This window comes from Massilia sp. CFBP 13721 (genome assembly GCF_014842025.1).
GTDB lineage: Bacteria > Pseudomonadota > Gammaproteobacteria > Burkholderiales > Burkholderiaceae_D > Telluria.
In genome coordinates this window covers 230,687-275,042 of sequence record NZ_JACYUY010000006.1, presented here as the reverse complement: position 1 = coordinate 275,042, position 44,356 = coordinate 230,687, and the positions used below count along the sequence as shown (strand labels likewise).

Here is a 44,356-nt window from a genome sequence, read left to right as displayed (position 1 = left end):
CGAAGTCACTGGCACCTTCATCAAACGCCCACACTTATCGACTGTTAATTTTTAAAGAACTTGTTCGGTAGTGCATCTTGCTGTCAGCGACAAATCGTTTTGTTTGTCAGCAGCAGAGAAGTGAGAGTATGAAGCAATTTCCGTTCCTCGTCAACTTCCTTTTTGCTACACCGCAGTACTTTGCGGTTCCTTGCTCCTACTTCAACTACTTGATTTCGTTGTCGTTTTCGCGAGGAGGCGAACTATAGCAAACAGCTCAGCAATTGCGCAAGAGCCTGCCGCGAACTATTTACAACAGCCAGTCGATCGGCAGAATCGACAGCACGCTCACCCCGGCGCGCTTCCATACCGTAGTCCCTGGCTCCTGGTCATGACGGCGTATCTTGCCATCCGTCTGCTCCAGCCAATACAGCTTGCCGTCACCATCCAGTCTCACTTCATAGGCGGTCCCAGGAATGCTCTCGTCCAGGGTTTGCCCCAGGCGCTGCGCCAAGGCCGCACTGTCGATGACAAAGCCCATCTCCGTATTCAGGTCGATCGAACGCCGGTCCATATTGAAGGAGCCGACAAAGACGCTGCGGCCATCGACGGCGAAGGTCTTGGCATGCAGGCTCGAGGCCGAGCTGCCGAAGCGTCCGCGTCCGCTGTCCGGCAATTCCGGGCCCCAGCGGCGCCGCAGTTCATACAGCGACACGCCGGCGCGCAGCAATTCATGGCGCCATTTGGCGTAGCCGGCATGCACTGCCGCGACGTCGGTCGCTTCCAGCGAGTTGGTCAGCACCCGCACCTTGGCGCCGCGCCCGGCGATATCGACCAGCCCCTGCGCTGCCCGCTTGCTCGGCACGAAATAGGGCGACACCAGGTCGACCTGCCGCTTCGGCTCGCCCAGCAGCTTGGCAAGGTCGACCACCATGCGCGCATCCTGCGGCGCCTGGCCCAGCACCTTGGCCGGATCGTCGCTCACCAGTTCGGTCCTGCTCCACTCCAGCGGCAGGCGGCGCTCGGTGATCTGCTCGACAAAAGGAGAGCTGCGCATCGCTTCCAGGTAGCGCTGCGCTTCGGGCCGGGCACGCAGCTGTTCCGCGCGCGCAGCCAGCGCTGCGGCAGGCTCGGCCCCTGCCGCATCGACCAGTGCGCTGACTGGATACGCCGAGGCGCTGTTCCAGTAGCGGTCGAAATCCTGCGACACCTCCTGCACCACCGGGCCGACGGCCATCACGTCGAGATCGACGAACAGCATGTCGCCCGCAACGCCGAAGTATTCGTCGCCGACATTGCGCCCGCCGACGATCGTCGCCTGGTTATCGGCCGTGAAGGATTTGTTGTGCATGCGCCGGTTCAGGCGGCTGAAGTCGGTCAGGTAGCCGAGACTGCGCCAGCTGCGCGCGCCAAAGGGATTGAACAGGCGTACCTCGACGTTCGGCTCGCGGTCGAGCGCGGCCAGCACCGGGTCGAGGCCGGCGGTATTGTTATCGTCGAGCAGGAGGCGGACCCGCACGCCACGCGCAGCGGCGCTACGCAATGCATCGAGCATCAGCGTGCCGGTGAGGTCGTCGCGCCATATATAGTACTGGACGTCGAGACTGCGCTCGGCGCCGCGCGCCAGCAGGACGCGGGCGGCAAAGGCGTCGCGTCCGTCCGACAAGGCGTGGATGCCGGAACGGCCGGGATGTGCGGCGGCCAGCGGCGCGATCGCCTGGCCCAGCCGCGTATTCGCGGTATCGAGCAGCGCCACGCTGGCCGTGCGCTGCCCCAGCGGCGGCAGCGAGGTGCAGCCGTAGGTCGTCGCCGCAGCGACCACCAGGATGCCGGCCCCGATCCGCAGCGCCACTGCGCGCACCTTTACATCCCTTCGAAATTCGCCTTGCGTTTCGCCAGGAAGGCGGACATGCCCTCCTTCTGCGCCGGCGTGCCGAAGGCGGCGTGGAAGAAGCGGCGCTCGTAGCGCACGCCTTCGGTCAGCGTGGTCTCGAAGGCGCGGTTGACCGAATCCTTGATCGCCATCGCGACCGACACCGGCATCTCGGCGATGGTCTGGGCCACGGCCAGCGCCTCTTCCATCAGCCTGTCCGCTGGGAAGATGCGCGATACCAGGCCGGTGCGCTCGGCTTCGGCGGCGTCGATCATGCGCGAGGTTAGCAGCATGTCCATCGCTTTCGATTTGCCGATCGTGCGCGGCAGCCGCTGGGTACCGCCCGCGCCCGGGGTGACGCCGACCTTGATTTCAGGCTGGCCGAACCTGGCGCTGTCGGCGGCGATCAGGAAGTCGCACATCATCGCCAGTTCGCAGCCGCCGCCCAGGGCGTAACCGGCCACCACGCCGACCACCGGTTTGCGCACGTTCAGGATGTGTTCCCAGTTGCGGCCGATGTAGTTGCCCGGATAGGTGTCGGCATAGGTGTAATTCGCCATGGCCGCGATGTCGGCGCCCGCCGCGAAGACTTTTTCGCTGCCGGTCAGGACGATGACGTTCACGCCGGGGTCGGCATCGAACTTGTACAGGGCGTCGCCCAGTTCGTTCATCATGTTGTCGTTCAGCGCATTCATCGCCTTGGGGCGGTTCAGGCGAATCACGGCGACTTTACCGTGGCGTTCGATCAGCAGGTCAGCGTATTCCATGGGGCACCTCTAATAATGGGGATTGATGTGCCCGAGATTGTAGCGTCTCCACGGCTGGGAAAGGCAGGTATCATTGCGATTCAAGCAAGCCGCATACGAGTCCGCCATCACTACCCTCCGCCAGACCCTCGGCCGATTCAGCAAAGACGGCCTGCTGCGCAGCAGCGACTTCCGCCGCCTCTGGCTGAGCAGCGCGCTTACCCAGTTCGGCTCCCAGATCACCCTGCTCGCGCTGCCGATCTGCGCGGTGCTGATGCTGCATGCCACGCCGGCGCAAATGGGCACGCTGGCCGCGCTTGAGTCCCTGCCCTTCCTGCTGTTCGGTTTGCCCTCGGGTGTGCTGCTCGACCGCTGCCGACGCCTGCCGATCATGATGTGCAGCGACGCGATGGTGGCGATCGCGCTGGCGAGCGTACCGCTGGCCTGGTGGCTGGACGCGCTGACCATCCACTGGCTGTATGCGGTCGGCTTCGTGCTCGGTACCGGCCTGGTGGTCGGCGGCAGTGCCGAGCAGGTCTTTCTCACCTTCGTCGTCGGACGCGAGCGCCTCGTCGACGCCCAGGCCAAACTGGCCGGCACCGAATCGGCCGCGCGCCTGCTGGGACCGGGCATGGCCGGCGCCATGGTGCAGCTGCTCGGTGCGCCGGTGGCGATCCTGTGCAATGTCGCCGGCTTTGTCGTCTCGCTGGCGAACCTGCGCCGCATCCGCGCGCGCGAACCGCAGCCGGCGCCATCGAATGCGCACCCACTGCACGACATCCGCGAAGGCCTGGCCTTTGTCTGGCAACAGCGCGTGCTGCGCACCCTGGCCTGGACGTCGGGCGCCTGGCACTTCCTGTTCTATGGTTACCTGGCGCTGCACGTGCTGTTCGCCACCCGCGTATTGAACCTGGCGCCCGGTGTAATGGGGACGGCGCAGATGCTGGGCGGCGCCGGCATCCTGGCTGGCTCGATCCTGGTCAAGCCGCTGTCGACACGCTACGGCACCGGGCGCGCGATCCTCGTCGGCCTGTGCGTGTCGGCGCTGGGCTTTGCGTTGATGCCGGCGATTCCCGCCTCGCTGCTCGGCAGCACGCTGGCGACCGCGATTGCCTACGGCGGCGTCGTGTTCCTGCTCGATTGCGGCGCCACCCTGTTCTTCGTGCCGTACATCGCCCTGCGCCAGCGCGTCACGCCCGACGCGGTGCTGGGCCGGATGGTGGCGACGATGCGTTCGCTGACGGTGGCCAGCGCGCCGCTCGGGGCGCTGGCGGCGGGGGCGCTGGCCGAGCGCTTCAGTGTGCGGATCGGGCTGGTGTGCATTGCCGCGGGTGCGCTTGTGCTGGCGGTGACGGCCGTGGTGGGCACCCGGCTACGCCATGTCAACGATTGACCGCCTTATCTAGGCAACAGCACCCACACATTCCCCCGCTGCTTCATCCTGCCCGCGTACTCGGCCGCATTCCCGCCGAAGCCAAAGAAAAAGTCGGCCCGCACCGCGCCGCGGATGGCGCCGCCGGTGTCCTGCGCCATCATCAGGCGCTGGATCGGTGCGCTGGTGGTCGGGTGCGTCGTCGACAGGAACAGCGGCGCGCCCAGCGGCACCTGGGTCGGATCGACCGCCACCGAACGTTCGGGGGTCAGCGGTACGCCCAGCGCCCCCTTCGGCCCGATGTTCGGATCCGGCAGGCGCTCTTCGCGGAAGAAGATATAGCTCGGATTGACGTTCAGGAGTTCCTGGCGCCGCTGGGGATTGGCCGCAATCCAGGCCTTGATACTCTGCGCCGAGACGCCATCGGCCGGCAGCTGCCCCTGCTCCACCAGCCAGCGCCCGATCACTTTATAAGGATGGCCGTTCTGGTCGGCGAAAGCAATGCGCACCGTTTCGCCGCTCTCGTCGATCCGTACCCGGCCCGAGCCCTGCACCTCCAGGAAAAAGGCTTCCACCGGATCGTCGACCCAGACCAGCTCCTTGCCGCTCAGGGGCGCACGTTCGATTTCGGCGCGGGTACTGTACGGCACCACGGTCTTGCCGACCAGGCGGCCGCGCAGGCGCATGTTCTTCAAGGTCGGGTAGGCGGCGGCCAGGTCGACGGTAATCAGATCGTCCGGCACCCGGTACAGCGGCGTCTGGAAGGCGCCGCCGCGTTTGCGCGCGCCGCGCAGCATCGGCTCGTAGTATCCGGTGATCAGGCCGGTATCCGCGCCGTCGGGCATGCGCATCTGCTGCGGCACGAAATAAGTTTCGAAATGGCGGCGGATGGCGCCGCTGTCGCCGGCATCGACCGTGGCCGTGGCGGCGCAGGGCGCGCTCCACTGCGGCTTTTTCGCCAGTACGCGGCAGGAAGCGAGATAGGCCGGCCAGGCCTGGCGCAGGTCGTCCTGCTGCCAGCCGGGCAGCGTGTCGAACGAGACCGGTGTCAAGGGTGGGACAGAAGCGGCTACCGGCGGCGGTTGCGGCGCGTCCGCCGGGATGCCGACCGGGCCGACCGGCGGCGGCATCACAATGTCGGGCCGCTGCGATGGCGCGGGCTGCGGCCTGGCCGGTGGCGCCGGCGGCGGCGTGCCGCAGGCGGCCAACAGCAGGGCCACGACAGAAAGCGAAGCGGGTACACTGCGGCGTATCGTTTGCATAAGGACTGTCTATGTGGATCTTGATGTTGGAAGCGGGCGTGGCGCTGTTCCTGCTCGTGTTTATCGTCTGGTGGACGATGTTCCATGGCCGGCCGGAACAGCGCAAGCGGCCACTGCGCGAAGAAAAGGAATCCGAGCCGCCGCGCGAACCGTGATCAGTGCAGCATGCTCGGCACCGTCAGCACGAACTCGGGAATCTTGACCTCGAAGCGGTGGCCATCCTCGGCCACGCAGAAATACTCGCCGTGCATCGAACCCTGCGGCGTGGCCAGCGGCGTGCCGCTCGAGTATTCGAACTGTTCGCCCGGTTTCAGCAGCGGCTGGTGCCCGACCACGCCCAGGCCCGCCACTTCCTGCGTGCGGTTGTTGGCATCGGTGATGATCCAGTGGCGCGAAATCAGCTGGGCCGGGACTTCGCCGCTATTGACGATCGTGATCGTATAGGAAAACAGGTATTCGTCCTGGTCCGGCTTGCTCTGCTCAGCCAGGTATTTGGTGCGGACGGTGACGGTAAAATCGTAGGCAGCCATCGGCTTCCCTCTTTCTTATTGGTGGAGACGCATGTGCGTGATAAGGCATGATACCGCGCCACGCAAAATCGAGCCGCCAGCACAGGCCGCGCGCCCCAAACGCGGCCCGGCGTAAAATAGCGGCTTCACCCAACCGCACCGTCCGCAGTGTCCACCGCAGCGTCTACAACTATGACCACCTACCGCATCGCTCCCAGCATCCTGTCCGCCGATTTCGCCCGCCTGGGCGAAGAAGTCCGCAACGTCGTCGAGGCAGGCGCCGACATCATCCACTTCGACGTGATGGACAACCATTACGTGCCGAACCTGACCATCGGCCCGCTGGTGTGCCAGGCCATCCGTCCGCACGTGCAGGTGCCGATCGACGTCCACCTGATGGTGAAACCGGTCGACCGCATCATTCCCGACTTCGCCAAGGCCGGCGCCAACATCATCACCTTCCACCCGGAAGCGTCCGAACACATCGACCGCACGCTGCAGCTGATCCGCGACCACGGCTGCAAGGCTGGCCTGGTGTTCAACCCGGGCACGCCGATGCACTACCTCGAGCACGTGATGGACAAGATCGACATGATCCTGATTATGTCGGTCAATCCCGGCTTCGGCGGCCAGTCCTTCATTCCCGAGGCACTCAAAAAGATCGCGATCGCACGCCGCCTGATCGACGAATCGGGCCGCGACATCATGCTGGAAGTCGATGGCGGCATCAAGGCCGAGAACATCGCCGCCGCCGCCGCTGCCGGCGCCGACACCTTCGTGGCCGGCTCGGCCATCTTCGGCAAGCCCGACTACAAGGCGGTAATCGACGCCATGCGCGCCGAACTGGCCACGGTCGGGAAGTAATGCGTCCCGCTTTTGGTAGCACATCGGCAGCCATCCGGGCTGCCATCATTGACCTCGACGGCACCATGCTCGACACCGTGCCCGACTTTGAACTGGCCCTGAACGGCATGCGCGCCGAATTTGGATTGGCCCCGATTACCCAGGAGATCATCGCGCCGATGGTCGGCAAGGGTTCGGAAAAGCTGATCCGCGACGTGCTGGCGCTCGACTACGACGCGGCGCGCATCGACGCCGTTTTCGACGAGGCGATGGCGAGTTACCAGCGCCATTACCTCGCCATCAATGGCGAACGCAGCGTATTGTACGAAGGCGTGATCGAGGGGCTGACGGCATTCAGGGAAATGGGCCTGCGCCTGGCCTGCGTGACCAACAAGCCGATCGCCTTTGCCACGCCGCTGCTGGCGCAGAAGGGACTCGCACACTACTTCGAGCTGGTGTATGGCGGCGACTCGCTGCCGAGGAAGAAGCCCGATCCGCTGCCGCTGCTGCAGGTGTGTGCCGACTTCGACCTGGCGCCGCCGCAGGTGGTGGCCATCGGCGACTCCTCGAACGATGCCGAAGCGGCGCGCGCGGCGCGTTGCTTCGTGCTCACGGTGCCATATGGTTATAACCACGGAAGGCCTGTGCAAAGCATCGATTCCGATGGTATAGTGAATTCGCTACTCGATGCCGCCGAGCTCGTTCGTGCGCACAACAGCAACGCGCAACTGTACTGATTAACTGCGTTCAAACTAACTCATCTATACATGTTCTTCACTCAAAAACACATCGCCGATCACACCCGCGCCCCCGAGGCCTGGCTGTGGCGACGCTGGCAATCCTGGGCCAACTAGACCCGCTTGATTGCTGCCGGCTGCACGCGCACCGGCAGGTTTTTTGAACCACCGCCGCCCATCTCCCTCCAACGTTGGCGGCCCGGAGAAGAACATGACCGAACTCGAATTCAAATCGCTGGCCAACCAGGGCTACAACCGTATTCCGCTGATCGCCGAAGCCTTCGCCGACCTGGAAACACCGCTGACCCTGTACCTGAAGCTGGCGCAATCGCAGGACACCGGCAAGAACACGTTCCTGCTGGAATCGGTCGTCGGCGGTGAGCGCTTCGGGCGCTATTCCTTCATCGGCCTGCCGGCCAAGACCCTGCTGCGCAGCAGCGGCAACCTGACTGAAATCGTCACCAATGGTGTCGTCGTCGAAACCCACGAAGGCAATCCGCTCGACTTCATCGAAACCTACCAGGCGCGCTTCAAGGTCGCGCTGCGTCCGGGCATGCCGCGTTTCTGCGGCGGCCTGGCCGGCTACTTCGGCTACGACACGGTGCGCCACATCGAGCGCAAGCTGGCGAACAAGGCGCCGAAGGACACGCTCGGCCTGCCCGACATCCAGCTGATGGTGACCGAAGAACTGGCCGTCATCGACAACCTGTCGGGCAAGCTGTACCTGATCGTGTATGCCGACACCAGCAAGCCGGAAGCGTTTTCGGCAGCGCGCCAGCGGCTGAAGGACCTGCGTGTGATGCTGCGCCGTAGCGTCGATGCGCCGGTGACGACGGCTTCGGTGCGCACGGACGCGGTGCGCGAATTCAGCAAGGAAGCGTATCTAGAAGCGGTTGCCAAGGCCCACGAATACGTGATGGCCGGCGACCTGATGCAGGTTCAAATTGGCCAGCGCATCCGCAAGCCCTACGTCGATTCGCCGCTCTCGCTGTACCGCTCGCTGCGTTCGCTGAACCCGAGCCCGTACATGTATTACTACAATTTCGGCGACATGCAGATCGTCGGCGCCTCGCCCGAGATTTTGGTGCGCAACGAGACTTCTCCTGCCGGCGAACGCAAGGTCACGCTGCGCCCGATCGCCGGCACCCGTCCGCGCGGCGCCACGCCGGAACGCGACGCCGAACTGGCGGCCGAGCTGCTGGCCGATCCAAAAGAGATCGCCGAGCACGTGATGCTGATCGACCTGGCGCGCAATGACATCGGCCGCATCGCCGACACCGGCACCGTCAAAGTCACGGACCGCATGGTCATCGAAAAATACTCGCACGTGCAGCACATCGTCTCGAACGTCGAAGGCGCGCTGAAGGAAGGCATGTCGAACCTGGACGTGCTGCGCGCGACTTTCCCGGCTGGCACCCTGACCGGCGCGCCGAAGGTACGGGCGATGGAAGTCATCGATGAGCTGGAACTGACCAAGCGCGGCATCTACGGCGGCGCCTGCGGCTACCTCTCTTTTGGCGGCGAGATGGACGTGGCGATCGCGATTCGCACCGGCGTGATCAAGGACGGCAACCTGTACGTGCAGGCCGCGGCCGGCATCGTCGCCGACTCGATCCCCGAAATGGAATGGCAGGAAACCGAAGCCAAGGCGCGCGCCGTGCTGCGTGCGGCCGAGCAGGTGCAAGACGGACTGGATGGGGAGATTTGACATGCTGCTGATGATCGACAATTACGATTCATTCACCTACAACATCGTCCAGTATTTCGGCGAACTCGGTGAAGAGGTGCGCACGGTGCGCAACGACGAAATCTCACTGGGCGACATCGACCGGATGCACCCCGAGCGCATCTGCATTTCGCCTGGCCCGAAGGCCCCGGTCGACGCCGGCATCTCGGTCGACGTGCTCAAGGAATTCCAGGGCAAGCTGCCGATCCTCGGCGTCTGCCTCGGCCACCAGGCCATCGGCGAAGCGTTCGGCGGCAAGATCGTGCGCGCCAAGCAGGTCATGCACGGCAAGACCTCGCTGATCGCGCACACCGGCGAAGGCGTCTTCAAAGGCTTGCCCAGCCCTTTCACCGTGATTCGCTACCACTCGCTGGCGATCGAGCGCGCTTCGCTGCCGAGCTGCCTCGAAGTGACCGCCTGGACCGACGACGGCGAAATCATGGGCGTGCGCCACAAGGAGTTCGACATCCAGGGCGTGCAGTTCCACCCGGAGTCGATCCTCTCCGAACACGGCCACGCGCTGCTGAAGAATTTCCTCGAAGGCTGAGCCTCCGTTCGCTCCTCGATCACCAATACTGGAACGCCCATGAAGATCACCCCACAAGAGGCGCTGCTGCGCTGTATCGAACACCGCGAGATCTTCCACGACGAGATGCTGCACCTGTTCCGCCAGATCATGTCGGGCGAAATGTCGCCGACCATGGTGGCGGCGCTGACGGTGGGCCTGCGCGTGAAGAAGGAAACCATCGGCGAGATCACCGCCGCCGCGCAAGTCATGCGCGAATTCTCGACCAAGGTGCCGATGGCCGACACCACGCATTTGCTCGACATCGTCGGCACCGGCGGCGACGGCGCGAACACCTTCAATATTTCGAGCGCCTCGATGTTCGTGGCCGCCGCCGCCGGTGCGCGCGTGGCCAAGCATGGCGGGCGCAGCGTATCGTCCTCGTCCGGCAGCGCCGATTTGATCGAAGCGCTGGGCGCCCACATCGATTTAAAGCCCGAGCAGATCGCGCAATCGATCGCGCAGACCGGCATCGGCTTCATGTTCGCGCCGAACCACCATGCCGCCATGAAGCACGTGGCGCCGGTGCGGCGCGAGCTGGGCGTGCGCAGCATCTTCAATATCCTCGGGCCACTGACCAACCCGGCCGGCGCGCCGAACATCCTGATGGGCGTGTTCCACCCCGACCTGGTCGGCATCCAGGTGCGCGTACTGCAGCGCCTCGGCGCCCAGCACGCGATGGTGGTCTGGGGCCGCGACAACATGGACGAAGTCTCGCTCGGCGCCGGCACCTTGGTCGGCGAACTGGTGAACGGCGAGATCCGCGAATACGAAATCCATCCGGAAGACTTCGGCCTGCAGATGATCGCCAGCCGTAATTTGAAGGTCGCGAATACCGAGGAATCGAAGCTGCGCGTGATGGAAGCATTGCGCGGCGAAGCGGGTGCCGCCACCGACATCGTCGCGCTGAACGCCGGCACCGCCCTGTATGCGGCGGGCGTGGCATCGTCGATCGAGGATGGCCTGGCGCGCGCGCGCCTGAGCATCGCTTCCGGCGCGGCCATGGCCAAGCTCGAACAATTCGTGAACGTCACGCGCCAGCTGGGCGCCGGCGCATAAGGTAGCCATGTCCGACATCCTGAACAAGATTCTTGCCGTCAAAGCCGATGAAGTGGCGGCCGCGAAACGCCACCGCGACATCGCCAGCCTGCGCCGCGAAGTCGAAACCGACGCCACCCTGCGCGCCGACGTCCGCGGCTTCGAAGCGAGCCTGCGCAAACACATCGCCGCGGGCCGCGCCGGCGTGATCGCCGAAGTGAAAAAGGCGTCGCCGTCGAAAGGCGTGCTGCGCGCCGACTTCCGTCCAGCGGACATCGCCGAAAGCTATGCCGAGGGCGGTGCCGCCTGCTTGTCGGTACTGACCGACGTGAACTTTTTCCAGGGCAGCGTCGACTACCTGAAGCAAGCGCGTGCGGCCGTCGAGCTGCCGGTGATCCGCAAGGATTTTATTGTCGACATGTACCAGGTGTACGAAGCACGGGCAATGGGCGCCGATGCGATCCTGCTGATCGTCTCGGCGCTCGATCATGGGCTGATGGCGGAACTGGAAGCCTGTGCCCAGGAACTTGGCATGGATGTGCTGGTCGAAGTACATGACGGTGATGAGTTGACCGCGGCGCTCCGGTTGAAGACCCCGCTGGTCGGCATCAACAACCGCAACCTGCGCACCTTCGAGGTTTCGCTGGAGACGACCATCGGCCTGCTGCCACGCATCGGCAGCGAGCGGCTGGTCGTGACCGAGTCGGGAATCATGGTGCCGGACGACGTACGGCGCATGCGCGAAGCGAACGTGCACGCGTTCCTGGTGGGCGAGGCCTTCATGCGTGCGGCCAGCCCTGGCGACGAACTTCGACGATTATTCGACTGATAACATGATCACTTCCATCCGCACCCGGGCCGCTCTCCTCCTTCTACTGGCAGCCCTGGGCGGATGCAGCACGGTCCAGCCCGTCGCTTCCACGGCCAAGCGCCTCGTCGCCGCCCTCCTTCCCACTCCCAAGACTGTCGCACCGGTGGCGCCGCCATCGCGCACGCTCGATGCCTACAAGGCCGAAGTCGCGCAGCACGTCATGCGCGCCAACAGCGGCCAGACCTTCAGCGGGCGCCTGCCGCCGATGCTGCCGGCGATCGTGGTCGTCAACATTACGGTCGGCGAAGATGGAGAATTGCAGGATGTCGCCGTGCAGCGCTCGCGCGATCCGGATGCGTCCGAGGTGGCGCTGGCGTCGATGCGGCGCAGCGGGCGGCTGCCGCCGCCGGTCAACCTGCTGGCGACGAACACGCGGGCGCTGACGTTTTCGGAGACCTTCTTGTTCGATCACCAGTATCGGTTTCAGTTGCGGTCGTTGGCCGGGCCGCAGTGACGGGTTTTCGATCGGCGCGGCAAATGCCAACCGTCGGGTGTGCCGGGACACGAAACGCGGGCATGCCCGCCCTACGGTGCACAACCGTCAACGTTTATATCACGCGGCGGTGACGTAACGTAGGGCGGGCATGCCCGCCTTCATACCGTGAATCACCCGCACCGCCGCGCGCAGCGCGTCCACGTCGGTTTTTTCCGCCGCATTACATTCAACACCGCCATTACGGTGCACAACCAGATTTATCCCGCCGTGGTGACGTAACGTAGGGCGGGCATGCCCGCCTTCATACATTGATTAAATCAACCGCGGCGCCCTACCGCCCCATCACATTCAACACCGCCAGACTCATCGCCTGCGCCGCCGTCTTGATCGACGGTTCCGGCACCGGCGCATAAAACGGCGAATGATTGAACGCGATCGGCTTGCCGCCTTCGCGCGCCGCTTCTTCCACTACTTTCGGATCGTAGACTCCGGTGAAGAAGAACATCGACGGCACGCCCTGGTTCACGAACTGCGAAAAATCCTCGCTCGCGGTCATGGCCGGCATGCGCTGGGCGTTGGCCTCGCCGAAGGCATCCTTGAACACCGCCTCGGTCTTGGTCACCAGCGCTTCGCTGTTGACGATCGCGGCGCCGCCGCTGATCAGCTGCACGTCCGGCGCCGGTGCGTCCGCCATCGCCGCGGAGGCATTCGCCACCCGGCGCACGCCATCGAGCAGCTTGGCGCGCACGGCCGGGCTGTAGGAGCGGATGGTGCCGCGCACCTGCACGCTGTCGGGGATGATGTTGCCGACCGTGCCGCCCTGGATCGCGCCGATCGTCACCACGCCGAATTCCTTCGGGTCCTTTTCGCGCGAGACTACCGTCTGCACGTCGACCACGAAGCGCGCGGCGATCGTGATCGGGTCGAGCGATTTGTCGGGCGCCGAGCCGTGGCCGCCGCGCCCCTTGAAGACGATTTCGATGGCGTCGGAATTGGACGACACCGCGCCCGTGTTGTAGCCGACCGTGCCGTGCGCCAGCGGCCAGGAATGCAGGGCGAACGCGTAGTCCGGCTTCGGGAAACGCGTGAACAGGCCATCGTCCAGCATCGCCTTGGCGCCGGACACGATTTCCTCGGCGGGCTGGGCGATGAAGACCAGGGTACCCGTCCACTGCGTTTTTAACTCGACCAGCGTGCGTGCGGCGCCGAGCCAGCTCGCCATGTGGATGTCATGGCCGCAGCTGTGCGTGACAAAACTCTCGCGGCCGTCGCTGGTCGCTTTCGCGCGGCTGGCGTAGGGCAAGCCGGTCTTCTCCTCCATCGGCAAGCCATCGAGCTCGGTGCGCACCAGCACCGTCGGCCCGCCGCCATTTTTATAGACGGCGACCACGCCGGTCTTGCCGACCTTTTCCGTGACCTGGAAACCGAGCTTGCGCATCTCGCCCGCCAGCTTGCCCGCGGTGCGCACTTCCTGGAAAGCGATCTCCGGATGCGCGTGCAAGTCCTTGTAGACCGTATCGAGCCAGGGATACATGCCGTTCAGGCGCGTGACGACATCGTTTTTCACGGGCGCGGGAAGCTGGGCCAGTGCCGGCACGGCGGCAAGGGCGAGGATGGCGGCGGCAAGCTGTTTCAATGAAGACCTCTTCTGAAAACGGATAGATATCAGGCTGCGCTCGGACGCGGCAGCGCCGACGACTTCTTGCCCGCCACCGCCTGCGACAGCGTGACGCCCGGCACCCGATCCCCCTGCAGCGTGACGTCGAAGGCCATCAGCTCATCGCGGCGGAAGGCGTGCAGCGTCACCTTGTCGCCTACGCGGTAGCGCGCCAGCAGCGCCTCGACGTTCGAGGGGTTGCCGTTCACGCGCAAGCCGTCGATCGCGATCACGACGTCGAGCGCCGACAGGCCGGCCTGGTGCGCCGCGCCGCCTTCGTGCACTTGCGTCAGCTTGGCGCCGAGCGGGTCGCGGCCGATGCCGGCGTCGAGCGACGGCTTGCCGCTCTTGCGCTCGTCGACCAGCTTCACGCCGAACGGTGCAAACAGTTTCGCCAGCGGCAGGTCGTCGGTGCCGCGCACGAATCTGTCGAACAGGTTGCGCAATTTGAGGCCGCTGACCTCGTCGAACAGCGATTCCACCTCCGCTTCGGTGACGCCGCGGCCGACGCTCGGGTAAAAATCGCGCCCGTAGCGCTGCCACAAGGCGCGCATGACGTCGTCCAGCGTCTTCGCACCGCCGGTCTTCGCGCGGATGGTCAAATCAAACGCCAGCGCGATCAGCGAACCCTTGCTGTAGTAGCTGATGATCGCGTTCGGCGAGTTCTCGTCCTGGCGGTAGTACTTGCTCCAGGCGTCGAAACTCGAATCGGCCACGCTCTGCTTCAGGCGTCCGCTGCCGCGCAGCACGCTGCCGACCGTTTTACCGAGCAGTTTGAAATAGGTCGGCTCGCCGATGATCCCGGCGCGCACCAGCATCAGGTCGTCGTAATAGCTGGTAAAACCTTCGAAGAGCCACAACAGCGGCGTGTAGTTCTCGACTTGCAAATCATAGGGCGCGAACACGGCCGGCTTGATGCGCTTGACGTTCCAGGTGTGGAAGTATTCGTGGCTGCACAGTCCCAGGAATTTCAGGTAGCCCTCGTTCGGCTCGCCAGGCTGCGGCGTGGCGCTGCACGGCAGGTCGCCCCGGGCGCAGATCAGGGCCGTCGAGGCACGGTGTTCCAGGCCGCCGTAGCCGTCGCCGACCGCCATCGTCATGAACACGTAGCGCTCGACCGGCGCGCGCTTGGTCTCCGGCTCGAACAAGGTGATCTGGGCTTCGCAGATCGCCTTCAGGTCGGCCTGCAGGCGCGCCATGTCCAGGTTCGGCACGCGCCCGGTGACGACGATGTCGTGCGGGATGCCGTGCGCCTTGAAGCTGGCCAGCGCGAAGTCGCCCATCTCCACCGGGTGGTCGATCAACTCGTCGTAGTTGGCCGCCACATAGGTGCCGAAGCCATAGCGCTTGGCGCCCAGTTCCTTCATCGCGGTGGCGACGCGCCAGGTTTTCGCGAGCGCATCGCCCGGGCGCTGGATGTCGACCTCGTGCGCGCCCGCTTCCTGGCCGAGCACGCGCAGGAACACGCTGGTGCCGTTGAAGAAGCCGTGGGTCTGGTCGAGGTGGGCGGCGCGTACCGACAGGTCCCAGGCATAGACTTCGTAGTGCAGCGTCAGCGGCGCATCGACGGGCGCCGCGCGCCAGGAATGCTTGTCCAGCTTGGTGAGCGCGACGGTGGCGCCGTTCGACTCGGCGCGGATGCGCACGATATTGCGCGCGAACTCGCGGATCATGTAGCTGCCCGGGATCCAGGCCGGCAACGCGAACACCTGGCCCTCGGGCGCTGGCGCCGGCACGGTGACGGTCACGTTGAACAGATGGCCGGCCAGGTCTTTCGGGACGATGGTGTAGTGGATCGCGGGCTGCTTTTTCTGGGCTGTTTTTTTCATGATGGCGAAGTGAGTCGGGCGATTCTCGTAGTGTAACGGATTCGACCAGGCTGACTCCAGCCACGCAGGGTAGCCGGTCCTTGTGCGGCAGGACGTAGGGTGGTCGGCTCCACCCGACAATGCGCGCAGATGCGGCTTCGGCGCCGCCCACGCGTTCAACGCACGTGTGCATCGTCGCGAGGTTTCAGGGGCTGGTTGAACGCGTGGGCAGCGTCAGCGTCAACTATGATCAGCCACTAGGGTGGAGCCGCCCACCTTTCAGGTATGCCGCTACCGCGCGAGGCGGCCGAATCCACGTTGACATCAGTTCAACGCACGTGTGCATCGTCGCGAGGTTTCAGGAGCCGCTTGAACGCGTGGGCGGCGCCGACGTCAACCATGATCAGCCGCTCAGGTAGAGCCGCCTCGCGTGGCCCGCACCACCCTACGCCAGGTCTTCTGGCGTATCGATATCGCGCAGGATACCGGGATCATCCACCGCGACTTCCACCACCGGCGCCGACTTGAGCAGCGCACGCGCACCGTATTCGCCTTCCAGCGCCAGCAACGCCGGCAGGTGCACCGCGCCAAATGCGACCGGATTGCCACGCCGCCCCGCGAACACGGGCGCCGCGATGTCGGCACCGCCGGCCAGCGCGGCGAGCAGCGCGCGCAAGGTAGCGGGCGCCACATACGGCATGTCGCCCAGCGCCACCAGCCAGGCATCGGCCTGCGGCAGCGAATACGTGATGGCCTGCACCAGCGAGGCGGCCATGCCGCTGTCGGCCTGCGCGCACAGCGTGACCTCGCAGCCTAGCGCGGACAATGTATCGGCCACGCCGCCATCCTGCGGCGGCACGACGGCGATCACACGGGGAAGAACGGACAGGAGAATGCGTGCGCTGGCCACCACCACCGGCGCGCCGGACGCGAGCGGCTGCAGCAGCTTGTTGCGCGCGCCGAGCGGATCGAAGCGGCGTCCGCGGCCCGCCGCCAGCAGGATGCCGACCGCGTTCATGCGCGGGCGCTCAACGGAACCATGCTCAGCCAGACTATAAAAGCCGGCTTACTTGATCGAACCCAGCTTCGCTTCCAGTCCGGCCAGGTCGACCGCACCCGGGATGCGGGTGCCGTCGCTGAAGAAGATGGCCGGCGTGCCCTGGATTTTGAGCTTCTGGCCCAGTTCGACGATCTTCTGGTTCGGGGTCTCGCAGTTGGCGGGCGCCGTCGGCGGCACCTTACCGTTGATCATCCAGTCGTCCCAGGCCTTGACCCGGTCCGGCGCGCACCAGATGTTCTTCGACTTCGTGAACGAATCCTCGGACAGGATGTTGTACATGAAGGTGTAGATGGTGACGTTGTCGATTTCCTTGAGCGTGGTCTGGCGCAGGCGCTTGCAGTAGCCGCAGTTCGGGTCTTCGAAGACGGCGATCACGCGCTTGCCGTCGCCCTTCACCTGCTTCAGCGCGGACGCCAGCGGCAGGTCGGAGAACTTGATCTTGTTGAGGTCGTCGACGCGGGCCTTGGTGATGTTGCGCGAGGTTTTCGCCTCGTAGACCTGGCCGATGAACAGGTAATCGCCCTTCTTGTCCGCATACAGGATATCGCCGCCGATGCGCAGTTCGTACAGGCCGCCGTACGGGGTTTCGGTGATCGAATCGATCTTGGCGCCGCCCAGGCGCGGCTCGATGTTCTTGCGGATATTCGCTTCGACCGTATTCTCGGCCCCCACGCACGACGCCATCAGGCCGGTCGCCGCCAGCACGGCGATCTTGGTTTTCAACATCACTTATGATTCCCTAAAAAATTACTGACCGATGGCATGCGCCATCAGGCGACGCTTAATGAAAGGCAACTTATCGAGCAAGTTTAATCCCAAATTGCGGGCAACGCGCAAAGGTTCGAGGTTGGCGCCGAACAAGCGCTCGAGGCCGTCGGTGGCCAGTTGCATTAACAACACATCTTCCTTGCGTGCTCGTGCATAGCGCGCCAAAACCCGTTCGTCGCCGATGGCGCGGTGCTCTTCTCGCTCTGCCACCACGCGCAGCAGGTCATTGATATCGCCAAAGCCCAGGTTCATGCCGTGCCCGGCCAGCGGGTGCACGGCGTGGGCGGCATCGCCGATCAGGGCCACGTGCGGCGCGATGAGCGCATGCGGCCGCACCAGCGCCAGCGGCACCGCTTTCACCGCCTCTGGCTGCAGCGGACGCAGGGTGCCGAGCGCCTCATCGGCGTATTCGCACAGGCGCACGGCGAGCTCGCCCATCGATTCTTCCATCAGGGTCGCGGCCAGGGTTTCCGGCGCCGACCAGACCAGCGACACCCGGTTGCCCGGCAGCGGCAGCAGCGCGATGACGCCGTCGCTACAGGTGAACCACTGGTGGGCGACGCCGTGGTGCGGCTTTTCGCAGGAAAAATTGGTGACGATGGCCTTCTGATGGTACGAACGGTAATCGATTCCGATGTCGCACTGCCCGCGCACCCAGGAATCGCGGCCGTCGGCGCCGACCACCAGCTTCGCATCGATGCGGCGGCCGTCGTCCAGTTCGATGGCCGCACCTTCCGGCCCGCAGGTCAGGCGCTTGCCGCAACCTTTTACGATGTCAACCTTGTAGGCGAACTTCAGCGCCGCATCGAGTGCGCCATTCAGATTGCTGTCCTCGACGATCCAGGCCAGCGCCCCGGTGTGCGCCCCAAAGGCATCGAAGCCGAGGCTGCCGCCGTTCTTGCCGTCGCCATTGACCGCCATCGCATCGACCGGCGCCACCCTGCCCGCGTCGAGCGCATCCCACACCTTCAGCGACGACAACAGGTTGCGCGCCGTGTGGTTCAGCGCGTACACGCGCACGTCCCATTGACGTTCACCGCCCGTGACGGCAACCGGACTCTCGCCCTGGGTGGCGGGAACCAGCAGCGTGACGCTGTGCCCGGCCTGGGCGAAACCGAGCGCCGCCGTCTTGGCGATGGCGCCGTTGCCGACGATGCAGACGTCGCTGCGATGCAGTACGGAGGAGGAAGTTGGGGTCGTCATGCCAGGCATTATAGCGGCATGTACCAAGCACACTTCAGGCACACTTCAGGCGCCGCCAACGCAGCCCGCGAAGAAAGTTGCAGCCGGGACTTGCAGAGCCGCCGGCGGCTGGCTATAATCATGCCTCTCTTGGCCTGGTAGCTCAGTTGGTAGAGCAGAGGATTGAAAATCCTTGTGTCGGTGGTTCGATTCCGCCCCGGGCCACCAAGAATTCAGCAGTACAGAAAACGCCACCTTCGGGTGGCGTTTTTGTTTTCTGCATGCGGTTTTACTTTAACGGGTTATCTCTGGTTCGCTTCGACAGCAAGAAGAGCACACATACATCCGGTGATTTCTGGTGCGCCAGGAAAAACAGAGTCCGTGATACTTTAAAGTGAGCATGGTCTACCGGACATCAGACGCGCAGGCCATGGCAATCGTTTTTGCGTCGAACTCACTATTGCGGTGGCCAACGACACGTTTTGCGCTGCCTTTTTCCAGCTGATATTGGGCTACAGGTGCGTTCGGCTGCGGTTGCTGTACAACGATGCCAATCTTAATGTTCATTGGAGTGAGCATGTCAAAACAAGCAGATACCGGTGATGAGAACGCAGCCCAACGCCAGACGGTCGCGGAGTTCAAGCAGGCGGTGAATATGACGCCAGCCCAACTGGAGAAGTGGCTCGACACCGACGATTCCAAACGTGTCGGCCAGAAGCATGGCAATGCCGAATCGACCGGGCACCAGTCCGGACGCCGCATCGTCGAACTGTTGCACCGCCACGCTCAGGACTTGAGTGCGGCAGACATCGCGCACATGCGCAAGGTGGTCGGGTACATCCACCGACACCAGGCACAGGGGCCTACCAGGAGCGATCCGGCGTCGAGCGATTGGCGCTATTCACTGATGAACTGGGGCCACGATCCCGAGAAAAAGTGAGCTTCCTGTCGCAGCCTTGCGCTGGTTTTCGCACGCTTCAGCTGCAGCAAAGAATTGAAAATCCGTGTATCGGTGGTTCGATTCCGCCCCGGGCCACCAAGAATATCGTTCACGCAACGCCCACTCATGCAAGTGGGCGTTTTTGTTTGTGGATTCCGTAATCCTTATGTCTGGTCCATTTCCGGGCCTTCATCCATATGGAATTGTTGCTATACTATAATAATTCCTAAGGACGCAGTCGTTGTGCGCGCGGGCGGCACGACCAACCACTCGCATAGCAAACAAGGCGCCCTCCTTACACTGTCGTGGTGGACGGCTTGGTGGCGTAGGCCGTGCGTTCAATCGCTTGCTTGCGCAGGCGCCGCCGCCGCATCGTCCATCCGGCGGCGAGCAGCGGGGCGACCACAAGCGCGAGCAGGAAGGGCGGCTGGGTCAGCATGTCGCTGACCGGCTGCCAGTCAGCTTCGCGCAGTGCGGTGTAGCGTTCGCCCATCCAGTGCCAGGTCGTGTGTCCGATCAGCAAACAGATAATCGCGGTAATGGCGTGCTCCCTGTCAGGGCGCCAGCGGTACAACAGCACGATAAGCGGCATGGCAATGACCAGCACCAGCAGTTGGCCCAGTTCGATGCCGACGTTAAACGCCAGCAGCGATACCAGCAGGTGGGAGCCGGCAAACTGCAACTTCGACTGCAGCAGGAACGAGAAGCCGAAGCCATGCACCAGCCCGAACAGTCCGCTGAACAGCCAGCGCCGCTTGAGGTTCGGCGTAAGGACGTTTTCCACCACCATGTACAGGATCGACGCTGCGATCAGGAATTCGATCAACGGCGGGAACCATGTACCGATCGGTACCATCTGGTAGGCGGCGGCAATCAGGGTGACCGAATGGCCGACAGTGAAGGCGGTGATGACGCCGGCCAGTTTCCAGTCGAGCCTGCGGAAGGGCAGGATCAGGCACAGTAAAAACAGCAGGTGGTCGGCGCCGTCCAGAATGTGCTCGAAACCGGACTTGACAAAGGTCCACGCCGCCTGGTGCCAGTTCGGATCGAGCACGGTCATGCCCGCGCCGGCATGCAGGTCGTACGCGCGCACCGTGCCGTCGTCCGCAACGTAGCGCAGGTCGAACTTGAGCCGGTCCTTCAGCCCTGGCGCTACTTTGAAGTCAAGCGCGAAACTGGACTTGGCCGACTTGATAGGGTATTCGAGCCAGGCGTCGAAATAGCCCTGGTTCCAGAACACGTAACTGTCGACCGGAAGCCTGGGACCGGTCAGCAGGGCACGCGCGGCATCGAAACTGTCGAACGAACGGTCGTCCGGCATGGAAATGCGGGCAATGCCACGCGCCATGGTGAGCGTCCGGCCGTCCTCGGTCACTTCGAACCCTTTGCCGGCGGCGACGATGGCGCGCTGGAGGCCCGGCTCGACCTGCGCCAGGTCGATATAGCCCGGCCCCTTTTTCGGAAGGTCGATATTGAGCAATAGCGCGAGCGGCATGCGCACCAGAACATGCAAGCGGTTACCTTCGGCCTTGACGAAGGTGTGGGCCCGCATCTCGTCCGGGATGTCGTGGGCAAGTGCAGTGGAGCAGCAAAAAAGCAGGGCGCCGAGCGCCAATACCATGAAGGTCAACCGCTGCCACAGGTACATCGGCCCCGCCCAGGCGGCAAAAAAGGGCGCGCGAGGCGCCCTTTTTGCCCTGCAGCTAAGAGGCATGCAGGAATAGAACATACAGATCACTTATGGTCGCGACCGTGATGGTCGTGCGCAGGAACGAATTTCTGCGCGCGCTTCCCGGTATCAACTTCCGCGGTGTAGATATTACCTTTCGAGTCCCTTGCGAGGTTGTGAATCCAGTGGAACTGGCCGGCATAACGCCCATTACGGCCGAAGGTGTTCGCTGTTGCGCCCGACTGCCGGTTGAGGATCCAGACCTTGTTGTTCTCGCCGTCAGCATTGTAGAGATAACGCTGGCGCGGATCGACCGACAGGTCGAGGTCCCAGGTGCTGCCGTTGCCCAGCGTATCGCGTTCGACGAAGAACTCCCTGACGAAGGTGCCGGTTTTCTGGAACACCTGGATCCGGTTGTTGACCCGGTCGCACACATACACCAGGCCGTCGTTTGCGATCCGTACGCAGTGCACCGGATTGCGGAACTGGCGGGCCGGCGCAGCGCTTGGGTCGTACGGACCAGGTGCGACGTCGTTTGGCACACTGCCGTAGGCGCCCCAGTGCCGCTTGTACCGGCCGGTCGTGGCGTCGACCACCAGCACGCGCTTGTTCTGGTAGCCGTCAGCGATGTAGGCTTCGTTCGTGGCCGGATCGACCTCGATGTCGGCCGGTTGGCCCAGCAAGGGAGTACCGTTCAGGCCGCCAGTGGTGGCATTGCTGCCGCCGGTCAGGCCGGCCTTGCCGATCTGCAGCAGGAAGGTGCCGTCACGGCTGAACTTCAGCACCTGGTGGTTACCCGCGCCATTTCCGGCTATCCACACGTTATCGTTGTGGTCGACGAAGATGCCATGCTCGTTGGTCGGCCATTCACAGCCGATCGCCGGCGTGCAGCGGGTGGTCAGGAAGCCCGGGTCGGCCGGCCCGCCCCATGCGGCGAGCAGGTTGCCTTCGCGGTCGAAGCGCATGACCGACGGCGCCGGCCGGCAGCAGTCGGAGCGCGGCGGGGTCTGCGCCGCACCGGCCTCATCCTCGGTGAGCGAACCTGGACGCTGGATGATCCAGATGTGGTCGCGACGGTCGACCGCCACGCCGGCCACCTGGCCAAGCAGCCACTTGTTTGGCAATACCTTGGGCCAGTACGGATCTACCTTGAACTCGGTCCCGTCGGACTGTTTTTTCGCAACATCGTATTCCGACGCGAGCGCCTGTGAACCGAGGGTCATTGACAGCGTTACCGCCAATCCCACTAAAAGCCTTTTCATTGTTACCTCCATGTAGCGTAGGTTCTGCAAAGTCGGTTTTTGCTTACCGCGGCGGAAGTTCACCGAGTCGTCAGGCTGGTGCGGGAAGAACGGAATTGCCTGAAATGCAAAGATGCATAAATCTTGCAGGAAATAATGCAAAGCACTGAGTTTTCGCATAGCCTGTTGAGCCAATATACTTTTGATTACATGTCCGAATTCGATGTGGCTCAATGAAGCGACTGGGTCAAACAGGAACTACCTGGCGCAAAAGCGAGCGCATGAAGCGGCTCGGCAAGCGGCTGGGCAGCCGGGGACCAACGATGCCAAGTTAGCGGCCATAGTGGAACCTTGGCGCGGCAAATCGATGAAGTAGTAGCAGGCTAGGCGTGAAGAGTGAAAATCCTTGTGTCGGGGCTTCGGTTTGCCCCCCACGGCCGAGCCACTCATCCGGCGCGCCCCCGGGCGCTGATCTTGTCCATGGATAAAATCTTCACGCTCTCGATCAGCTGCATTGCCGGCGCCTATCTTTCGCAAGCCTATCGCTTCGAACTTGCGCTCGCTGCGGAATCGACCCTGGATGAACTGGCCTCGTACATCCTCGACGTCGTCGACTTCGAAGGCGACCATCTCTCCAGTTTCCACCTGGCGAACGGTCCGGGCGGCAGGCGAACCTGGCTCACGGCGCGTGGCGCATGGGACGAAGACGATGAGGAAGCCCGGGATCTCCGGCTATGCGATCTTTATCCCCTTGAAAAGCACAAGAAGCTGTATTACGACTACGATCCGGGCGCGAGATGGTGTTTCGAAATCGTCAGGAAAGGCCGGGCCACGAACGCCGTGGCCGGGCAGGATTATCCCTGCCTGTTGCGGGAGGAAGGCGTAAAGCCCCTGGAGTATGGCGCCGATGGAGTTGATGGCTTCTGACAGGTGGTCGGTTCGGAAGCGAAGCTTTCTTTGCTGATCGGCTCGTCGGCATGCCGTTTTCCTTCACTTGTTTGCCCACCTTGACTTCCCCTCCCCGCGCACTAGGCTCATAGGATCGACACGCCGTGGCATGCGCGTTTGCGATTGCCGGCGGGCCGACGCACGAGGAGGCTGCCATGAATGCACAGGACAACAAGCGGATCGTGATCGAAGGCTACCAACTATTCCAGGCCGGCGATATTCCGCATCTGCTGGAGCGCTACCACGACGACGCGCTCTGGATCGAACCGGACGCGGAATACGTTCCCTTCGCCGGCAGGCACAACGGCAAGGAAGAGATCGCCCGGTTTTTCCAGACACTCGACGCCGAGGCGCAGGCGCTGCGCTTCGAGCCGAAGGAATTCATTGCCGAAGGCGACAAGGTGGTCGTCACCGGCGAGGCCACCTGGCTGTGCAAGCAGACCGGGCGCAGTTACGACAGTCCGTGGGTGCACGTGTTCACGCTGCGCGACGGCAAGGTGGCGAGGTTCGAGAGCTTCCACGATACCGCCGCGGGCGAGCGGGCGTTCCGGCCGGACCAGCCGGGACAAGCGGCGGCCGGGGCGCCGATGCATCATTGAGTGAGAACGGCGCATAGACCTGTAGGGTGGGCGGCTATACCCCGGAGACATGCCTACCTGCTGCCTGATTGCCGCCCACGCGTTCAACCACACTTCGACACCTCGCGACGGATCGCCTGCTGGTTGAACGCGTGGGCGGCGCACATGCAGCCGATGATCATCGTTCAGGGTGGAGCCGACCACCCTACGCCCCCACTTACTTCGTCACGACCTTCAACTGCTTGACGTCGAAACTCGATTCGCCAAACGTCTCCTTGTCGAACTCGCCGGTCAGCTCGACCACGGTGTTGTGGTCGATGGTCACGCCGGCCGGGAAGTGCTTGGCGTCGATCTCGACCGTGATCTTGCCGCTGGCGTCGGCGAATTCGTAGTCTTCGCCGCCCTTGTGGCTGAGCAGCCTGCCTTGCAGGCGGGCGTACTGGTCGTCCTTGCCGTTGTCGAGCAGGGCCTTGGCGGTCATCAGCGGAACACTGGTCGGGCCGGCGTAACCTGCAGACGGCGCCGCCTTGTTCGATGGACCCGTGTAGCCGGTTGGCTGGGCGATGGCGAAGGCCGAGGCGGCGACGAGAGTGGCGATGGAGGAAATCTGGAAGAGGCGTTTCATGGTCGATCCTTTGTCTTGATGAGTGGATGGCCGCATGGGTGTCAGCCGGCACAGACACATTAGACCGGTCGCACATTAATGCGATCTTAAGATGCGCCCGCCGGCGGCCAGTCGAGCGTCACCCCCAGCCCGCGCCCGTCCAGACCCGGACCGAAGCCGAGCACAATCCCGTGCAGGTCGGCGATGCGCTGGACGATCGACAAACCGAGTCCGCTCCCGCCCTCTTCCTGTCCCAGCACCCGGAAAAAACGTTCGGTCAGGCGCCGGCGGCTGGCCTCGTCGACGCCGGGGCCATCGTCGCGCACGGCGATCCGGTCGTGGCCGGCATGGCGGTCGGCGACGACCTCGACCCGGCTGCCGGCGGGACAATAGCGCAGCGCGTTGCCGAGCAGGTTGCGCAGCATGATGCCGAGCATGTGCGGGTCGGCCGCGACCGCGTCGAGCGCGCAGCGCAGCGACAGCGCGATGCCGCGTTGCGCAGCCTCCATGGCGTACTCGCCCTGCAATTGCGCGAACAACGGCGGCAGCGCCACCGCCTGCCGGCCCAGTTGCGTGCGCGCCAGCGGATCGAGGCGCGCCAGCGTCAGGAGGCTGTCGACCAGCGCCGTCAGGCGAGTAATGTCCTGGCGCAGCTTCTGGAAGGATGCGGCCAGCGCCGGATGCTGGCGCTGCAGCAGTTGCACGTGCATGTGCAGCCCGGCCAGCGGCGTGCGCAGTTCGTGGGCGGCGTCGGCGGTGAAACGGCGCTCGGCCTGCAAGGCCATGTCGAGGCGCGCGAATACATCGTTGAGGGCGCCCACGATGGGCAGCAGTTCGCGCGGCTGGTCATCGATGACCACCTGCGCCAGGTCGTCCGGGGTCTTGGCGCCGATGGCGGCGGCGGTGCGGCGCAGCGGCGTCAGCACCCGCCCGATCAGCCACCAGCAGACCAGCGCCAGCAGCGCGAGAAAACCGAGCGCGGGCAGCCACAGCACTTCGGCCAGCTCTTCCAGGATGTCGAAGCGCTTGTCGGCTTGCTGGCCGACCTGTACTTCGAAGCGGCGCGCCTCGTCGCGCACGACAAAGACGCGCCAATGGTCGCCGTCGACGTCGAGATCCGTAAAACCGCTGTCGTCGTCGAACGCGCCGACAAACGGAGACGATGGCGCGCCCGCACTGCGCTGGAGCACGCGGCCGGCGGCGACCACCTGGTACTGCATGTCGACCTTGCGCACATGCTCGCCTCTCCGTGCGGGCAGGGGCGCCAGCAGGCCGCGCGCGTCGAGGTCGGTGGTGGCGGCCATCAGCATATAGGCCGACTCTTCCAGCGCATCGTCGAACACCTCGCCGGTTTCCTGCCAGGCGATCACGGTCAAGGTGCCCAGGCTGCCCAGCCACAGCACGGTGCTGGCGGCGAGGATCGCGGCGAGCAGGCGCCGCCGCAGCGACCAGGGGCGCGGCGCGTCAGCCCGCGTCATCTTGTTTTAACCGATAGCCGAGCCCGCGCACGGTGACGATGCTGTCGCTGCCGAATTTCTTGCGCAGGTTGTGGATGTAGACCTCGATGGCATTGCTTTCGACCTCATCGCCCCAGCCATATAAACTTTCCTCGATCTGGGCGCGGGTGACGATGCCGTTCTTGCGCAGTAACAGCGCGTACAGCACGTGGTATTCGCGGCTGGTGAGCGCCACCGGTGCGCCATGCAGGCTGGCCTGACGCGTCTCGAGGTCGAGTGCGATGCCGGCGTGCGTCAGCGCATTGCTGGCCTGGCTGGCGCCGCGGCGCACGGCGGCGCGGATGCGCGCCGACATCTCTTCGAGTTCGAACGGTTTGACCAGGTAATCGTCGGCGCCCAGGTCGAGCCCTTCGACCCGGTCGGCCAATGCATTGAAGGCGGTAATCAGGATCACCGGCACCGTATTGCCCGCCGTGCGCAGGGCGGCCAGTAAAGCGTCGCCGGACAGGCCGGGCAAGCCGCGGTCGAGCAGCACGCAGTCGTAATGGTGGGTCGCCAGGGCAGTTTGCGCCGAATCGCCGCGGCGCACCCAGTCGACCGCGTGGCCGTCCAGGCGCAGCCAGGCGTGGATGGTGTCGCCGAGGGAGGTGTCGTCTTCGACCAGCAGGATGCGCATGAGGTTTGTATGTGGCGGTCAGGAACCGCCAGCATGGGCCGGCAAGATGAAGCGCATCTTAAGAACCGCTCCCTACGCTTTCTTCAGCGCGCTGCCCTTGTGCGCCGCTTCCGCCCCGGTCTTGTCGCTGACGACCAGGTATTCCGGATTGTCTTTCGATGCGGCGACGTGGTGCCCCTTGATCTCGGTGGGCGCGGTCAGCTTCTTCTTGACCGTGCCGTGCACGGTGCCTTGCGGCGAATGCCATTGCACCTTGTCGCCGGCCTTGAATGTGTCCGTCATGATGGCTCCGAAAAGTTAGCGGAGCATCATTTGACCACGGATACCCGACAGCGCGGCGCGCCGTCTTACCACATCAAATCATCCGGAATCTTGAAGGCCGCGTACGGATCGTCTTCCTCGACCGCCGTTTCCGCCTTTTTCACGCGCACTACCAGCGAGGCATCGCGTTCGGCGATCTTGTCGGCGATGACGCGCGGCACCAGTTCGGTGCTGTCGCCCAGGCGCACGATGACCAGGCGGCCGGCCATCAGGTGTTCCTGGACCGCATTCGAGACGTGAATGCGTTCGATTTTGGTGCCGTGCGTGAAGTTATAGGCGACGTCGCCGTTGCCCTTGCTCTGGCGGTTCTTCTGCACCAGTTGCACGATCTGCGCCATGATCGCCTTTTGCTGGGCGGCGGCGTCACGCTGGGCGTTCAGTTCGCGCGCACGCTCGGCATTCTTGCGCTGCAGCTCGGCGGCGGCGAGCTTGGCCTCGTCGACCGATTCGGTACCGGTGCGGCGTTCGATCTTCTTTTGCTTGCTCTTGTCCTGCTGAACCTGTTTTGCCTTGTTTTTATTGACCAGGCCGGCTTTGAGGAATTGGTCCTGCAACGATGCCATTGTTGGCGCTCCTATAAATAAAAGGGCGCCGGGACGGAGCCGGCGCTGATTACCCGCAGCATAACAAGGAGCGGACCGCAGAACTAGTCCAATGCGTAGTCCAATGCGGCTTCAAGCTTGCTGCCCCGGCAACGGCAAGCCGTCGGTCACCGCCAGGTCCATCAGGGCGCCTTCGAGCACCATGCGCGCCTGGCCCGCCGCCAGTTCGAGCCGGCTGTGCAGCAGCGCGTCTTCCGGATTGCGGTTGGCGCACTGGGCGCTGTAGCGCTCGAAGCTGCCGAGCATGAGCAGCAGGTCGGTCAGGTGGCGCGGGCAATCGCAGCTGACGCGGTCGCCCGCGGCCGAGATGGTGGCGAGCGCTTCGTCGTCGAAACGGGGCGGCGTCACTGTGGGCGCCGCGGCGCCTTGCGCCGGCAGGCGCTGTCCGGCCAGCGCCGAGCGGCACAGCAACGCCAGTTCCCCGAGGTCGGCCGGCACGCGCGCGACCAGGCAGCCCTGGGCGCGCAGCGCGCGGATGGTGGCGCTGGCGCAGAAGCGGTACAGCACCACGGTGGCGGCGACGCCCACCGCACCCACCGTCTCGCGCGCCGCCGCCAGCAGCGGCAAGGCGTTGTCGTCGAGTTCGGACAGTTCGACCACCAGCACCTGCGCATCGTTGGGCGTGTCCAGCTCCGCCACCTGCTCGAGGCGCACGCAGCTGGCGCGCACTTCCAGTCCGAGTCCCTGGCGTTCGGCCGCCACGCGCCGCGCCAGGCTCGGCCCGACCAGCACGATGCGCACCGGTGCGCCGGAGGCGCGCGGATCGCCGGCGCCGGCCGCGAGCATCGCCTGCAACTGTTCGCGCGCCAGGCCGGCCAGCACGCCGATGGCGTGGCCCTGGTCGACCAGCTGCTTCAACAAGCTCAGCCGTGCCACCTGTTCGGCCGAGTACAGGCGCTGGCCGTGTTCGGAGCGTTCGGCGTCCGACAAACGGTAGCGGCGCTCCCAGATACGCAGGGTTTCCACCGGCAGGCCGGCCAGCCGGGCGGCGGCGCCGCTGCGGTACATGATGCGGTCCTGTTCTTTTTTTAGCGGAGAAGTCATGGCTGATGTCCCGAGGTTGTCCCATTGATTTCCAATTATACGCGTCAGGCATTGGACAATCCCAATGACGCGTTCTACATTGCTGGAGGTTGCGCATGGCGTGGGCAAACGCGGCAGCGGCACCAGGAACGCCACCATCCGCGCTGCCGGATGGTGGCGTTTCGCTTTTCAGTCTCCTTGCTGCTGTATGCCAACTGAATTCCGGCATCAAAGCCATCGGCCTATACTTTTCCTACTTTTTCTCAATGATTACGCGAGGTTCGCATGCCGCATCTGGGTCTGGTCTGCATTACCGTTTCAAAAGACATCCGCTACCGCACCGTCACGCGCACGCGCCTGCATGCGCAATCGGCCGATGCCCAGAACAAGATTCTGGAAGACATCTACCGGGACAATTTGCAGACGCTCGACGCCGCCTTGCGCTATTGCGCACAGCACGGCATCTCGCTGTACCGCCTGCCCTCTTCGATCTTTCCCTTCGCCGACACGCCCGAAGGCCTGTCGATCCTGCAGACGCTGGCCACCAGCCTGGCGCGTACCGGCAAACGTGCGCTCGAGGCCGGCATCCGCCTGGTAATGCACCCGGACCAGTTCGTGGTGCTCAGTTCCGATTCGCCGGACGTGGTCGCCAACAGCATCAAGATCCTGCAGATGCACGCCGACATCATGGATTTGCTGGCCCAGCCGCGCTCGCCCTGGGCCCTGCTCGAAATCCACGGCGGCAAGGCCAACCGGGCCGATGCACTGGTGAAGTGCATCGCCACCCTGCCCGATGCGATCCGCTACCGGCTCGGGCTGGAGAACGACGAATACTCGTACAGCGCGGAAGAGATCCACGCCATCTGCCTGCGCGCCGGCGTGCCGATGGTCTTCGATGCCCACCACCACATCGTGCACGAAGACCTGCCCAGCTACGACCACTCGAGCGTCGAGGACATGCTGCTGAAGGCCCGCGCCACCTGGGCCGAGCCGGCGCACCAGCTGGTGCATATCTCGAACGGGCGCAGCGGTTTCAATGACCGCCAGCATGCCGACCTGATCGATACCATGCCGGGCTGCTATGCCGCCGCGCCGTGGATCGAGATCGAAGCGAAGTCGAAGGAAGAGGCGATCGACGGGCTGCAACCCTGGCTGAAATCACTTGCCCAGCCGATAGACAATAACGCAAAGTTATAAAATATGCACCATATTGGTGCAACATGTAACCAGCTGTCGCCGTTTTGTCGGAAATTCTTACATTTTCTTATCAAAATTTTCATCTGATAAATATTCTCCTTGGAAATCAACGACATAGTTTCTTGGCACGCTAAATGCATACTGTGCAGCGTCGGTGAGTAGTATTGCCGCGAAACACTGAAGCAGCGCAAAACGCAAAACTCGAATTCCAGCGCTGCCTCAACGTCTAAAACTACGGAGGTGGATCAGATGATGAAGAAAGCACTTGTTGCATTAGCATTTTCCGGTATGGCCCTGTCGGCCCAGGCCGCAACCTTGCTGTCGGAAGGGTTCGACAACGTTGGCAACCTGACGTCGCAAGGCTGGGTACTGAGCAATGCCAGCGCGCCACCTGGCAGCACCAGCTGGTTCCAGGGCGTCGAAACCATCTTCCCTGCCTATAGCGGCGACGCCGGCAGCTATGCTGCCGCCAACTACAACAATGCTGGCGCCGGCGGCATCATCAACAACTGGCTGATCACGCCAGAGTTCGCAACCGGTGCGACCGGCGCCACTGTCTCGTTCTGGCTGCGCGCCGCTGTCGACCCTGGCTTTAGCGACCAGCTGTCGTTCGGCTTCAGCAATGGCAGCAGCGCCCTGAACGCGTTCTCGATGTCGACCCCGGTGACCATCGGCACCGACGGCTGGGTGCGTTACGCCTTCGACGTCGCGGCTAGCGGCAACGCCCGCTTCGCCGTGCAATACACCGGCAGCGCCGATCTCGCCGCCTATGTGGGCATCGACAGCCTGAGCATCGACGCCATCGGCGATGCCACCGCTGTCCCAGAGCCAACCACCATGGCCATCCTGTTCGCCGGCGTCATGGGCCTGGCGATGTCGCGCCGTCGCAAGCGCGGCTGATCGATACGGTTTACCCAAGCCGGAGCGCAATGCGCTTCGCACACCTCAATACCAGGAGATAGTCATGTCCCAGAAACATCAGTCCGGCCAGCGCCTGCTGTGCGCCGCCGGCATCACCCTGGCCCTGCTGGGCCTCGTCAGCCAGTCCGCCGTCGCCCAGGAAGCGCCGCTCCAGTCGAATGACGCGCTGACCGTCGTGCGCGACGCCGACACCGGCAAGCTGCGCAACGCCACCGCCGCGGAAGCGACGGCACTGCGCACGCAAGCGGCGAACAACCTGCGCATGGCGCCGCGCGTCGCACCGCAAACGCCACTGCAGAAATTCCACGTCAGCGGCGCCCGCGGCGCCCGCCTGACCGACGAGTTCGTGACCTCGTCCGTTGCCGTTCGCAAAGCCGACGGCAGCATCGAAATGCAATGCTTCGACTCGCACGACGCGGCCAAGTCCGCTGTCACCGTCGGTCACGTCCACACCAACAAGGTTGAAACGGAGTAAACATGCGCACCAATCAATTTTCGCGTAACGCCGTGCGCTCGCTGATCGCCGCCGCCTGCGCCCTGTCCTGCCTGGCCGCGGAAGCCGCCACCATCCGCATCCAGAGCCGCGACGCGGCCGGCGTCGGTTTCAACGACCCGACCCCTGTCGCCCCGATCGGCGGCAACACCGGCACCACGCTGGGCCAGCAGCGTCTCAACGTCTATCGCTACGTCGCCGACATCTGGGAACGCAACCTGAACAGTAACGTCGAGATCGTCGTCTCGGCCGCGTGGGAAAACCTGACCTGCACCGCAACCTCGGCCACCCTGGGCAGCGCATCGGCCTGGAACATCTGGCACGATTTCCCAGGCGGCAAGCCTGGCACCTGGTATCCACAAGCCCTGGCCAACAAGCTCGCCGGCACCAACCTGAGCGCGGGCCAGCCTGATACCACTGGCTACGACAACGTCGACATCAAGACCCAGTTCAATGCCCGCCTCGGCCAGCCAGGCTGCCTCGACAACAGCCCGTTCTACCTGGGCCTGGACGGCAATGCCGGCAGCCAGGTGAACTTCGCCGCCACCCTGCTGCACGAACTGGGCCACGGCCTGGGCTTCTCGGTGACCAGCGTGAACACCTCGAACGGTTACCGCATCAACGCCGCCGGCACCGCCTACGTCGCCACCGGCGGCCTGCCGAGCGTGTGGGAAGAGTTCATGTACGACAACACAGCCCAGAAGAGCTGGTTGAACATGAGCTCGAACGAACGCCGCCTGTCGGCCATCAACCCGCTGCAACTGGCCTGGACCGGTCCGAACGCCGTCGCCGGCGCCTCCATCCTGGCCCCGTTGCCGATCGTGAAAGCAACGAGCCCGGCGGGCAACGTGCCGGTCTCGCTGTACAGCGCGTCGCCGTTCGGTCCTGCGCCAACGGTCGGCAAGCTCGGCGCGCTGGCCAACGTGGCCCCCCAGGCTGGTGAACTGGGCCATGCCTGCTCGGCGTTCGACGCCGCCAACACCGCCGCCGTGCGCGGCAAGGTGGCGATCATCGACCGTGGCGGTTGCAACTTCACCGTCAAGGTGATCAATGCGCAAAACGCCGGTGCAGTCGCTGCGATCCTGGTCAACAACGTGGCCGGCACCTTCACCCCGGGCGGCGCCGATCCAGCCGTGCGCATCCCATCGGTGGGCGTGACCATGGAAGACGGTGCAGCCCTGAAGGCAGCCGTCGTCAACGCCGTGAAATACGGCACGCGCAGCGCGCCAGGCACCGTGATGGCATCGCTGGCCACCGACCCGACCCGCAAGGCCGGCGCCGACCTGGCAGGCCGTCCGCTGCTGTACACGCCGAACCCGCTGATCGGCGGCTCGTCGGTCTCGCACTGGGACGTGTCGGCCTTCCCGAACCTGCTGATGGAACCGAACATCAGCGCCGACCTGACCCTGCAAGTGTCGCCGCCGAAAGACCTGACGCTGCCACTGCTGAAGGATCTGGGCTGGTAATCGGAAGGGCGTAACAGCTGAGCAGTAAAGCAACCGGGCGGACGACGCGAGTCTCCGCCCGGTTTTCTTTTGGCCGCAGCCACCTTGGCCCCCCATCAGGCGCTGCGCTTGACGATCACCGCCTCCAGGTAGTCCGACGGCACCACCATCGATGCGCTGCCATCGGTATTGGTGCGTTTGAGCAGGGCCAGGATGTCCTGTTCGAGCGCCGCCTGGCCGGCGCTGTCGAGTGCGGCGAAGGCCTTGTTCACGGGACCGTAGTAATCGCGGAACACCTGCAGCCAGTGCGCCGCCGACGCATAGCGGAACGTAAAGCTGCGGCGCGCCGTGCGGATGTCGGCGGAGGCTTCCCCGAACAGTTCGCCCAGGTAGGCCTCGGTGCCCCACAGCAGCGACGACATGACGCCCGCCGGTGGCGGCACCGCCTTGCCCACCAGTTTGAACAGCTGGCCGACGAAACTGTCGGGCGTCCAGCTGGCCAGCCCGATGCGGCCGCCCGCGCGCACCACGCGCAGCAGTTCGCCGGCACTGCGCCGATGGTCGGGCGCGAACATCACGCCGAAGGTCGACAGCGCGACGTCGAAACTGCCGTCCGCATAGGGCAGGTTCTCGGCGTCGGCCACCTGGAACGCGATGTCGAGTTCCTCGGCGGCGGCGCGTGCCCGCCCCTTCTCGAGCAGGGCCGGCACGTAATCGGTCGAGGTGACGCGCGCCAGCCGGTGCGCCGCCGCCAGCGACGCGTTGCCGTTGCCGGCGGCGACGTCGATGACGGTCTCGCCGGCGCGGATGTCGGCGGCCTCGGCCAGCGTCTCGCCGACGATCTGCAGGGTCACGCCGATGATGGCGAAGTCGCCGCTGGCCCAGGCCGCCTGCTGGCGCGCCTTGATGGCGGCATAGTCCGGCTGCGCGGCGCCGCGCCCGGCGCTTACGCCCGGGGTCGATTGCGTTGTCTTGTCCATGGTGTCATCCTCCATTCTCGAATTGAATGTGCGAGTATTTGAGTATGGTGTGCGCGGCAGTGGCTCGCTTGACCGGGCGTCGGCGCGTTTTGCCCGCGCATCCTGATACGCCATGCAAACCGATACCCTCTCCGACGTGCTGCGTTCGGTGCGCCTGCGTGGCGCCGTCTTCTACCAGATCAGCTTCCCGAGCATCTGGTCGGTCGAGGCGCCGCCGATGCGCGAACTCGGCCGCCTGCTGTTCCCCGACGCCGAGCACGTCATGGAATACCACGTGCTGACCAAGGGCGACGGCTGGGCCTGCGTGGCCGGCCTGAAGCCGGTGCGCATGCGTGCCGGCGACGTCGTCATCCTGCCGCACGGCGACGGCCACGTGCTCTCGAACGACCCGGCACGGCAGCCGGCGCGCATCGATCCGGCCTGGGTCGCAGCCACGCGCGACGCGCCGAAGCCGATCCCGGTCGTATTTCATTCGCAGTACGAATTTTCCTGGGGCGAAGCCGCGGCGCCGGGCGACACGGTGCTGGTCTGCGGTTTCCTCTCCTGCGACCGCCACCCTTTCAATCCCCTGCTCGACTCGCTGCCGCGCCTGCTGCACCTGCCGGCAGCGAACAGCGTGACCGCGCACAGCGAACTGGGCCAGCTGGCCCTGCGCGCCGACCGCGGCCAGCCGGGCGCCGCCGCCCTGCTCGAACGCGCCAGCGAAACCATGTTCATCGACGCCCTGCGGCGCTACCTGGAATGCCTGCCGGCCGGCAGCACCGGCTGGCTGGCCGGCCTGCGCGACCACCAGATTGGACGCGCCCTGGCCCTGATCCACCGCGCCCCGGCGCGCCCCTGGACCATCGACGACCTGGCGCGCGCATCCAACCTGTCGCGCTCGGTCTTCTGCGCCCGCTTCCTGCGCCTCCTGGGCCAGCCACCGATGCAATACCTGGCGCGCTGGCGGATGGAAGCGGCTGCCGGCCTGCTGCGCGGCGGACGCGCGCCGGTGGCCGCGGTCGCGCTGGAGGTCGGCTACGAATCCGAAGCCGCCTTTGCGCGCGCCTTCAAACGCGAAACCGGCACCTCGCCGGCACGCTGGCGGCGCATGCAGCATGCGCACTGAAGTTTTTTTGTTCTCGAAAACTATGGACGAGCTGGAACTTCATGCTAAAATCGCCGCCTTGGCCTGGTAGCTCAGTTGGTAGAGCAGAGGATTGAAAATCCTTGTGTCGGTGGTTCGATTCCGCCCCGGGCCACCAAGAATATCGTTCACGCAACGCCCACTCATGCAAGTGGGCGTTGTCGTTTGTGGGATCCCACAGTCCTCGTGTCGGTCCATTTCTGGATTTGTCCCCGCGCCCTCGCCCCCCGCACTCGTTTCTGACGAGTTCGGGCTATACGGGGAACGGGTTCGGCGTCAAATATGTATCAATCCGGCACGTCCGGCTTAGTGCGAATTTGTTGATAAACGGCTCGCATCAAATGACTCGCAGCAACGTTTCTAAACGCCTCGTCATTCATGAGACGAACGAAAATATCCTCGTTGCCATCCATACGCTCAATGAATAGATTTTCAAGCTGCTTGTTAAACACTGGCTCGAAATTTTCTATGCTGTTGGCCATGACGGCCTGCCGCAACTGGATATTAGCCACTGCAGTTTCACGGACCTGATCGAAGAAAAGCTGATCAGCGGGAGTGAACTCCGTCCCGAAGCGCTCATTGAGCTTGCCAACTAAGGTGGACAGCTGAACGTCCTCGTCTGCTTGACCTGTGCCCACATCGGTTGGCCCATAAAGCGCCTCAGCTTCACCAACTTTTAGATCGATGGCCCCTTCGCTGATCTTTTGCAGTCGGTAATACTTGAGCTCGACCTCGTCGTCGACCTGGACTGTCCGGTTGTCCGTGGTGCGAGGCAGCTTGGTCAGAAGGAAACGGGCGTAGGTGTACAGCTTCTCGTGATCGGAGTCTTGGTAAGGCACGATTTGAGAAACAAAGCTGTACAGATTGCGGAAGCTGACCAGCTGCCCCCTGAACAGGTTCTGGTCCTCTTCCCCGAGCTTCTTGAATCGCTCAATCGCCAGATCGAGCAGGCCATTCAATTTCTTATGCTCGCCGCCAGTGGGGTTCAACCTGTTGCGGAACCAGATCTCGCACCAAGCGCTGACCTCTGCCTCAGTGTAAATCTTCCAGCCACCCAGCGTATGTGCCAGTGTGTTGAGCTGTTGCGGATCGGTGTCCTCGCCCTTGTCCGTCGTCTCATAATAGGGCTTGAAGGCGGTGTAGATGTCCTCAGGCTCGTTGACAAAATCGAGCACGAAAGTGTCGGTCTTGCCTCGTGTTGTGCGATTCAGGCGCGACAGCGTCTGTACCGCCTGGATGCCGGATAATCGCTTGTCGACGTACATACTGTGCAACAGTGGCTGGTCAAAGCCCGTCTGGTACTTCTCGGCCACCAGCAAAACTTGGTATTCCTCAGTGTTGAACTTCTCCGGCAGCTCAGATTCCTTTATGCCGTGGTTCATGCTCACTTCGGTGAATTTCTTGTCGGCGAAATCTTTGAGCGTGATTTCACCCGAGAAAGCTACCAGCGATTTCACATCGGTGTAGCCCTTGTCCTTGATGTACTTGTCGAACCCCAGCTTGTAGCGCACAGCGTGTTCGCGCGAGCCGGTCACCACCATCGCTTTGGCCCGACCGCCAATCTTGTGGCGGGTATGGGTGCGGAAGTGCTCAACGATCACTTCAACCTTCTGCGCGATCTCGTAGTCGTGAAACTCGACGAACCGCGCCAATGCGCGGGCGGCCTTACGGCGCGGCACCTCCGGATCAGCCTCTACCTTTTGGATTAGCTTGTAGTAGCGCTTGTAGCAGGTGTAGTGCGCCAGCACGTCGTGAATGAAGCCTTCCTCAATGGCTTGCCGCATGCTGTAGTGGTGGAACGGCGCTTTGCCGTTTGGGCCGGGTTCATTGAAAACGGCCAGGGTCTTGAACTTGGGCGTTGCGGTGAAGGCAAAGAAACTCAAGTTGGGCTGTTTGGCGCGCTTGAGTTGTTCGCGCAGCAGCTCCTTCTTCGCCTCTTCGCTCAAGGCATCGTCATCCATATCCAGCAACTGCTCGGCAATGGCGGATTCAATTCCGTCTTTGTTTAAGATCTTGCGCAGCTCCATCGCAGTTTCACCACTTTGCGAACTGTGGGCCTCGTCCACGATCACCGCGAAACGCTTGCCAGCTGTCGAAATGGCCACCCCTTTGCCGCTGGCCTCCATCGTGCGGAGCGCTTGGGTGATGAAGGGGAATTTCTGGATGGTGGAAATGATGATCGGCACGCCATCAGCCAGCGACTTCGCCAACTGCTGCGTGTTTTCGTCGATCTTCTGCACCACGCCCAGCTTGTGCTCAAACTGGAAAATCGTGTCTTGCAGCTGTTGGTCCAGCACGCGCCGGTCAGTGATCACCACCACCGAATGAAAAATCTTCTCGTTGTTGGCGTCGTGCAGGCTAGAGAGCCGGTGCGCCAACCAAGCAATCGAGTTTGATTTGCCTGAGCCAGCAGAATGCTGGATCAAGTAGTTGTGCCCTGAACCATGTGCCTGGGCGTGGTCGGTCAGCGCCCGAACCGCATCCAACTGGTGGTAGCGCGGGAAGATCATTGACTCCTTGCGGTGGCGCTTGATACCCTTTTCGGTGACGATGGTCTTTTCCTCGACATCCAGGTGGACAAAGCGGGCGAGGATGTCCATCAGGCTGTCACGGGTCAAGGCCTTGTGCCAAAGGTAGGTGGTGCGTACATCTCCCACCATTGGTGGGTTGCCCGCACCATGGTTGTACCCGAGATTGAAGGGCAGGAAGAACGTGTCTTTGCCTTCCAGCTTGGTGGTCATGAAAACCAGCTCAGTATCCACCGCAAAATGCACCAGACAACGCTGCTTGAAGGCAAACAACAGTTCCTTGGGGTCGCGCTCAAATCGATACTGGTATTTCGCGTTCTCCACGTTCCAAAGCGTGGCCGACATCGGGTTTTTTAGCTCCAGCGTGGCCACGGGCAAGCCATTCACCGCCAGCACCACGTCGGGTATCGCTCCGCTCTTGGTGTTCACCTGTCGCACGATGGTCAGGCGGTTGTCGTCGTAACGCTCGGTACTTGAGGGGTCCAGCCCAGTGTTGGGCGCAAAGTAGGCCAGCCGCACAGTCTTACCCACGCACTTGAAACCCTCGCGTAAAATTGTTAGCGCCCCTTTGGCGGCAAGCTCTTTTACTAAACTGTCCAGCAGCATCATAGGTGCTTTGGCCGCGTCAAGCTGGGTCAGGCGCGTCCAGATTCTTGGCTGCGTCTTCTGCACAAAGGCGACCACATCCGCCGCGAACAGCGCGGTTTCCGGGTCGTAGGTGGTGGGGTCACCCTTTTCGTAGCCTCCGCTGCTGATCAGCGCGTGCTCAATGTCGTTTTCAAAGTCGATTTCTTTGTGCATCACACATGCCCAAGAATAAGGTTGATATTGGAATTAATTGCATCCAGATTTAGCCCGGTGCCATTGCCCTCTTCAGTCAAAAGCAGAGTACCCACCGACTCGTCATCTTTCTTCTGTTGCGATAATGGACGGATCTTCGCCTTGAGATAGGCGGCTTCTTTTCGCTTCCAACGCGCTCTGTACTCATCGTCATCAAGCATGCCATTGTGCTCCCAGTACCACACGGTGCCAGCATCTTCATCGCGAATTGTGAAGTCCGGGTAGCGTTCAACCCCATCTAGTATCAAGGGCTGCTCATACTGGTACTTGATACCTGCACCCTTCAGTTTGGCCGCAATGATCCATTCCGATTTCGAGCGAACGAGCTCCCCGTTATCTGTCAGGTAAACCAGTTTTTTATCCAAAAAAACCGACTTGTTGCGAACCTTGATTTCAACCGGCGAAGATGGATCGAACAAGTTGGTCATTCGTCGGTTGATTTCCGATGCAGCCTCACGACTGAAGTGAAGCAGCTCCTTAAAATCCCCTTGATGCAGGATGATGAGCTTGTCTTTCTGTCGCGTCAGTGCCGTATAAAGCATCTCGCGTGACAGGTTGTGGCAGGGATTGGGAATCACCACAAACGTCGTACCAAATTCACTGCCCTGGGTCTTGTGTACCGTCAAGGCATAAGCAAGTTCTAGCGGCGGCGAGCTCTCCTGAGAATCGAATTCCCACGATTTGTACTTGTAAGCAACCCCGGGCTGTGAGGCCAACTCAACTTCGATTTCATACGGATTCCAGTTTCTTGCCTTCGTCTTACGGTGCCCAGTCACGATCCCGATATCCCCATTGGCAACATAGGCATCATCTTTTTCCGGGTAAGTTTCACGCTTGCTGCTGTTAACGACATTAATAACCTTGTCGCCGTAGATGATTCCCTCTGGACCAGCTGGGCTGGTGATTTTCCTATTCCAGCCCGTCTGCGCAGCCATCTTCAAGAAATTCTTCCTAAAGTGCTGCTGCAACGCACGGTTGATCGCAGTAACGCCTGCTTGCAACTGCTTGACCGGCGACAGGATCTGCCACGCTTCAGCTTTTTTCGATGCTCCCGGGCGGTCCTTGTATTCCGTGTTGAAAAAAACCGTTGCCCCTCCGTCGTACTCCGAAAATACCCCACCCAGAGACTCTTCGAACTTCACTTCGTCATGAATTGAATCCAGGGGTAGCTCGGTTTGTAGCTCTTGCAAAAGCAAGTCAAAAAGCTGGTCTGGCTTGTTCCATTGAACAAGCTTCACGAACTTCGATTGGCCGCTGATCACCGTCGTCCAGATCTCGTCAGCACCAGCATCTAGCGGTTGCCCGCTGAAAGCTTGGGCGAGCAGCACATCATCACGAGTTTTTCCTTCCGCAGGATCCTGACGCATCGTCACCGCCAGTTCGGCAAAACAGTCTGCAACTCGGGGCCATACACTGTCGATCATGTCCGGCTTAAGAAATTGGATGATGTCTACATAAGGACGGCCCGCGCCAATCGGCGGCAACTGTTTGGGGTCTCCTACCAGCACGAGTCGATCAACTCCCTCAACCGCATCCAATAATGCAGCAAGCTGCTCCTCGGTCAGCATCGAACACTCGTCGATAATAACGGTTCGATGGATCGCGGAACGATCGGCATCCTTATTGACGAAATAACGCCCGGTACTACCGTCGTAGCGCTCCCACTTGTTCAGGAATTGGGCAACCGTCTGGCCTCGCCCCTTCAAACCAGTCGTATGCTCCGCGCGAACGCGTGCCTTACCCGTCGGAGCCAACAACAAGATGCCACCATCCTTCACGCTTTCAATGCGACATAAAGCCTTGAGAAGCGTGCTTTTGCCTGTGCCCGCAGCGCCCATCAGCACGGATATTTTTGATTTGAAAATCACTTCCAGCGCAGCAGATTTTTCCTTGCGCGCCTTCAAATCACGTTCGCTAGGAGTGTCCTCAGGTGTTTCATAATTCTGCTTCTGCGCTTCTTCAATGACTCTATCGACCAAGATCGCCCAATCGTGGCTACCGGGGTTGGATTTAGCGTTCCTGCGCTTAATAATCTTGGTTTTGATGAGAACGGATGTCTCGACGAAACGATCAAGCTGGAACGCTTCCGTGCCTTCTTGCGCTTTGATGATCGCAATTTTTGGTGCCAGATCTTCTACGACGGCCAGCGCATCCATATCTAACGGGCAATCCGGCTGCAGAGCGCGATCGCGAATGCGTTGCACAAGCCAGCTTGCCATCAGATAGGTGTGGCCTTCGTCACAAGCGGCATCCTCCAATGTAAGGATCATGAGTGCACGCACCCGACGCTCATCAACTGCCTCACGGACTCGACTAGGCCCAGCAATGGGGAAGTCCATGCGAACCGATTCGGGCGGGAACAGACCACGGTCTACGATCTCGAAAGCAATCGGATCGACCTGCAAGCGATCGTCTTCATACACCAGATAAGGATTGCTCAGAATTGCTGCGTCATTCAATTCAATACCGGCCTTCTCACGCTCCGTCGATTGATACCAACGTAGAGCTTGCGAATCAGTTAGATTGAATCGTGCGAGCAGCATCAGGAGTGTGCGTCGTTCATCAGGGAGCTTTTCCCATTTCTTCCGCAATGTGTCGCCGATGCCGTCGCGCAGGTATTCTGGCAGAGTGTCGGGCGTCTTAAGTACATCACTCAATACCGGCCACGGGTCAAATTTCTCATCCTCATGGCTTGCCAGATACCAGGCGAGCAAATTCCCATGGGTGAAGCCAAAGGCATTTAGTGCGGCCCCCAAGCCGGGGAAGGCACCACGCACCTTCCACAGGCGGTTCAATTCCGCATCGATCCATGCCAAATAGTCATTCCAAGGAACTTCTGGCAGATATTGGCGCATCGCCTTGATGGCCTTTTCAATGCTCAGCAGTGATGCAATCGCACCGTCATGCGCGAGGTGTTCCGTGCCGTAGGAGTAGCTACCAAAGTATTCATTAGGTGCAAACGCTGTACATGCCGCAAGGTCGATTGACTCGTCGTTTTCTGCAGCCAGCAGCAATTGTTGGTAAGGCAGGAGAAAACCCTCCCCGCCTTGCGGGCGAATTGAATGTTCAATATTCCGTTCCCACAAAAATCCGCTTATTTTGCCTTTCGGTCGCTCGCCACCGACATAGTGATATTCGATTGGCGCACTCACCGACTTGATGCGCCCAACCCCAACGATGATTCGGCCAGCATCTTCAACTAGTGGCGTACGCTTGGCGTAGAAAAACACCAGCGATTCATCGGGCTTGGTGGCACTGAAGAACGTATCCAGAATGGCGCGTTGATTATTGCCTGCCTGCACCCAGGTTTTTGCGTCTTTTTTGTACGACGGATTCAGTGTCAGGTCCGGCTCACGATCAGCTTGATAGTCAAACTGCAAGGATTCTTTGAAGCCTCTTCCAACCCATTTATTCCCTTCCACTTGCTCGCGCAACATCCAGCGAAAAGGGATCGCAGCCGCTGAAAAGGGGCGAATCGTGTAGGGCGTTCCCGCAAAGTGGCCGTGGGTGACTGTCGCGCTTTCTGCGTAAGGGTGTTTCTTGTGCATCGAGAGCGGGAACGGAGCCATGAATGTACCGTGCTCATCCACGCAAGGCGGGCGTTTTTCGTGAGCTAAATCTTCTATGCTTTCGCCTGAGTGTGCGGTCTCAAACACATCATCCCGCCCAGTCGCGATGCGCGGCAGAATTGTACAACTCGTATTGGCGCAACACTGCTGGCAGATATTGCCCCGCCAGCCGGAGTCATGCCAAGGTACGCGGATGGTCAGATGTTGCACGGGCAGTTTTCGCGAACCTTCTGTCATGATTTTCCTTAACGAATAATCTCGATGTTGTTGTTATCCAGATCCGCAAGTGCCATGCCATTGAGGTCGGCATACCGATAGTGGCGAATCGTGTGATCGCGCTGCAGATACTTGCCATCCGCATCCAGATAGGGAGTCGGGTCTGGATGATTACTCAGCACGTACTTGGTGGCCTGAACGACGCTGCGCTTGGTGGTGTAGGCATTGATGGTGGCGTGCAGAGCCTTGAGCCAATCCACACTCGCTTTCAACTGATCCGGCACGTCGTGTGGAATGCTCTCTGACTTGAACTCAAGGCAGTACACATACAGCTTACTTTTGCGCAGGTTGAATACAATGAAGTCACAGCGCTTCGACCAGGGCTTGGCGGTATCGTCCAGAAAGTGGAATAGCGGCAAGGTAGAGCCTTTTTTGTTCTTGGCGTCCAGCCTGATCACTAACGTCTCGCCCGTAGTCTGCAGGCTCACCTTGTATTCAATGGGCTTGCTGCCGCTTTGGCCAAACACTTTCTCCTTTAACACAGCCTCGCTGCTACTCGCCTGCGGCTCGCCGTAGTGGTTAATATTAAGATAGGACTTCAGACAATTGAAGTAACCCTGTGCATTCAACGCCATTTAGACTGGCCTCCATTCATGCGGCTATACCTAAGGCATAATGCGGAATCTGAAAACCACGTACGTCGATTTTCCCGGTGACGGCATTGGTGATCAGAGTCGAACGGTATTCCACCAATCGGCTAATTACATCGGTGGCCTTTTGCATCTGTGAATCAAGCTTTTTATTTAGCTTGTTGATGTATTCGACAATGTCGTGCTGCTCGTTTGTCGGTGGCAACCCAATGCAAAAGTCTTTGAGGAATGTTTCTGGAACGCGCTTTTGCCCCCCAGCGCCATACATCTCCGACTCTCCAATGCATCGAAATGGGTGTGACATCGTGAGGTGGAACAGATAATCCGCCAGGAGTGCATCACACACGCGCATTACATGTAGCTCGGTCGTGCCAAACGCAATCCCATTTTTCAGTCCGCGAGCAATTGCACCTTTACCGTTTTCAAAGCACGGGGTGATTTTTGCTACGACGACATCGTTATCCGCAAAGTACGTGTATCCACCGCCAATATCGCCAAGCTCTTTTTCAGCATCGAGATTAAGGCCACCAAATTCACCAACCGCTTCCATTGGCACAAATGAGACCAATTCATTATCGTCAAGCTTGATTTCGCCTTTGCTAGGGTTAGTTTTCATGCAAAAGCGCAACCGCTTAGGCGCCCAATGCACCGGGATTTCCCCCAACCACGCCACCTCCGAATCCTTCATGGGCACGGAAGGATCTAAGCCCTTTGTGACGGCATGGCTGATTAACGCTGCGCGCTTTTCGGCCAACTTGTCGAGCAATGTTTTCTGCTTGGCGATGAGCGCATCGATTTGCGCGGTTTTGAAATCAAGGAACTTTACTATTGCATTTTGCTCGTCGACAGGTGGCAGCCCAATCAAGATGCTCCCAACCGTATCCGTATTCAAATTGAGCTGGGTTCCCATTTTCCCTAAACCCAAATAGGGCTGACCACAGGCAAAAACGTAATAGAGAAACTCGTTGCGCTCCTTGAAGTCAGGAAAGTATACAAATCCGTCATGTATACAGCATTTAATTTTCGTGATGATCGGTTTACCGACTGTTCCAGCGATACTCAGAAATAAATCGCCAGGCCATCGTTTAACACTTAGATTTTCCCCAATCTCGGATAGCCGCTGTGTCGTTGCTTCTAAGTAGCGCTCACTTGCGGATACATCAGCAATTCGCACCCACGCAAACTCCCCTTCATCATCGAAGTATTTGGGGTCGTCTATCGGACGAGGTGAGGCGCCACGCTTCACTGACGTTAGATGCTTAATCCGAATTACATTCCAGTGAGATGGCACATCACCCAGCCAATCAATTTTTGACGGTATGCGGTGTGGATATTGGTCATAGCGAATCATTACACCACCTCGCTCAGCATGGCCATGATGTCTTTTTCCAACTGGCTGATTTCGCCTGCAATCTCTTCCAACGGCCGCGGCGGCTGATAAACGTAGAAGTGTCGGGTGAGTGGAATTTCATAGCCAACTTTTGTCTTGCTATGGTCGATCCACGCATCGGCAACGTGTGGGAGTACTTCGGCCTTGAGATACTCTTCGCAGTGGTCTTCGACCAGTACCAACAGTTTTTCGTGGCCGGTTTCGTTGTCATAGCCCAGCGGCAGCGGCAGGTCAATGTCTTCCGGCAATGCTACGATTTCGGTGTCGCGCAGGTCAGCATCAGGCTCTGGATTCCCTTTGGCATCTAGGCAAATGTCGGCCTTGGGGTCACGCTCGGACAGCGCAGCCAGGATGGCCTTTTTGATCGGCGCACCGACCTTGATGCCAGCCTTTTTCAAAGCGACGTCACACACCGACTCGAATGCAGGACGATTGCGATAGAGCGTTTCACCATCCATGCCTTGAAGGGCGGCCTTAATCGTTGCTTGCGTTTCCTGCCCCGCTGCAATT

Annotated in this window: 41 protein-coding genes and 2 tRNA genes (1 of these 43 only partly in view); 19 read left to right on the top strand and 24 right to left on the bottom strand. The window is 62.0% G+C overall.

Annotated elements, in window-relative coordinates:
- Positions 1-289: 289 nt before the first annotated feature.
- Positions 290-1,831, bottom strand: a complete 1,542-nt coding sequence (locus IFT60_RS08455; RefSeq protein WP_374000575.1) for a phospholipase D family protein — start codon at positions 1,829-1,831, stop codon at positions 290-292.
- 11 nt (positions 1,832-1,842) lie between these two features.
- A complete protein-coding gene (locus IFT60_RS08450) occupies positions 1,843-2,619 on the bottom strand; it encodes an enoyl-CoA hydratase (RefSeq protein WP_192051509.1) in 777 nt (258 codons plus the stop codon).
- A 73-nt stretch (positions 2,620-2,692) separates the two neighbouring features.
- Here IFT60_RS08450 and IFT60_RS08445 point away from each other — a divergent pair, with 73 nt between their 5' ends.
- Positions 2,693-3,991 carry an MFS transporter gene (locus tag IFT60_RS08445; protein ID WP_192051508.1) on the top strand — a complete coding sequence of 433 codons (1,299 nt, stop codon included), beginning with the start codon at positions 2,693-2,695 and terminating at the stop codon, positions 3,989-3,991.
- A 5-nt stretch (positions 3,992-3,996) separates the two neighbouring features.
- On the opposite strand, the gene mltA is transcribed toward IFT60_RS08445, so the two are convergent.
- On the bottom strand, positions 3,997-5,232 hold the full coding sequence (gene mltA / locus IFT60_RS08440; protein ID WP_192051507.1) for a murein transglycosylase A: 1,236 nt from the start codon (positions 5,230-5,232) through the stop codon (positions 3,997-3,999).
- An 11-nt stretch (positions 5,233-5,243) separates the two neighbouring features.
- On the opposite strand from mltA, the gene IFT60_RS08435 reads away from it, so the two are divergent.
- Entirely contained in the window at positions 5,244-5,387 is a 144-nt protein-coding gene (locus IFT60_RS08435; protein WP_192051506.1) for a hypothetical protein, read from the top strand.
- Here IFT60_RS08435 and apaG read toward each other — a convergent pair whose 3' ends face one another.
- Positions 5,388-5,762: a Co2+/Mg2+ efflux facilitator ApaG/CorD gene (apaG, locus tag IFT60_RS08430; RefSeq protein WP_192051505.1), complete on the bottom strand. Its 375-nt coding sequence runs from the start codon at positions 5,760-5,762 to the stop codon at positions 5,388-5,390.
- Between the two features lie 171 nt (positions 5,763-5,933).
- Between apaG and rpe the strand changes: the two genes are divergently transcribed.
- The 7 genes from rpe to IFT60_RS08395 all read left to right on the top strand — a co-directional run bounded on the left by rpe (position 5,934) and on the right by IFT60_RS08395 (position 11,975).
- Positions 5,934-6,605: a ribulose-phosphate 3-epimerase gene (rpe, locus tag IFT60_RS08425; RefSeq protein ID WP_192051504.1), complete on the top strand. Its 672-nt coding sequence runs from the start codon at positions 5,934-5,936 to the stop codon at positions 6,603-6,605.
- Positions 6,605-7,321 (top strand): phosphoglycolate phosphatase, encoded by a 717-nt coding sequence (locus IFT60_RS08420; protein WP_192051503.1) that lies wholly within the window; start codon positions 6,605-6,607, stop codon positions 7,319-7,321. The genes rpe and IFT60_RS08420 overlap by 1 nt, the downstream gene beginning before the upstream one ends.
- 211 nt (positions 7,322-7,532) lie before the next feature.
- Positions 7,533-9,029: an anthranilate synthase component I gene (trpE, locus tag IFT60_RS08415; protein WP_192051502.1), complete on the top strand. Its 1,497-nt coding sequence runs from the start codon at positions 7,533-7,535 to the stop codon at positions 9,027-9,029.
- Between the two features lies 1 nt (position 9,030).
- Entirely contained in the window at positions 9,031-9,594 is a 564-nt protein-coding gene (locus IFT60_RS08410; protein ID WP_192051501.1) for an anthranilate synthase component II, read from the top strand.
- 39 nt (positions 9,595-9,633) lie between these two features.
- Positions 9,634-10,671, top strand: coding sequence for an anthranilate phosphoribosyltransferase (trpD, locus tag IFT60_RS08405; RefSeq protein WP_192051500.1), 1,038 nt, complete (start codon positions 9,634-9,636; stop codon positions 10,669-10,671).
- Positions 10,672-10,678: 7 nt separating this feature from the next.
- Positions 10,679-11,479, top strand: a complete 801-nt coding sequence (gene trpC / locus IFT60_RS08400; RefSeq protein ID WP_192051499.1) for an indole-3-glycerol phosphate synthase TrpC — start codon at positions 10,679-10,681, stop codon at positions 11,477-11,479.
- Positions 11,480-11,483: 4 nt separating this feature from the next.
- Positions 11,484-11,975, top strand: a complete 492-nt coding sequence (locus tag IFT60_RS08395) for an energy transducer TonB (protein ID WP_192051498.1) — start codon at positions 11,484-11,486, stop codon at positions 11,973-11,975.
- Positions 11,976-12,288: 313 nt separating this feature from the next.
- Here IFT60_RS08395 and IFT60_RS08390 read toward each other — a convergent pair whose 3' ends face one another.
- From IFT60_RS08390 to IFT60_RS08370, 5 genes are all read right to left on the bottom strand, one after another.
- Entirely contained in the window at positions 12,289-13,593 is a 1,305-nt protein-coding gene (locus IFT60_RS08390; RefSeq protein WP_197986253.1) for an amidohydrolase, read from the bottom strand.
- 29 nt (positions 13,594-13,622) lie between these two features.
- Entirely contained in the window at positions 13,623-15,443 is a 1,821-nt protein-coding gene (locus IFT60_RS08385) for a M61 family metallopeptidase (protein WP_192051497.1), read from the bottom strand.
- A gap of 424 nt (positions 15,444-15,867) precedes the next feature.
- Positions 15,868-16,440, bottom strand: coding sequence for a nucleotidyltransferase family protein (locus tag IFT60_RS08380; RefSeq protein WP_192051496.1), 573 nt, complete (start codon positions 16,438-16,440; stop codon positions 15,868-15,870).
- Between the two features lie 48 nt (positions 16,441-16,488).
- The gene (locus tag IFT60_RS08375; RefSeq protein WP_192051520.1) at positions 16,489-17,208 is read right to left on the bottom strand and encodes a DsbC family protein; all 720 of its coding nucleotides are present in this window, start codon (positions 17,206-17,208) and stop codon (positions 16,489-16,491) included.
- A 21-nt stretch (positions 17,209-17,229) separates the two neighbouring features.
- The gene (locus tag IFT60_RS08370) at positions 17,230-18,453 is read right to left on the bottom strand and encodes an FAD-dependent monooxygenase (protein WP_192051495.1); all 1,224 of its coding nucleotides are present in this window, start codon (positions 18,451-18,453) and stop codon (positions 17,230-17,232) included.
- 131 nt (positions 18,454-18,584) lie between these two features.
- On the opposite strand from IFT60_RS08370, the gene IFT60_RS08365 reads away from it, so the two are divergent.
- Positions 18,585-18,660: transfer RNA gene (locus IFT60_RS08365), tRNA-Phe, on the top strand.
- Between the two features lie 177 nt (positions 18,661-18,837).
- Here the strand turns inward: IFT60_RS08365 and IFT60_RS08360 are convergent.
- Positions 18,838-18,999: a hypothetical protein gene (locus IFT60_RS08360; RefSeq protein ID WP_192051494.1), complete on the bottom strand. Its 162-nt coding sequence runs from the start codon at positions 18,997-18,999 to the stop codon at positions 18,838-18,840.
- Positions 19,000-19,009: 10 nt separating this feature from the next.
- On the opposite strand from IFT60_RS08360, the gene IFT60_RS08355 reads away from it, so the two are divergent.
- A complete protein-coding gene (locus IFT60_RS08355; RefSeq protein WP_192051493.1) occupies positions 19,010-19,372 on the top strand; it encodes a DUF3140 domain-containing protein in 363 nt (120 codons plus the stop codon).
- A 295-nt stretch (positions 19,373-19,667) separates the two neighbouring features.
- Here the strand turns inward: IFT60_RS08355 and IFT60_RS08350 are convergent, their stop codons facing one another.
- Entirely contained in the window at positions 19,668-21,020 is a 1,353-nt protein-coding gene (locus tag IFT60_RS08350) for a HupE/UreJ family protein (protein WP_192051492.1), read from the bottom strand.
- A gap of 86 nt (positions 21,021-21,106) precedes the next feature.
- The gene (locus tag IFT60_RS08345; protein ID WP_229510736.1) at positions 21,107-22,462 is read right to left on the bottom strand and encodes an NHL repeat-containing protein; all 1,356 of its coding nucleotides are present in this window, start codon (positions 22,460-22,462) and stop codon (positions 21,107-21,109) included.
- 300 nt (positions 22,463-22,762) lie between these two features.
- Here IFT60_RS08345 and IFT60_RS08340 point away from each other — a divergent pair, with 300 nt between their 5' ends.
- On the top strand, positions 22,763-23,209 hold the full coding sequence (locus tag IFT60_RS08340; RefSeq protein ID WP_192051491.1) for an IS1096 element passenger TnpR family protein: 447 nt from the start codon (positions 22,763-22,765) through the stop codon (positions 23,207-23,209).
- Between the two features lie 176 nt (positions 23,210-23,385).
- On the top strand, positions 23,386-23,829 hold the full coding sequence (locus tag IFT60_RS08335; protein ID WP_192051490.1) for a nuclear transport factor 2 family protein: 444 nt from the start codon (positions 23,386-23,388) through the stop codon (positions 23,827-23,829).
- A 196-nt stretch (positions 23,830-24,025) separates the two neighbouring features.
- Here the strand turns inward: IFT60_RS08335 and IFT60_RS08330 are convergent, their stop codons facing one another.
- The 6 genes from IFT60_RS08330 to IFT60_RS08305 form a co-directional block, all read right to left on the bottom strand.
- Complete coding sequence (locus IFT60_RS08330) at positions 24,026-24,433, bottom strand: YgiW/YdeI family stress tolerance OB fold protein (RefSeq protein WP_192051489.1); 408 nt, start codon at positions 24,431-24,433, stop codon at positions 24,026-24,028.
- A gap of 86 nt (positions 24,434-24,519) precedes the next feature.
- Positions 24,520-25,890: an ATP-binding protein gene (locus tag IFT60_RS08325; protein WP_192051488.1), complete on the bottom strand. Its 1,371-nt coding sequence runs from the start codon at positions 25,888-25,890 to the stop codon at positions 24,520-24,522.
- Entirely contained in the window at positions 25,877-26,545 is a 669-nt protein-coding gene (locus tag IFT60_RS08320; protein ID WP_192051487.1) for a response regulator, read from the bottom strand. Before IFT60_RS08320 ends, IFT60_RS08325 begins: the two co-directional genes overlap by 14 nt.
- A 72-nt stretch (positions 26,546-26,617) precedes the next feature.
- On the bottom strand, positions 26,618-26,827 hold the full coding sequence (locus tag IFT60_RS08315) for a hypervirulence associated TUDOR domain-containing protein (protein WP_192051486.1): 210 nt from the start codon (positions 26,825-26,827) through the stop codon (positions 26,618-26,620).
- A gap of 65 nt (positions 26,828-26,892) precedes the next feature.
- Positions 26,893-27,429, bottom strand: a complete 537-nt coding sequence (locus IFT60_RS08310; RefSeq protein WP_192051485.1) for a DUF2058 domain-containing protein — start codon at positions 27,427-27,429, stop codon at positions 26,893-26,895.
- 111 nt (positions 27,430-27,540) lie between these two features.
- Positions 27,541-28,512 carry a MerR family transcriptional regulator gene (locus IFT60_RS08305; protein WP_192051484.1) on the bottom strand — a complete coding sequence of 324 codons (972 nt, stop codon included), beginning with the start codon at positions 28,510-28,512 and terminating at the stop codon, positions 27,541-27,543.
- 264 nt (positions 28,513-28,776) lie between these two features.
- On the opposite strand from IFT60_RS08305, the gene uvsE reads away from it, so the two are divergent.
- The 4 genes from uvsE to IFT60_RS08285 all read left to right on the top strand — a co-directional run bounded on the left by uvsE (position 28,777) and on the right by IFT60_RS08285 (position 32,568).
- Complete coding sequence (gene uvsE / locus IFT60_RS08300) at positions 28,777-29,688, top strand: UV DNA damage repair endonuclease UvsE (protein WP_192051483.1); 912 nt, start codon at positions 28,777-28,779, stop codon at positions 29,686-29,688.
- 249 nt (positions 29,689-29,937) lie between these two features.
- Positions 29,938-30,588, top strand: a complete 651-nt coding sequence (locus tag IFT60_RS08295; protein WP_192087943.1) for a choice-of-anchor J family PEP-CTERM protein — start codon at positions 29,938-29,940, stop codon at positions 30,586-30,588.
- Positions 30,589-30,652: 64 nt separating this feature from the next.
- A complete protein-coding gene (locus IFT60_RS08290; protein WP_192051481.1) occupies positions 30,653-31,084 on the top strand; it encodes a post-PEP-CTERM-1 domain-containing protein in 432 nt (143 codons plus the stop codon).
- Between the two features lie 2 nt (positions 31,085-31,086).
- Positions 31,087-32,568 carry a PA domain-containing protein gene (locus tag IFT60_RS08285; RefSeq protein WP_192051480.1) on the top strand — a complete coding sequence of 494 codons (1,482 nt, stop codon included), beginning with the start codon at positions 31,087-31,089 and terminating at the stop codon, positions 32,566-32,568.
- 95 nt (positions 32,569-32,663) lie between these two features.
- Here the strand turns inward: IFT60_RS08285 and IFT60_RS08280 are convergent, their stop codons facing one another.
- Positions 32,664-33,527 (bottom strand): class I SAM-dependent methyltransferase, encoded by an 864-nt coding sequence (locus tag IFT60_RS08280; protein ID WP_192051479.1) that lies wholly within the window; start codon positions 33,525-33,527, stop codon positions 32,664-32,666.
- Between the two features lie 112 nt (positions 33,528-33,639).
- Here IFT60_RS08280 and IFT60_RS08275 point away from each other — a divergent pair, with 112 nt between their 5' ends.
- Positions 33,640-34,635, top strand: a complete 996-nt coding sequence (locus IFT60_RS08275; protein ID WP_192051478.1) for an AraC family transcriptional regulator — start codon at positions 33,640-33,642, stop codon at positions 34,633-34,635.
- A 60-nt stretch (positions 34,636-34,695) separates the two neighbouring features.
- Positions 34,696-34,771: transfer RNA gene (locus IFT60_RS08270), tRNA-Phe, on the top strand.
- Between the two features lie 169 nt (positions 34,772-34,940).
- Here IFT60_RS08270 and IFT60_RS08265 read toward each other — a convergent pair.
- The 5 genes in view from IFT60_RS08265 to IFT60_RS08245 are tightly spaced (at most 16 nt apart) and all read right to left on the bottom strand, a layout consistent with a single transcriptional unit that may run on beyond the window.
- Positions 34,941-37,982: a type I restriction endonuclease subunit R gene (locus tag IFT60_RS08265; protein ID WP_192051477.1), complete on the bottom strand. Its 3,042-nt coding sequence runs from the start codon at positions 37,980-37,982 to the stop codon at positions 34,941-34,943.
- The gene (locus IFT60_RS08260) at positions 37,982-41,827 is read right to left on the bottom strand and encodes an AAA family ATPase (protein ID WP_229510735.1); all 3,846 of its coding nucleotides are present in this window, start codon (positions 41,825-41,827) and stop codon (positions 37,982-37,984) included. Before IFT60_RS08260 ends, IFT60_RS08265 begins: the two co-directional genes overlap by 1 nt.
- An 8-nt stretch (positions 41,828-41,835) precedes the next feature.
- Positions 41,836-42,441, bottom strand: coding sequence for a hypothetical protein (locus tag IFT60_RS08255; protein WP_192051476.1), 606 nt, complete (start codon positions 42,439-42,441; stop codon positions 41,836-41,838).
- Between the two features lie 16 nt (positions 42,442-42,457).
- Complete coding sequence (locus IFT60_RS08250; protein ID WP_192051475.1) at positions 42,458-43,807, bottom strand: restriction endonuclease subunit S; 1,350 nt, start codon at positions 43,805-43,807, stop codon at positions 42,458-42,460.
- Positions 43,807-44,356, bottom strand: partial view of a type I restriction-modification system subunit M gene (locus IFT60_RS08245; RefSeq protein ID WP_192051474.1) — the final stretch only. The gene runs 1,688 nt beyond the window's last position; 550 of the gene's 2,238 nt are visible here — the last part of the coding sequence; its start codon lies beyond the right edge, outside the window; its stop codon occupies positions 43,807-43,809. The genes IFT60_RS08250 and IFT60_RS08245 overlap by 1 nt, the downstream gene beginning before the upstream one ends.

Excerpts from the sequence above, each read along its gene's own strand:
- IFT60_RS08385 (WP_192051497.1), bottom strand. The coding sequence starts at position 15,443 with ATGAAAAAAACAGCCCAGAAAAAGCAGCCCGCGATCCACTACACCATC.
- IFT60_RS08335 (WP_192051490.1), top strand. The coding sequence starts at position 23,386 with ATGAATGCACAGGACAACAAGCGGATCGTGATCGAAGGCTACCAACTA.
- IFT60_RS08420 (WP_192051503.1), top strand. The coding sequence starts at position 6,605 with ATGCGTCCCGCTTTTGGTAGCACATCGGCAGCCATCCGGGCTGCCATC.
- IFT60_RS08350 (WP_192051492.1), bottom strand. The coding sequence starts at position 21,020 with ATGTACCTGTGGCAGCGGTTGACCTTCATGGTATTGGCGCTCGGCGCC.
- IFT60_RS08255 (WP_192051476.1), bottom strand. The coding sequence starts at position 42,441 with ATGGCGTTGAATGCACAGGGTTACTTCAATTGTCTGAAGTCCTATCTT.
- IFT60_RS08355 (WP_192051493.1), top strand. The coding sequence starts at position 19,010 with ATGTCAAAACAAGCAGATACCGGTGATGAGAACGCAGCCCAACGCCAG.
- IFT60_RS08320 (WP_192051487.1), bottom strand. The coding sequence starts at position 26,545 with ATGCGCATCCTGCTGGTCGAAGACGACACCTCCCTCGGCGACACCATC.
- IFT60_RS08345 (WP_229510736.1), bottom strand. The coding sequence starts at position 22,462 with ATGCGAAAACTCAGTGCTTTGCATTATTTCCTGCAAGATTTATGCATC.
- IFT60_RS08275 (WP_192051478.1), top strand. The coding sequence starts at position 33,640 with ATGCAAACCGATACCCTCTCCGACGTGCTGCGTTCGGTGCGCCTGCGT.
- trpD (WP_192051500.1), top strand. The coding sequence starts at position 9,634 with ATGAAGATCACCCCACAAGAGGCGCTGCTGCGCTGTATCGAACACCGC.
- IFT60_RS08370 (WP_192051495.1), bottom strand. The coding sequence starts at position 18,453 with ATGACGACCCCAACTTCCTCCTCCGTACTGCATCGCAGCGACGTCTGC.
- IFT60_RS08280 (WP_192051479.1), bottom strand. The coding sequence starts at position 33,527 with ATGGACAAGACAACGCAATCGACCCCGGGCGTAAGCGCCGGGCGCGGC.
- IFT60_RS08395 (WP_192051498.1), top strand. The coding sequence starts at position 11,484 with ATGATCACTTCCATCCGCACCCGGGCCGCTCTCCTCCTTCTACTGGCA.
- IFT60_RS08435 (WP_192051506.1), top strand. The coding sequence starts at position 5,244 with ATGTGGATCTTGATGTTGGAAGCGGGCGTGGCGCTGTTCCTGCTCGTG.
- IFT60_RS08330 (WP_192051489.1), bottom strand. The coding sequence starts at position 24,433 with ATGAAACGCCTCTTCCAGATTTCCTCCATCGCCACTCTCGTCGCCGCC.
- IFT60_RS08265 (WP_192051477.1), bottom strand. The coding sequence starts at position 37,982 with ATGCACAAAGAAATCGACTTTGAAAACGACATTGAGCACGCGCTGATC.
- IFT60_RS08375 (WP_192051520.1), bottom strand. The coding sequence starts at position 17,208 with ATGTTGAAAACCAAGATCGCCGTGCTGGCGGCGACCGGCCTGATGGCG.
- IFT60_RS08285 (WP_192051480.1), top strand. The coding sequence starts at position 31,087 with ATGCGCACCAATCAATTTTCGCGTAACGCCGTGCGCTCGCTGATCGCC.
- IFT60_RS08410 (WP_192051501.1), top strand. The coding sequence starts at position 9,031 with ATGCTGCTGATGATCGACAATTACGATTCATTCACCTACAACATCGTC.
- IFT60_RS08315 (WP_192051486.1), bottom strand. The coding sequence starts at position 26,827 with ATGACGGACACATTCAAGGCCGGCGACAAGGTGCAATGGCATTCGCCG.
- apaG (WP_192051505.1), bottom strand. The coding sequence starts at position 5,762 with ATGGCTGCCTACGATTTTACCGTCACCGTCCGCACCAAATACCTGGCT.
- IFT60_RS08380 (WP_192051496.1), bottom strand. The coding sequence starts at position 16,440 with ATGAACGCGGTCGGCATCCTGCTGGCGGCGGGCCGCGGACGCCGCTTC.
- IFT60_RS08340 (WP_192051491.1), top strand. The coding sequence starts at position 22,763 with ATGGATAAAATCTTCACGCTCTCGATCAGCTGCATTGCCGGCGCCTAT.
- IFT60_RS08290 (WP_192051481.1), top strand. The coding sequence starts at position 30,653 with ATGTCCCAGAAACATCAGTCCGGCCAGCGCCTGCTGTGCGCCGCCGGC.
- IFT60_RS08295 (WP_192087943.1), top strand. The coding sequence starts at position 29,938 with ATGATGAAGAAAGCACTTGTTGCATTAGCATTTTCCGGTATGGCCCTG.
- IFT60_RS08450 (WP_192051509.1), bottom strand. The coding sequence starts at position 2,619 with ATGGAATACGCTGACCTGCTGATCGAACGCCACGGTAAAGTCGCCGTG.
- mltA (WP_192051507.1), bottom strand. The coding sequence starts at position 5,232 with ATGCAAACGATACGCCGCAGTGTACCCGCTTCGCTTTCTGTCGTGGCC.
- IFT60_RS08305 (WP_192051484.1), bottom strand. The coding sequence starts at position 28,512 with ATGACTTCTCCGCTAAAAAAAGAACAGGACCGCATCATGTACCGCAGC.
- IFT60_RS08325 (WP_192051488.1), bottom strand. The coding sequence starts at position 25,890 with ATGACGCGGGCTGACGCGCCGCGCCCCTGGTCGCTGCGGCGGCGCCTG.
- uvsE (WP_192051483.1), top strand. The coding sequence starts at position 28,777 with ATGCCGCATCTGGGTCTGGTCTGCATTACCGTTTCAAAAGACATCCGC.
- IFT60_RS08250 (WP_192051475.1), bottom strand. The coding sequence starts at position 43,807 with ATGATTCGCTATGACCAATATCCACACCGCATACCGTCAAAAATTGAT.
- IFT60_RS08260 (WP_229510735.1), bottom strand. The coding sequence starts at position 41,827 with ATGACAGAAGGTTCGCGAAAACTGCCCGTGCAACATCTGACCATCCGC.
- IFT60_RS08360 (WP_192051494.1), bottom strand. The coding sequence starts at position 18,999 with ATGAACATTAAGATTGGCATCGTTGTACAGCAACCGCAGCCGAACGCA.
- rpe (WP_192051504.1), top strand. The coding sequence starts at position 5,934 with ATGACCACCTACCGCATCGCTCCCAGCATCCTGTCCGCCGATTTCGCC.
- IFT60_RS08310 (WP_192051485.1), bottom strand. The coding sequence starts at position 27,429 with ATGGCATCGTTGCAGGACCAATTCCTCAAAGCCGGCCTGGTCAATAAA.
- trpE (WP_192051502.1), top strand. The coding sequence starts at position 7,533 with ATGACCGAACTCGAATTCAAATCGCTGGCCAACCAGGGCTACAACCGT.
- trpC (WP_192051499.1), top strand. The coding sequence starts at position 10,679 with ATGTCCGACATCCTGAACAAGATTCTTGCCGTCAAAGCCGATGAAGTG.